Annotated in this window: 72 protein-coding genes, 5 tRNA genes, 2 other RNA genes and 1 pseudogene (2 of these 80 running past the window's edge); 50 read left to right on the forward strand and 30 right to left on the reverse strand. The window is 24.2% G+C overall.

Translation table 11 applies throughout. From position 1 onward, the window contains the following. The 13 genes in view from ESZ_RS00310 to ESZ_RS00370 are tightly spaced (at most 21 nt apart) and all read left to right on the forward strand, a layout consistent with a single transcriptional unit that may run on beyond the window. On the forward strand, positions 1-586 hold the 3' portion of the coding sequence (locus tag ESZ_RS00310) for a cyclic pyranopterin monophosphate synthase MoaC (protein ID WP_176604817.1). Its footprint begins 386 nt before the window's first position; only the last 586 of its 972 coding nucleotides appear in the window; its start codon lies beyond the left edge, outside the window; the stop codon is at positions 584-586. Beyond that, positions 583-1,824 (forward strand): molybdopterin-binding protein, encoded by a 1,242-nt coding sequence (locus ESZ_RS00315; RefSeq protein ID WP_176604818.1) that lies wholly within the window; start codon positions 583-585, stop codon positions 1,822-1,824. Before ESZ_RS00310 ends, ESZ_RS00315 begins: the two co-directional genes overlap by 4 nt. Positions 1,825-1,835: 11 nt before the next feature. Further along, the gene (locus tag ESZ_RS00320; protein ID WP_176604819.1) at positions 1,836-2,096 is read left to right on the forward strand and encodes a MoaD/ThiS family protein; all 261 of its coding nucleotides are present in this window, start codon (positions 1,836-1,838) and stop codon (positions 2,094-2,096) included. A gap of 2 nt (positions 2,097-2,098) precedes the next feature. Further along, complete coding sequence (locus tag ESZ_RS00325; protein WP_176604820.1) at positions 2,099-2,518, forward strand: molybdenum cofactor biosynthesis protein MoaE; 420 nt, start codon at positions 2,099-2,101, stop codon at positions 2,516-2,518. Positions 2,519-2,528: 10 nt separating this feature from the next. Continuing rightward, the gene (locus ESZ_RS00330) at positions 2,529-3,089 is read left to right on the forward strand and encodes an NTP transferase domain-containing protein (RefSeq protein ID WP_176604821.1); all 561 of its coding nucleotides are present in this window, start codon (positions 2,529-2,531) and stop codon (positions 3,087-3,089) included. Positions 3,090-3,096: 7 nt separating this feature from the next. After that, on the forward strand, positions 3,097-3,510 hold the full coding sequence (gene ruvX / locus ESZ_RS00335) for a Holliday junction resolvase RuvX (RefSeq protein ID WP_176604822.1): 414 nt from the start codon (positions 3,097-3,099) through the stop codon (positions 3,508-3,510). Between the two features lie 6 nt (positions 3,511-3,516). Further along, positions 3,517-5,595: a sodium-translocating pyrophosphatase gene (locus ESZ_RS00340; protein ID WP_176604823.1), complete on the forward strand. Its 2,079-nt coding sequence runs from the start codon at positions 3,517-3,519 to the stop codon at positions 5,593-5,595. Further along, positions 5,592-6,383, forward strand: coding sequence for a tRNA (adenosine(37)-N6)-dimethylallyltransferase (locus ESZ_RS00345; protein ID WP_176604824.1), 792 nt, complete (start codon positions 5,592-5,594; stop codon positions 6,381-6,383). Before ESZ_RS00340 ends, ESZ_RS00345 begins: the two co-directional genes overlap by 4 nt. 21 nt (positions 6,384-6,404) lie before the next feature. Beyond that, the gene (gene hflK / locus ESZ_RS00350; protein ID WP_176604825.1) at positions 6,405-7,352 is read left to right on the forward strand and encodes an FtsH protease activity modulator HflK; all 948 of its coding nucleotides are present in this window, start codon (positions 6,405-6,407) and stop codon (positions 7,350-7,352) included. A gap of 13 nt (positions 7,353-7,365) precedes the next feature. Then, the gene (hflC, locus tag ESZ_RS00355; RefSeq protein WP_176604826.1) at positions 7,366-8,238 is read left to right on the forward strand and encodes a protease modulator HflC; all 873 of its coding nucleotides are present in this window, start codon (positions 7,366-7,368) and stop codon (positions 8,236-8,238) included. Positions 8,239-8,242: 4 nt separating this feature from the next. Then, positions 8,243-8,809, forward strand: a complete 567-nt coding sequence (gene efp / locus ESZ_RS00360; protein ID WP_176604827.1) for an elongation factor P — start codon at positions 8,243-8,245, stop codon at positions 8,807-8,809. Positions 8,810-8,811: 2 nt separating this feature from the next. After that, positions 8,812-9,264: a tRNA (adenosine(37)-N6)-threonylcarbamoyltransferase complex ATPase subunit type 1 TsaE gene (locus tag ESZ_RS00365; protein WP_176604828.1), complete on the forward strand. Its 453-nt coding sequence runs from the start codon at positions 8,812-8,814 to the stop codon at positions 9,262-9,264. Then, positions 9,261-10,010 (forward strand): P-loop NTPase, encoded by a 750-nt coding sequence (locus ESZ_RS00370; protein ID WP_176604829.1) that lies wholly within the window; start codon positions 9,261-9,263, stop codon positions 10,008-10,010. The genes ESZ_RS00365 and ESZ_RS00370 overlap by 4 nt, the downstream gene beginning before the upstream one ends. On the opposite strand, the gene truB is transcribed toward ESZ_RS00370, so the two are convergent. Together truB and ESZ_RS00380 are read right to left on the reverse strand one after the other, a co-directional pair. Beyond that, a complete protein-coding gene (truB, locus tag ESZ_RS00375) occupies positions 10,007-10,669 on the reverse strand; it encodes a tRNA pseudouridine(55) synthase TruB (RefSeq protein ID WP_176604830.1) in 663 nt (220 codons plus the stop codon). The genes ESZ_RS00370 and truB overlap by 4 nt on opposite strands. Next, positions 10,656-10,979 (reverse strand): ribosome-binding factor A, encoded by a 324-nt coding sequence (locus ESZ_RS00380; RefSeq protein ID WP_176604831.1) that lies wholly within the window; start codon positions 10,977-10,979, stop codon positions 10,656-10,658. The genes truB and ESZ_RS00380 overlap by 14 nt, the downstream gene beginning before the upstream one ends. 59 nt (positions 10,980-11,038) lie before the next feature. Here ESZ_RS00380 and rsmI point away from each other — a divergent pair, with 59 nt between their 5' ends. Then, entirely contained in the window at positions 11,039-11,857 is an 819-nt protein-coding gene (rsmI, locus tag ESZ_RS00385; RefSeq protein WP_176604832.1) for a 16S rRNA (cytidine(1402)-2'-O)-methyltransferase, read from the forward strand. On the opposite strand, the gene ESZ_RS00390 is transcribed toward rsmI, so the two are convergent. Then, positions 11,835-12,023 (reverse strand): hypothetical protein, encoded by a 189-nt coding sequence (locus ESZ_RS00390; protein WP_176604833.1) that lies wholly within the window; start codon positions 12,021-12,023, stop codon positions 11,835-11,837. The genes rsmI and ESZ_RS00390 overlap by 23 nt on opposite strands. An 86-nt stretch (positions 12,024-12,109) precedes the next feature. Between ESZ_RS00390 and ESZ_RS00395 the strand changes: the two genes are divergently transcribed. Beyond that, positions 12,110-12,403 carry a co-chaperone GroES gene (locus ESZ_RS00395; protein ID WP_176604834.1) on the forward strand — a complete coding sequence of 98 codons (294 nt, stop codon included), beginning with the start codon at positions 12,110-12,112 and terminating at the stop codon, positions 12,401-12,403. Positions 12,404-12,413: 10 nt separating this feature from the next. Continuing rightward, entirely contained in the window at positions 12,414-14,051 is a 1,638-nt protein-coding gene (groL, locus tag ESZ_RS00400) for a chaperonin GroEL (RefSeq protein ID WP_176604835.1), read from the forward strand. 42 nt (positions 14,052-14,093) lie between these two features. Here the strand turns inward: groL and dnaX are convergent, their stop codons facing one another. The 11 genes from dnaX to yajC form a co-directional block, all read right to left on the reverse strand. Further along, positions 14,094-15,155: a DNA polymerase III subunit gamma/tau gene (dnaX, locus tag ESZ_RS00405; protein ID WP_176604836.1), complete on the reverse strand. Its 1,062-nt coding sequence runs from the start codon at positions 15,153-15,155 to the stop codon at positions 14,094-14,096. An 8-nt stretch (positions 15,156-15,163) separates the two neighbouring features. Next, positions 15,164-15,258, reverse strand: an RNA gene (gene ffs / locus ESZ_RS00410) — signal recognition particle sRNA small type. Continuing rightward, positions 15,247-15,984: an outer membrane protein assembly factor BamD gene (bamD, locus tag ESZ_RS00415; RefSeq protein WP_176604837.1), complete on the reverse strand. Its 738-nt coding sequence runs from the start codon at positions 15,982-15,984 to the stop codon at positions 15,247-15,249. Before bamD ends, ffs begins: the two co-directional genes overlap by 12 nt. Positions 15,985-15,987: 3 nt before the next feature. Beyond that, a complete protein-coding gene (locus tag ESZ_RS00420; protein WP_176604838.1) occupies positions 15,988-17,229 on the reverse strand; it encodes a GTPase in 1,242 nt (413 codons plus the stop codon). A gap of 2 nt (positions 17,230-17,231) precedes the next feature. Continuing rightward, a complete protein-coding gene (locus ESZ_RS00425) occupies positions 17,232-18,305 on the reverse strand; it encodes an outer membrane protein assembly factor BamB family protein (protein ID WP_176604839.1) in 1,074 nt (357 codons plus the stop codon). Between the two features lie 9 nt (positions 18,306-18,314). Next, positions 18,315-18,614, reverse strand: coding sequence for a hypothetical protein (locus ESZ_RS00430; RefSeq protein ID WP_176604840.1), 300 nt, complete (start codon positions 18,612-18,614; stop codon positions 18,315-18,317). Further along, on the reverse strand, positions 18,601-19,665 hold the full coding sequence (gene rlmN, locus ESZ_RS00435; RefSeq protein WP_176604841.1) for a 23S rRNA (adenine(2503)-C(2))-methyltransferase RlmN: 1,065 nt from the start codon (positions 19,663-19,665) through the stop codon (positions 18,601-18,603). Before rlmN ends, ESZ_RS00430 begins: the two co-directional genes overlap by 14 nt. Then, positions 19,652-20,074 carry a nucleoside-diphosphate kinase gene (locus ESZ_RS00440; protein ID WP_176605061.1) on the reverse strand — a complete coding sequence of 141 codons (423 nt, stop codon included), beginning with the start codon at positions 20,072-20,074 and terminating at the stop codon, positions 19,652-19,654. Before ESZ_RS00440 ends, rlmN begins: the two co-directional genes overlap by 14 nt. Positions 20,075-20,338: 264 nt before the next feature. Continuing rightward, the gene (gene secF / locus ESZ_RS00445; RefSeq protein WP_176604842.1) at positions 20,339-21,187 is read right to left on the reverse strand and encodes a protein translocase subunit SecF; all 849 of its coding nucleotides are present in this window, start codon (positions 21,185-21,187) and stop codon (positions 20,339-20,341) included. Next, positions 21,184-22,920, reverse strand: a complete 1,737-nt coding sequence (gene secD / locus ESZ_RS00450; protein WP_176604843.1) for a protein translocase subunit SecD — start codon at positions 22,918-22,920, stop codon at positions 21,184-21,186. The genes secF and secD overlap by 4 nt, the downstream gene beginning before the upstream one ends. After that, positions 22,917-23,264, reverse strand: a complete 348-nt coding sequence (gene yajC, locus ESZ_RS00455; protein ID WP_176604844.1) for a preprotein translocase subunit YajC — start codon at positions 23,262-23,264, stop codon at positions 22,917-22,919. The genes secD and yajC overlap by 4 nt, the downstream gene beginning before the upstream one ends. Positions 23,265-23,390: 126 nt before the next feature. Between yajC and ESZ_RS00460 the strand changes: the two genes are divergently transcribed. The 4 genes from ESZ_RS00460 (at position 23,391) to ESZ_RS00475 (ending at position 25,843) form a co-directional block, all read left to right on the forward strand. After that, positions 23,391-23,475: transfer RNA gene (locus tag ESZ_RS00460), tRNA-Leu, on the forward strand. 9 nt (positions 23,476-23,484) lie between these two features. After that, positions 23,485-24,147, forward strand: coding sequence for a uracil-DNA glycosylase (locus tag ESZ_RS00465; protein WP_176604845.1), 663 nt, complete (start codon positions 23,485-23,487; stop codon positions 24,145-24,147). A 5-nt stretch (positions 24,148-24,152) separates the two neighbouring features. Beyond that, positions 24,153-25,202 carry a peptide chain release factor 1 gene (gene prfA / locus ESZ_RS00470; RefSeq protein ID WP_176604846.1) on the forward strand — a complete coding sequence of 350 codons (1,050 nt, stop codon included), beginning with the start codon at positions 24,153-24,155 and terminating at the stop codon, positions 25,200-25,202. After that, positions 25,199-25,843, forward strand: a complete 645-nt coding sequence (locus tag ESZ_RS00475; protein ID WP_176604847.1) for a class I SAM-dependent methyltransferase — start codon at positions 25,199-25,201, stop codon at positions 25,841-25,843. The genes prfA and ESZ_RS00475 overlap by 4 nt, the downstream gene beginning before the upstream one ends. A 5-nt stretch (positions 25,844-25,848) precedes the next feature. Here ESZ_RS00475 and ESZ_RS00480 read toward each other — a convergent pair whose 3' ends face one another. Continuing rightward, positions 25,849-26,049, reverse strand: a complete 201-nt coding sequence (locus ESZ_RS00480; protein WP_176604848.1) for an FmdB family zinc ribbon protein — start codon at positions 26,047-26,049, stop codon at positions 25,849-25,851. 76 nt (positions 26,050-26,125) lie between these two features. On the opposite strand from ESZ_RS00480, the gene ESZ_RS00485 reads away from it, so the two are divergent. Together ESZ_RS00485 and ESZ_RS00490 are read left to right on the forward strand one after the other, a co-directional pair. Continuing rightward, positions 26,126-26,368 carry a PP0621 family protein gene (locus ESZ_RS00485; protein WP_176604849.1) on the forward strand — a complete coding sequence of 81 codons (243 nt, stop codon included), beginning with the start codon at positions 26,126-26,128 and terminating at the stop codon, positions 26,366-26,368. Next, positions 26,369-26,442 (forward strand) — tRNA-Arg (locus tag ESZ_RS00490). Here ESZ_RS00490 and infB read toward each other — a convergent pair. The 3 genes from infB to ESZ_RS00505 form a co-directional block, all read right to left on the reverse strand. Next, complete coding sequence (gene infB / locus ESZ_RS00495; protein ID WP_176604850.1) at positions 26,443-27,942, reverse strand: translation initiation factor IF-2; 1,500 nt, start codon at positions 27,940-27,942, stop codon at positions 26,443-26,445. 4 nt (positions 27,943-27,946) lie between these two features. Further along, positions 27,947-28,975 (reverse strand): transcription termination factor NusA, encoded by a 1,029-nt coding sequence (gene nusA, locus ESZ_RS00500; RefSeq protein WP_176604851.1) that lies wholly within the window; start codon positions 28,973-28,975, stop codon positions 27,947-27,949. A gap of 78 nt (positions 28,976-29,053) precedes the next feature. Further along, positions 29,054-29,127: transfer RNA gene (locus ESZ_RS00505), tRNA-Met, on the reverse strand. Positions 29,128-30,566: 1,439 nt separating this feature from the next. On the opposite strand from ESZ_RS00505, the gene ESZ_RS00510 reads away from it, so the two are divergent. Both ESZ_RS00510 and ESZ_RS00515 read left to right on the forward strand, forming a co-directional pair. Beyond that, complete coding sequence (locus ESZ_RS00510) at positions 30,567-31,811, forward strand: cation:proton antiporter (RefSeq protein WP_176604852.1); 1,245 nt, start codon at positions 30,567-30,569, stop codon at positions 31,809-31,811. Between the two features lie 53 nt (positions 31,812-31,864). Then, positions 31,865-33,244 carry an APC family permease gene (locus tag ESZ_RS00515; RefSeq protein WP_176604853.1) on the forward strand — a complete coding sequence of 460 codons (1,380 nt, stop codon included), beginning with the start codon at positions 31,865-31,867 and terminating at the stop codon, positions 33,242-33,244. 4 nt (positions 33,245-33,248) lie between these two features. Here ESZ_RS00515 and ESZ_RS00520 read toward each other — a convergent pair whose 3' ends face one another. Together ESZ_RS00520 and ESZ_RS00525 are read right to left on the reverse strand one after the other, a co-directional pair. Beyond that, positions 33,249-35,714, reverse strand: a complete 2,466-nt coding sequence (locus ESZ_RS00520) for a valine--tRNA ligase (RefSeq protein ID WP_176604854.1) — start codon at positions 35,712-35,714, stop codon at positions 33,249-33,251. Then, positions 35,698-36,321 (reverse strand): adenylate kinase family protein, encoded by a 624-nt coding sequence (locus ESZ_RS00525; protein WP_176604855.1) that lies wholly within the window; start codon positions 36,319-36,321, stop codon positions 35,698-35,700. Before ESZ_RS00525 ends, ESZ_RS00520 begins: the two co-directional genes overlap by 17 nt. A 141-nt stretch (positions 36,322-36,462) precedes the next feature. Between ESZ_RS00525 and rpsL the strand changes: the two genes are divergently transcribed. From rpsL to rplO, 24 genes and pseudogenes are all read left to right on the forward strand, one after another. After that, positions 36,463-36,843 carry a 30S ribosomal protein S12 gene (gene rpsL, locus ESZ_RS00530; protein WP_176605062.1) on the forward strand — a complete coding sequence of 127 codons (381 nt, stop codon included), beginning with the start codon at positions 36,463-36,465 and terminating at the stop codon, positions 36,841-36,843. A gap of 12 nt (positions 36,844-36,855) precedes the next feature. Next, positions 36,856-37,353, forward strand: a complete 498-nt coding sequence (gene rpsG / locus ESZ_RS00535; protein ID WP_176604856.1) for a 30S ribosomal protein S7 — start codon at positions 36,856-36,858, stop codon at positions 37,351-37,353. Between the two features lie 19 nt (positions 37,354-37,372). After that, positions 37,373-39,439: an elongation factor G gene (gene fusA / locus ESZ_RS00540; RefSeq protein WP_176604857.1), complete on the forward strand. Its 2,067-nt coding sequence runs from the start codon at positions 37,373-37,375 to the stop codon at positions 39,437-39,439. 27 nt (positions 39,440-39,466) lie between these two features. Further along, entirely contained in the window at positions 39,467-39,784 is a 318-nt protein-coding gene (gene rpsJ, locus ESZ_RS00545) for a 30S ribosomal protein S10 (RefSeq protein ID WP_176604858.1), read from the forward strand. An 8-nt stretch (positions 39,785-39,792) separates the two neighbouring features. Continuing rightward, complete coding sequence (rplC, locus tag ESZ_RS00550) at positions 39,793-40,422, forward strand: 50S ribosomal protein L3 (protein ID WP_176604859.1); 630 nt, start codon at positions 39,793-39,795, stop codon at positions 40,420-40,422. Between the two features lie 18 nt (positions 40,423-40,440). Then, a complete protein-coding gene (gene rplD, locus ESZ_RS00555; protein WP_176604860.1) occupies positions 40,441-41,073 on the forward strand; it encodes a 50S ribosomal protein L4 in 633 nt (210 codons plus the stop codon). Then, positions 41,057-41,356 (forward strand): 50S ribosomal protein L23, encoded by a 300-nt coding sequence (gene rplW / locus ESZ_RS00560; RefSeq protein ID WP_176604861.1) that lies wholly within the window; start codon positions 41,057-41,059, stop codon positions 41,354-41,356. The genes rplD and rplW overlap by 17 nt, the downstream gene beginning before the upstream one ends. A gap of 2 nt (positions 41,357-41,358) precedes the next feature. Further along, a complete protein-coding gene (rplB, locus tag ESZ_RS00565) occupies positions 41,359-42,186 on the forward strand; it encodes a 50S ribosomal protein L2 (RefSeq protein WP_176604862.1) in 828 nt (275 codons plus the stop codon). A gap of 31 nt (positions 42,187-42,217) precedes the next feature. Further along, a complete protein-coding gene (rpsS, locus tag ESZ_RS00570) occupies positions 42,218-42,523 on the forward strand; it encodes a 30S ribosomal protein S19 (protein WP_176604863.1) in 306 nt (101 codons plus the stop codon). After that, the gene (rplV, locus tag ESZ_RS00575; RefSeq protein WP_176604864.1) at positions 42,523-42,858 is read left to right on the forward strand and encodes a 50S ribosomal protein L22; all 336 of its coding nucleotides are present in this window, start codon (positions 42,523-42,525) and stop codon (positions 42,856-42,858) included. The genes rpsS and rplV overlap by 1 nt, the downstream gene beginning before the upstream one ends. 1 nt (position 42,859) lies before the next feature. Beyond that, positions 42,860-43,480, forward strand: a pseudogene (gene rpsC, locus ESZ_RS00580) (30S ribosomal protein S3); the annotation flags it as partial. 27 nt (positions 43,481-43,507) lie between these two features. Continuing rightward, a complete protein-coding gene (rplP, locus tag ESZ_RS00585; RefSeq protein ID WP_176604866.1) occupies positions 43,508-43,930 on the forward strand; it encodes a 50S ribosomal protein L16 in 423 nt (140 codons plus the stop codon). Then, positions 43,927-44,118, forward strand: a complete 192-nt coding sequence (rpmC, locus tag ESZ_RS00590) for a 50S ribosomal protein L29 (RefSeq protein WP_176604867.1) — start codon at positions 43,927-43,929, stop codon at positions 44,116-44,118. The genes rplP and rpmC overlap by 4 nt, the downstream gene beginning before the upstream one ends. Positions 44,119-44,124: 6 nt before the next feature. Further along, positions 44,125-44,400 carry a 30S ribosomal protein S17 gene (gene rpsQ / locus ESZ_RS00595; protein ID WP_176604868.1) on the forward strand — a complete coding sequence of 92 codons (276 nt, stop codon included), beginning with the start codon at positions 44,125-44,127 and terminating at the stop codon, positions 44,398-44,400. Further along, complete coding sequence (gene rplN / locus ESZ_RS00600; protein ID WP_176604869.1) at positions 44,381-44,749, forward strand: 50S ribosomal protein L14; 369 nt, start codon at positions 44,381-44,383, stop codon at positions 44,747-44,749. Before rpsQ ends, rplN begins: the two co-directional genes overlap by 20 nt. Before the next feature lie 4 nt (positions 44,750-44,753). Beyond that, positions 44,754-45,083: a 50S ribosomal protein L24 gene (rplX, locus tag ESZ_RS00605; protein ID WP_176604870.1), complete on the forward strand. Its 330-nt coding sequence runs from the start codon at positions 44,754-44,756 to the stop codon at positions 45,081-45,083. Next, complete coding sequence (rplE, locus tag ESZ_RS00610; RefSeq protein WP_176604871.1) at positions 45,080-45,616, forward strand: 50S ribosomal protein L5; 537 nt, start codon at positions 45,080-45,082, stop codon at positions 45,614-45,616. Before rplX ends, rplE begins: the two co-directional genes overlap by 4 nt. 24 nt (positions 45,617-45,640) lie before the next feature. Then, on the forward strand, positions 45,641-45,946 hold the full coding sequence (rpsN, locus tag ESZ_RS00615; protein ID WP_176604872.1) for a 30S ribosomal protein S14: 306 nt from the start codon (positions 45,641-45,643) through the stop codon (positions 45,944-45,946). 5 nt (positions 45,947-45,951) lie between these two features. Further along, positions 45,952-46,353, forward strand: a complete 402-nt coding sequence (gene rpsH / locus ESZ_RS00620; protein ID WP_176604873.1) for a 30S ribosomal protein S8 — start codon at positions 45,952-45,954, stop codon at positions 46,351-46,353. A gap of 6 nt (positions 46,354-46,359) precedes the next feature. Further along, complete coding sequence (rplF, locus tag ESZ_RS00625; protein ID WP_176604874.1) at positions 46,360-46,914, forward strand: 50S ribosomal protein L6; 555 nt, start codon at positions 46,360-46,362, stop codon at positions 46,912-46,914. 7 nt (positions 46,915-46,921) lie between these two features. After that, positions 46,922-47,281, forward strand: coding sequence for a 50S ribosomal protein L18 (rplR, locus tag ESZ_RS00630; RefSeq protein WP_176604875.1), 360 nt, complete (start codon positions 46,922-46,924; stop codon positions 47,279-47,281). 9 nt (positions 47,282-47,290) lie between these two features. Next, entirely contained in the window at positions 47,291-47,809 is a 519-nt protein-coding gene (gene rpsE / locus ESZ_RS00635) for a 30S ribosomal protein S5 (protein WP_176604876.1), read from the forward strand. Between the two features lie 18 nt (positions 47,810-47,827). Beyond that, a complete protein-coding gene (gene rpmD, locus ESZ_RS00640; protein ID WP_176604877.1) occupies positions 47,828-48,016 on the forward strand; it encodes a 50S ribosomal protein L30 in 189 nt (62 codons plus the stop codon). A 3-nt stretch (positions 48,017-48,019) separates the two neighbouring features. Next, positions 48,020-48,463 (forward strand): 50S ribosomal protein L15, encoded by a 444-nt coding sequence (rplO, locus tag ESZ_RS00645; protein ID WP_176604878.1) that lies wholly within the window; start codon positions 48,020-48,022, stop codon positions 48,461-48,463. Here the strand turns inward: rplO and ssrA are convergent. From ssrA to rplM, 7 genes are all read right to left on the reverse strand, one after another. Continuing rightward, positions 48,442-48,783, reverse strand: a transfer-messenger RNA (tmRNA) gene (ssrA, locus tag ESZ_RS00650). The two genes, rplO and ssrA, sit on opposite strands and share 22 nt — an antisense overlap. Before the next feature lie 25 nt (positions 48,784-48,808). Next, positions 48,809-49,426 carry a glutathione S-transferase N-terminal domain-containing protein gene (locus tag ESZ_RS00655; RefSeq protein WP_176604879.1) on the reverse strand — a complete coding sequence of 206 codons (618 nt, stop codon included), beginning with the start codon at positions 49,424-49,426 and terminating at the stop codon, positions 48,809-48,811. After that, a complete protein-coding gene (locus tag ESZ_RS00660; RefSeq protein ID WP_176604880.1) occupies positions 49,426-50,148 on the reverse strand; it encodes a cytochrome c1 in 723 nt (240 codons plus the stop codon). The genes ESZ_RS00655 and ESZ_RS00660 overlap by 1 nt, the downstream gene beginning before the upstream one ends. A gap of 39 nt (positions 50,149-50,187) precedes the next feature. Beyond that, positions 50,188-51,408, reverse strand: coding sequence for a cytochrome b (locus ESZ_RS00665; protein WP_176604881.1), 1,221 nt, complete (start codon positions 51,406-51,408; stop codon positions 50,188-50,190). 13 nt (positions 51,409-51,421) lie between these two features. Next, positions 51,422-51,991 (reverse strand): ubiquinol-cytochrome c reductase iron-sulfur subunit, encoded by a 570-nt coding sequence (petA, locus tag ESZ_RS00670; RefSeq protein WP_176604882.1) that lies wholly within the window; start codon positions 51,989-51,991, stop codon positions 51,422-51,424. A gap of 24 nt (positions 51,992-52,015) precedes the next feature. Then, a complete protein-coding gene (gene rpsI, locus ESZ_RS00675; RefSeq protein ID WP_176604883.1) occupies positions 52,016-52,414 on the reverse strand; it encodes a 30S ribosomal protein S9 in 399 nt (132 codons plus the stop codon). 10 nt (positions 52,415-52,424) lie between these two features. Beyond that, on the reverse strand, positions 52,425-52,844 hold the full coding sequence (gene rplM, locus ESZ_RS00680; RefSeq protein ID WP_176604884.1) for a 50S ribosomal protein L13: 420 nt from the start codon (positions 52,842-52,844) through the stop codon (positions 52,425-52,427). Between the two features lie 135 nt (positions 52,845-52,979). On the opposite strand from rplM, the gene infA reads away from it, so the two are divergent. Further along, the gene (gene infA, locus ESZ_RS00685; RefSeq protein ID WP_176604885.1) at positions 52,980-53,201 is read left to right on the forward strand and encodes a translation initiation factor IF-1; all 222 of its coding nucleotides are present in this window, start codon (positions 52,980-52,982) and stop codon (positions 53,199-53,201) included. 4 nt (positions 53,202-53,205) lie between these two features. Here the strand turns inward: infA and ESZ_RS00690 are convergent. The 3 genes from ESZ_RS00690 to ftsY all read right to left on the reverse strand — a co-directional run bounded on the left by ESZ_RS00690 (position 53,206) and on the right by ftsY (position 54,252). Next, positions 53,206-53,280: transfer RNA gene (locus tag ESZ_RS00690), tRNA-Arg, on the reverse strand. A 5-nt stretch (positions 53,281-53,285) separates the two neighbouring features. Then, positions 53,286-53,377 (reverse strand) — tRNA-Ser (locus ESZ_RS00695). Continuing rightward, on the reverse strand, positions 53,371-54,252 hold the full coding sequence (ftsY, locus tag ESZ_RS00700; RefSeq protein WP_176604886.1) for a signal recognition particle-docking protein FtsY: 882 nt from the start codon (positions 54,250-54,252) through the stop codon (positions 53,371-53,373). The genes ESZ_RS00695 and ftsY overlap by 7 nt, the downstream gene beginning before the upstream one ends. 68 nt (positions 54,253-54,320) lie before the next feature. On the opposite strand from ftsY, the gene ESZ_RS00705 reads away from it, so the two are divergent. Continuing rightward, a protein-coding gene (locus ESZ_RS00705) for an RsmD family RNA methyltransferase (protein WP_176604887.1) crosses the window boundary here: on the forward strand, positions 54,321-54,663 show its 5' portion. Its footprint extends 203 nt past the window's final position; only the first 343 of its 546 coding nucleotides appear in the window; it begins with the start codon at positions 54,321-54,323; the stop codon falls past the right edge of the window.

Below are 54,663 nucleotides of genomic sequence, written 5' to 3' on the forward strand. Positions count from 1 at the left end.
TATTAATGACGTTAAATTGTTGTTTAAAGATGGCGGTGAAAATCCTATTGGATCTTTAGATAATTTACCATTGCAATTTCAAAAATATTTTTTAAATAAAAAATTTGTATTTTCTAACATAAGTGTATTTTTAATAACTATCAGCGATAGAGCTAGTTTTGGTAGATATGATGATGTTTCTGGAAAGGTTTTATCAGATTTTTTTGTTGCTAATTCTTGTTTTAATATAACTAGTATTATTTTACCGGATGATAAATTTATTTTATTAAATGTCATTAAAAATTATATAGATAATTATTTACCTGATATTGTTATTACTTCTGGTGGTACAGGTATATCTTCTAGAGATATTACTTTTGATGTTATTAGTAATTTTTGTCAAAAAATAGTTCCTGGTATAGGTGAATTTTTACGTGTTAATGGTTCTTTTTATTCAAGTAATTCTTGGTTAAGTAGATCTGTTGGTGGCATTTATAATAAAACATTAATAGTATCTTTACCTGGTAAACCATCTGCTGTCTTAGAAAGTTTGCATTCTTTGGGGGATTTATTACTTCATGCAGTGTCTACAATTAAAGAATTATGATAAGTTATTTTTCTTCTTTATCTTTTATATTTAATAATATAATAAAATCTGTTTTTTTAAAAAAGATTGGTATTTGTAAGTTAGATTGTTGTGTTTTTGAAGTTAGTTACTTTGATTGTTTTTCTTTCAAAAATATACCAAATTATAATACTTCAGCTATGGATGGATATGCATTAGTTTTTAGTAAAATTAGATATAATTTTGATTTTGTTTATAATAGATTTTTTATTATTGATTTAATAAAAGCTGGTGATTTTACTTCATCTGTTTTTTTTGATGGAGATTATGTTGTAGAAATTATGACTGGTGCAAGAATACCTGAATTTTTTGATACTGTTGTTAGATTAGAGGATGTTAGTTTAGATTTTAATAATCCATTTGAAATTGTTTTTGAAAAAGTTTTATTTTTTGGTGAAAATGTTAGAATTTTTGGAGATGATTTTAAAATTGGTAGTTTTATTATTAGAAAGGGTAGTATTTTTGAGTTAAAAAATTATGTTTCTACTTCTACATTTGGTTTGAAAAATTTGTTTTTTTTAAGTAAAATTAAAGTATATTTAATTTGTACAGGAAATGAAATTATAGATTCATTTAATTTAGATTATAATAATAATTTTATTAATAATTCTTTATATACCTATTTTTTATCTTTTTTTAAAAGAATTTCAATTGATGTATCTTATTATGGTATTAGTTTGGATTTAAAAAATGATTTAAAATTTAAGATATATAATTTAATTAATAAAGACGAGATTAGTTTAATTGTTACTACAGGTGCTGTTTCTAAGGGGAAAGCTGATATTATTCCATCAATTTTATCTGAACTTAATATTGATATTATTTTTCATGGAGTTTTCATAAAACCTGGCAAGCCTATTTTATTTGCAAATTATTTAAATAAACATTATTTTTTTTGTTTGCCAGGAAATCCAATTTCTTCTATTATTGGATTGAGATTTTTTGTTTATCCTTTTATTCGTTATATTATGGGTGATGTTTTAGAAAGTCCTTTAAAAGCGTTTTTAGAGGAAGATTATGTTTTAAAACGTACTGTTGATTTATTTTTAAAATCTTTTGTATTTTTTTATAAAAATAATTTTCATGTTAGAATAATGGAAGATCAACAATCTTTTAAAGTTAAGTCTTTTGTAGAATCAAATTCTTTTGTTTTTTTAAGGTTATGTGATAGTTCAAAAAAAGGTGATGTTTTAAACGTTTATTTCTATGAGCCTTTTTAGGTTTTTTTATTATGATTAATGTAAATGTAAATATGATGGGGATTTTTCAAGAACATTTTTCTAAATGTTTGTCTATTAAAGTTCCCAAAGATACAACAATTATTATTTTAAGAGAAATATTAATATGTAAATTTTTTAATAAATCTTTGGATGGGTTTTCTTATCTTGTTAAAAATTCCGTTTTTTCTGATAATTGTAATATTTTAAATGATAATCATGTGTTATCTGATAATGATACTGTGTATCTTTTACCGCCTTTTTCTGGGGGATAATAATGCAAAATTGTTTTATTAAATTTTATGATTCTAAAATAGATTTTTCTTATCTTAAATTATCATATAATGTAAATGTTGGTGCGGATTTTTTTTTTATTGGAGTTATACGTAATTTTAATTTAGGTAAGCCAGTTGATAAAGTTGAATATCATGTTTTTGAGTCTTTAGCTATTTCATTATTACAGGATAAATGTAATTATTTTTTTTTGTCTAAAAATATTTTAAGTATTTATATTTTGCAACGAAAAGGGATTTTATTTGTTGGAGATGTAAATTTAATCGTTCGTGTTAGTTCTGTTGATAGGAAGAGTTCTTTCCATTGTTGTAGGTCTTTAGTTGAGTATATAAAACATTGCATTCCTATTTGGAAAAAAGAATATTATTTAGATTCTACTTACATTTGGATTAATTCTTTTTAGAAAATGATTTATGTTAAGATATTTTTGTCCTGTTATTCTTGCCGGTGGTAAGTCTTCTAGGTTTGGTATTAATAAGGTTTTTTTTAAAGTTAATAACATGTATTTTTTAGATATACGTATTAATTTTTTTTTTAAATTAGGTTTTTCTTGGGTTTATGTTAGTGGCTTTTTTAATGGATATTCTATTTTATTTGATGAATTTTTAGGTTATGGTCCATTGATTGGAATTTTTACAACTTATTCTTATCTTTTTTATAAATATTTCACTCATTTTATATTTTTCCCTGTTGATATAAATTTTTTCAGTATAAAAATTATGTTTTATATGTTTTTAAAAAGTAAGATTTTTTATTCTTATTGTTTTAATTTTTATTTTTTTCCGCTTTTGTTAGCTGTATCAGTTAATGTTTTTTATTCTTTAATTTATTTTGTTTTGTTTTTAAATTTTCATTTTTTATCAATTGCATTTTTTTTAAATTTTATTTTATTAGAAAGAATATATATTAGTAAGTTTTGTTTGAAATGCTTTTTAAATTTTAATATTTATTATAATTATTTTTTATTGATTTGAGGTAATTTTGTTTATATTGGGATTTGATTTTGGTATGCGATATGTAGGAGTAGCTGTTGGAGAAACGTTAACATTTAATACATCACCATTATTTTCCATTTTAATTAATAAATTAGATATTAAATATTTTGATATTTTTTCAATTTTGAATTTTTGGAAACCTAAGTTTATTATAATTGGTTATCCAATGAGCGAATGTTATGATAATTCTCAATTATTAGATAAAATAGATTTATTTGCATTTAAAATCAGATGTTTTTATAATGGACATGTTATTTTTATTGATGAAAATTTATCTAGTTGGAAAGCTAGACGTATTTTAAATTTTAAAAAAAATAAAGATTTTTTCACTATTAATGCTTTGTCAGCGACCATTTTAATTGAACAATGGTTTTTTGATAATGGTTTTTTAAATGTATGAGGAATTATGAATATTTATGATTTTATTATAATAATTGGTATTATTTTTTCTTTTATTTTTTCTTTATTTTTTGCCAGAAAAATTTTGATTTATCCAACGGGTAATTCAAAAATGGTAGAGATTTCTAATAATATTAAATCTTGTGCTAAGGCATATCTTAAACGTCAATATTTTACTATATTTTTTGTCAGTATTTTATTAGCTATATTTATTTATTTTTTACTTGGCAAATATTATGTTTTGGGTTTTTTTATTGGTGCTTGTTTTTCTTCATTTGTAGGATATGTTGGAATGTTAATTTCTGTTAATGCTAATGTTAGAACTGCTAATGCAGCTTATTTAGATGGGTTATCTAAAGCGTTTGATATAGCTTTTAAAGCTGGTAGTGTAACAGGGCTTTTAGTTATAGGTTTTGGTTTATTAGGTATTTTTTTATTTTATAAATTTTTATTATTTTTAGATTTAGAAATGCGCGTTATTATGCATGCTTTAATTGCTCTTGGATTAGGGGCATCTTTTATATCTGTATTTGCTAGATTAGGTGGAGGGATTTTTACTAAAGGTGCTGATATAGGCGCTGATTTAGTTGGTAAACTTGAAATAGGCATACCTGAAGATGACCCTAGAAATCCTGCAGTTATAGCAGATAATGTAGGAGATAATGTAGGAGATTGCGCTGGTATGGCAGCAGATTTGTATGAAACTTACTGTGTTACAATAATAGCGTCAATGGTTTTATTATTTATTTTAAGTGATGAATCTAGTAAATGTTTAATAATGTATCCTTTAATTGTTGGTTCTTTTTGTGTTTTTTCTACTATTATTGGAGTTTTATTTGTTAAGTTGTCTGATACAAAAATAATGCGTGCGTTGTATAAAAGTTTTTTATTATCAGCTTTTTTTTCATTAGTTTTTATATTTTTTTTTATTAAATTTTATATTGGATTTAATTCTGTTTTTAATTTTTCATCCATTAAGTTAACAGGTTTTAATATTTTTTGTTGTTCTATCGTTGGAATTGTTTTAACATTTTTTTTAATTTTAGTTACTGAATATTATACTTCCACAAGTTTTTACCCAGTTAGAAATATTGCTAGTGCATCCACAAAAGGACATGCTCCAAATATAATTCAAGGGTTAGCTTTTTCTATGGAATCTACTGCTTTACCAGTATTTTTTGTAATATTAGCAATTTTGATTTCTTATAGTATAGGTGGGATTATAGGTGTTTCTCTTTCTGCAGCTAGTATGGTTTCTTTATCTGGTATAATTGTAACATTAGATGCGTATGGTCCTGTAACAGATAATGCTGGAGGAATAGCAGAAATGGCAAATATGAATCATGAAGTTAGAATTATAACTGATAATTTAGATGCTGTTGGTAATACAACAAAAGCAATTACAAAAGGTTATGCTATAGGCTCTGCTGGATTAGGGTCTTTAGTTTTATTTATTACTTATACTAAAGATTTAGAATATTATTTTCCTAATTATGATTTACTTTTTTCTTTAAAAGATCCATTTGTAATAGTGGGGTTATTTTTTGGAGGAATTATACCGTATTTATTTTCTGCTTTTAGTATTAGGGCTGTTGGATATGCAGCTGGCAAAGTTGTTGATGAAGTAAGATATCAATTTCTTAATGTTCCAGGTATAATGCAAGGTTCTGTTAGACCAGATTATGAAAAAGTTATAGATTTATTAACTAAAGCTTCTATATCTGAAATGGTTTTACCAGCTACTTTTCCAGTTATATTTCCTGTTTTATTTTATTTGTTTATATATTTTATTTTCGGACAGATTAATGCATTTGTTGCTTTAGGGTCTATGATTTTAGGTATTATTATAATTGGTATATTTTTAGCAATATCTATGACATCTGGTGGCGGGGCTTGGGATAATGCAAAAAAATATATAGAAGATGGTAATTTTGGTGGCAAAGGTTCTTTTGCACATCAAGCAGCTGTTACTGGTGATATGGTTGGAGATCCGTATAAAGATACAGCAGGTCCAGCTATAAATCCTTTAATAAAAGTTGTTAGTATTATTTCGTTATTATTAATAGTTATATGTTCTAAGGTATGAATAATAAATTTTTATTTTTTTTACTTGGACCTACGTGTGTTGGAAAAACTAATTTATCCTTAAAATTATTTAATTATTTTCCATTAGAAATTATAAATATTGATTCTAGCATGATTTATAAATTTATGGATATTGGAACTGGAAAGCCATGTATTGACGTAAGAAATAAATTTCGACATCATTTAATAGATATAAAAAATCCAATGGACTCTTATTCTGTTTGGGACTTTTGTTTTGATTCTTTTAATATTATTATTGATTGTTTAAATAGGTATAAGATTCCTTTATTTGTTGGAGGAACAATGATGTATGCTTGGTATTTGCAATTTTTTTTAAAATCTTTAAATGAAGATTTTTTTTTAAATTATAAATTAACTTCCAAAATTTATTCTTTTTATAAAAAAATAAAGTTTAAAATTTCTTTTGTTAATATTTTTTTATTACCATTTAATAAAAATGTTTTTTATTGTAAAATAAAAGATAGAGTTTGGAACATGTTAGATTGTGGTTTTTTGAACGAAGTTATTTTTTTGAAATCTGAGTTTGATATAAATTTAAATTTAAATTTCAATTCTTTTAAATCTATCGGATATAAAGATTTATTATTTTATTTAAATGGTAAAATGAATTTTATTGATGCAGTTGATTCTATTATTAAAGCTACTTTTAGATTAGCCGATAATCAATTGAAATGGACAAAAAAGTTTAGTAATAATTCATTTTTTATTGAAAATAAAGAGCGGTTTTTTTTAAAAGAATGTGTTAAAATTATTAATTTGTATGTATAGCTTTTATTAAGGTTAATTTTTATGGTTTTTAAATATTTTAATTTTAATTTTTTAAGGTTTTTTCCTTATAATTATAAATATTTTATAGTAGGGCTTTTTATTATTATTTTTTTTATTTATTTTATTATTGGTTTTTATATAGTAAAGCCTGCTGAGCAAGCTGTTGTTACTAGACTTGGTAAATATAATCGTATTACCGAACAGGGTCCAAATTGGATACCATTTTTTATTGAAAAAAAACAGATAATTAACACAGAAAAGTTAGAAAGAAGTAGCCATTATGGGTCTTATATGTTAACTAAAGATGAAAATATAATAACTGCAGAAATAGAAGTTCAGTATAGAATAAGTGATGTTGAAAAGTATCTTTTTAATTTAGTTGAACCAGATAAAAGTTTGAAAGAAGCAGCTGATAGTGCTTTAAGACAAGTCGTCGGTTATTCTGATTTAGATTTTTTAATGACTTTGGGGAAAGAACAAATTGCGTCTGAAATTCATGAACAATTACAACATATATTAGATTCTTATAATTCTGGAATTTATGTTGCTGTTGTTGCTTTAAAAGATGTTAGAATACCAAATGATATAAAGAATTCATTTGATGATGTAATAAAAGCTCAAGAAGAAAAGGAACAATTAAAACATCAAGCAGAATCTTTTGCAAACAAAGTCATACCTGAAGCAAAGGGTGAGGCAGCTAGAATACTGGAAACAGCAAATGCTTATAAACAAGAAGTTATTTTTATAGCAGAAGGTGATGTTATAAAATTTAAATTGATTTTAGCTGAATATAAAAATGCACCAGAGGTAACTCGTATTAGACTTTATTTAGATACGCTTGAAACAGTTTTTTCAAGAACTAGTAAAGTTTTAGTAGATTTAAGTGGTAATAATATAATTTATTTACCTATAGATAAATTTTTACATCAAGCCGGCGACAGTACTTTTTTTACAAATAAAAGTAAATAAATGAGGTATATTTATGAGAGTTTTGTATATTATATTTTTTTTATTATTTTTAATATTAACCCCATATTCTTTCTTTACTGTTTATGAAACTGATAAAGCTTTGGTTGAGTTTTTAGGTAAACTTAAAATTGATAAATCTATTAATTCTACTAAAGTTTATAATCCTGGGTTACATTTTAAGATTCCAATGCTTGAAGAAGTCAAACCTTTTGACATGAGATTGAAAGTTTTAGATTCTCAATTTTCTAGGATTACAACTAAAGAAAAAAAAGACGTTTTAGTAGATTTTTATGTTTTGTGGCAAATAGATGATTTAGCTTTATATTACACAAGAACTGGTGGACAAAGAAATAAAGCTGAACAGTTGTTAAGACAAAAAATTTTAGCTGATTTAAAGGCAGAATTTGGTAGACATACTATTCAAGAAGTTGTTTATGGTGAAAGATTAGAATTAATGTTTAAGCTTAGAGAAGAGATAGAGAGCACTACAAAAAATATCGGAATATCCGTTATAGATGTTAGAATAAAACGTATAGATTTACCAGATGAGGTAAGAGATTCTGTTTATAATAGAATGCGTGCAGAAAGGGAAAGAGTGGCTAGTGAAATAAGAGCTAATGGTAGAGCTGACGCAGCTAGAATTCATGCATGGGCTGAAAAAGAAAAAAGAATTATAGTTGCTCATGCTTTAAGAGATGCAAAAAAAATAAAAGGTGATGGTGATGCTGTTGTTACTAAAATGTATGCTGAAGCATTTAATCTAGATAAAGAATTTTATTCTTTTTATAGAAGTTTAGATGCGTATAAAAATTCTTTTTCTAATAAATCTGATATTATCATTCTGTCTTTAGATAGTGAATTTTTCAAATTTTTTAAAAAATATTGAATTTATGATTTTTTTTAAAAGTAAAGATTTTAAAGTTGGGTTAAAGATTGAGATTAACGATGAGCCTTTTATTATAGTTGAAAATGAATTTGTTAATCCAGGAAAAGGACAAGCCTTTAATAGATTAAAATTAAAAAGTTTTATTACAGGGTTAGTTATAAGAAAAACGGTTAAATTGGGAGAAAAATTAAAATCTACTGATTTATTTGAGTTGAAAGTTAAATATTTATATTTTGATAGTAATTCCTATCATTTTATGAATGAAGATTCGTTTGAATATTATGATGTTTCTTTAGATATAATTGGTGAAACTAAAAACTGGTTAAAGGAAGGTTGCTTTTGTTTTATTGTTTTTTTGAATGATAAAATAGTTTATGTAAAACCGTCGAAATTTTCAGAATTATCTGTTTTAGAATGTGAAGACGTTAATAGTGCTTCAGTTGTATCCAAAAATTCTAAAAATGCAATTTTAGAGACTGGTGTTAATATAAAAGTTCCTTTATTTGTAAAAGTTAATGATATAGTTAAAGTTGATACAGAAGAGAAAAGTTATATATCTAGAGTTAATTAGATATGTTTAGCGCCATTTTTTTTTTTAATAATTATATGTCTTTTAATAAATTTAGTATTATTTTATCTAGATGTTATTTATTTAATACCATTATTTTTTTAGTTGGTGATTTTGGAATTGGTAAAACTTTTTTTTCTAAAGGTTTTTTAGGTAACATCTTAGATTATAATTATAATATTAGTAGTTCAAGCTTTTCTAAGGTTAATGTTTTTTTTTTAAATGATGTGTGTTTTTATCATAGTGATTTTTATGATTTCATTTCTTTTGAAGATGCTTATTCAAAGCTCTCTACATGTTTAGATGAAAAAAAAAAATTTTTATTAGTAGAATGGGGTGAAAAATTATTGCAAAAAATTATGCCTGATTTGTGTGTATATATATATGTTTATACTTTTTCATCTCGGATTATTATTATTAAATCTAAACATATTGATGTTTTAAAGTTGTTTTTATGAATATCAAATCTATTATTGGAGTTATGTCGTGTAAAGGTGGTGTTGGAAAAAGTACTATATCTGTTAATTTAGCTGTAACATTGGCTTATTTTTTTAATAAAAAAGTGGGGTTATTTGATGCTGATTTATATGGTCCAAATCATCCAAGATTATTAGGTGTGTGTGATACATATGAGTTTGATTTAAATAATAAATTTTTACAACCTGTCTCAAAATATAATTTAAGTTCTATGTCTTTTGGTTATTTTTTAAATAAAAATTCCTCTGTTTTATTAAGAGGGCCGATGATTAGTAATACTATTAAATATTTATTTGATAATACAATTTGGGGAGATTTAGATATTTTAATTATTGATTTTCCACCAGGAACAGGAGATATTTATTTAAGTTTATTAAGGGATATTAATTTTGCTTATATGATTTTGATAACCATGCCTAATTTAACATCGATAGATGATATACGAAAGTCTATTTTTATGTTAAAAAAATTTAATATTGATATAAAAATTCTTATAGAAAATATGAAATTTTTTTTGTGTAATAATTGTTATAAAGTAAATCATATTTATGGTAATAGTGAGTTTGGTAAAAATATAGCTGATGAATTTTTTATAAAAAATTTTTTTGAATTACCGTTGTTAATGGATTTAAGTGAAGCTTCAAATTTTGGAATACCTTTTGTTTTAAGCGAATTTTGTTCAAAAAAAAATTTAGATTTATTTTTAGAAATTGCTAAGATTTTTTAATTAACTTTTTCATTATTTATTATGTCTTTATAATTGTATGAATTTAAAATTGTGTATTTTTTGATTGATAAACGTGTTATTTTTAATGTACAGATTGGAGCTTTAATACATTCGCTTAACTCATTTATTATTGATCTTATATATATTCCATGTTTGCATGTTACTGTAATTATTAATATTTTTTTATTAATTTCAATCAATTTTATTTTATTAATTTTATTTTCTTTGTTTTTAATTTTCATTTTAATGTCTAATCGTGCAAATTTATATAAGTTTGTTCCATTGTGTTTTATTGAAGAAAATAAATGAGGTTTATGATATTTATTTTTTTGTATAATTTTTAATTCATGTTTTATTTTATTTTTTTGTATTTTTTTCGTATTTTTTTCGTAAAAAATAATTTTTCCATCTAAATCATCTGTTATAGATTTAATGCCTATTATTGCAATTACAATGTATTTTTTTTCATAATTTATTATTTTTGAAGCCAATTTTGTTTTTTTACCTACACATATTATTAACAGTCCTGAAGCATATGGATCTAATGTACCACAATGGCCTATTTTATTAATTTTAAATTTTTTTTTAAGTAGTTGTATTATTTTATTTGATGTTATATATTCCGATTTATTTATCAAAATTAAGTCATTTTTTTTCATTTATTTTCTGTATAATTAGTTCGTATTCTGTTGTTTTATCTAGGTGAAATTCTATTTCTGGTATTGTGTGATTTTTAATTTTTGTAGTAAGTGCATGTTTGATTTTTTTTTTATTTATATTTAGCATTTTTATTATTTCTTTTTCATTTTTTAAGCTTGATATGTATATTTTAGAATTTAAGCCATTTTTTGTTGTATCAACTGATGTAACTGTTATTAAGTTGTTATTTTCTATATTTATTAATTCTTTTATTATCGTTGATATTAATTTTTGTAGTAGTTTATTTTTTTTGTTTGATATTTTATTCATTTTTTTAATTTTAATTTTATTAAATTTTTTTTTTAATTATAAGTGAGTTTTTGTAAATTATGTATTTTTTAAAAGGTATATTATATGTTGTCGGGTGTCCTATAGGTAACTTTTTTGATTTTTCTAATAGAGCTATTTTTATTTTAAAAAAAGTTGATTTCATAATAGCTGAAGATTCTAGAAAAATAGGATTTTTAATTTCTTTTTTTAAATTTAAAAATAAAATTTTAGTCTTGAATGTTGAAAATGAGACAAATGTCTGTTCAGATTTAATCAAATATATTAAAAATGGATTTTCAGCCGCATTAGTATCTGATTCTGGCACACCATGTGTTAGTGATCCTGGGCAGTTTTTAATTAATAGTGCTTATTCTAATAATATAAAGGTTGTAGCCATACCTGGATCATCTGTCGTATCTACTGTTGTTTCTATTTGTTCGTTTAATGTTAATAGATTTATTTTTGAAGGTTTTTTACCTAAAAAAAAAATTTATAAAGAAATTTTTTTATTTAAATTAATTTATGAATGTAGAACTTGCATATTTTTTGAATCTGGTTCTCGTCTTTTGGAAACTTTAATTTTATTTAAATCAATTTTTGATTCTGAAAGATTGGTTTTTATAGCTAAAGATTTGACTAAAAAATTTGAATTTATTTTTTATTTTAAATTATCTGAGTTTACCGTTGAGTTTTTTGAATCTAATAATTTTTTAGACAAAGGTGAATTTGTTATTTTATTATCTTCTTTTGATTCGAATTCGTTAATTAATAAAAATAATAATTGTAGTTTTTTATTCAAGTTATTAAATAATGATTCTTTTTTATTAAATATTGTTTTATCGTCTTCTTTTAACGTTAGTAATTATTTGTTTTTTTAATTGTTATTTTGCATATTTTTTCTTTACATAATTTTTTTTTATAAAAAAATAATATTTCAATGTTTTTTTGTAAAATTATTTTTGTATTTTTTGTATTTTTCATTATTTTAATTGATTTTTTTTCGGTATTTTTCATGTTTTTTATATATTTTATTATTGTTTTCATTTTATTTTTATTTTTTTGGACTTGATTAATATTAAAATGACTACACATATATAGCAATAGTAAGTTTTTATTGAGGTAATTCTTTTATGAATAATGATGTAGGAATTCGTCCTTTATTTGATAGAGTTGTTATAAAACGCATTGATGAACGTACTACTGAGGGTGGTATAGTTATTCCTGAAACTGTTACTGATAAATCTCAAAGAGGGATAGTCGTGGCTGTTGGTCCAGGAAAAACTGTTGATGGTAAGATACAAAAAATGTCTTTAAAATGTAATGATCATGTTATTTTTGGCAAATATTCTGGTACCGATATTACTATTAAAGGTAAAGATTATTTAATTATAAAAGAAGATGAAGTTATAGCTATAATTGATTAAGGGGTTAAAAATGAGTGTAAAAGAGATAAAATACGGAGACGCAGCTCGTCAAAAATTGTTAGAAGGTGTGGTTACTCTTGCTAATGTTGTGCAAAAAACTTTAGGGCCATGTGGCAGAAATGTTATTATAGAAAAATCATTTGGTTCTCCAACAATTACGAAGGATGGGGTTACTGTTGCTAAAGAAATAGAGTTAGAAGATAAGTTTGCTAATATGGGTGCACAAATGGTAAAAGAAGTTGCCTCACAAACATCTGACATAGCTGGAGATGGCACAACCACCGCTACTGTTTTGGCTAAAAGTATAGCTATAGAAGGTAATAAATATGTTGCTGCTGGTATGAATCCTATGGATTTGAAACGTGGTATAGATAAAGCTATATCAGTTTGTGTTAAAGAATTAAAAAAAATGTCAATACCATGTTTAACAGATAAAGATATTATGCAAATTGGGTCTATTTCTGCCAATTCTGATTTAGAAATAGGAGAAATTATATCTAAGGCCATGTCTAAAGTAGGTAAAGAGGGAGTCATTACTGTTGAAGAAGGAAATAGTTTAGAAAATGAATTACATGTAGTAGATGGCATGCAATTTGATAAAGGTTTTATTTCTCCTCATTTTGTAAATAATCAAAGAAATATGAGTTGTGAGTTGGATAATCCTTACATTTTAATTGTAGATAAGAAAATAACAAGTATAAGAGATATGGTTCCAGTATTAGAAAGCATTGCTAAAACTGGTAAATCATTGTTTATCATAATGGAAGATATTGAAGGTGAAGCTTTAGCTACTTTAGTTGTTAATAATATTCGTGGTATAGTTAAGTCATGTGCTGTTAAAGCACCTGGATTTGGTGATAGACGCAAAGCTATTTTAGAAGATATAGCGATATTAACAAATACTACAGTTGTATCTGATGAATTGGGAGTATCTTTAGAGTCTGTTAAATTAGAAGATTTAGGTATGGCTAAACGTATAGTTATTACTAAGGACGATACCACAATAATTGATGGGGCTGGCAAAGTTAGTTCTATAAGAGATCGTATTAAACAAATAGAAAAGCAGCGCGATGATGCTACAAGCGATTATGATAAAGAAAAATTACAAGAAAGAGCTGCAAAATTATCTGGTGGTGTTGCAGTTATAAAAGTTGGTGCTTATACTGAAGTAGAAATGAAGGAAAAGAAAGCTAGAGTTGAAGATGCTTTACATGCTACCAGAGCAGCTGTTGAAGAAGGTATGCTTCCTGGTGGTGGTGTTGCTTATATAAGGATCATGGATAAACTTAATGATATAAAATGTGATAATGAAGATCAATTACACGGTATTAAGATTGTTTTGAAGGCATTAGAATCTCCTTTACGTCAAATTGCTTCAAATGCCGGGTTTGAACCTGCTGTTGTATTAGAAAATGTTAAGAGTGGTAGTGGTAATTATGGGTTTAATGCTGCTTTGGGAAAATATGGTGATATGGTTGAGTTTGGAATTTTAGATCCTACTAAAGTTTCCAAATGTGCTTTAGAACATGCTGGTTCTATAGCTGGATTAATGATAACAACTGAATGCGCTATAGCTGAAGCACCTAAGACTGATAAAGAGTCTCATTCTTCTCATAGTGATGGTATGAATTCTATGGGAATGATGTAAAAATTAAAGCTGAAATTTTTTAATTTCAGCTTTTTTCAATATTTAAATTGAAAAATTTATTAAAATCATCTCAAAATCTATTTCGTTTATAACGTTGTTATCTATTGTAATGTCTATTAGTTTGTTATATAGGTTAGTTATTTTTTCTTTTGTCATAACTTTTGATAAATACATAAATATTTTATATTTACATAAACTTTCATCATAAATTATATTAGATTTATATAATAATATTTTATATAGTGTTATTTGTATTTGTATTAATATAGTTTTATTATTTAAGCCTAATTCTGTTATTTTTTTAATATTACTTATTAAATTTTTTATATCTTTTTCATGTATACTTTTTATTATAAACAAGATACTTAAATCTGGCAAAATTCCTAGCATTAATCTTGTATTTTTTGTATTTATTATCTTTTCTTTAGATGTTATTTTTTCAATTGTATTTATAGCTGATCTTAAACTACCATTTGAAAAAATTGATATATAATCTAGTGATATATTGTCAAAAAATATGTTTTCTTCTTTTAATATATTTTCTATATGTGTTTTTATGTTTTTTTTATTTAGTTTATTTAATTGTAAATTTATACACCTGGATACTATTGTTTTTGGTATTTTTTCTATTTGTGTTGTTATTAATATATATAATGTATTTATATACGGTTCTTCTAAGGTTTTTAACAGGTAATTAAAACTACTTTGTGATAACATATGACATTCATCTATTATGAATGTTCTGTATCTATTATTTGAACTTTTATATTGTGCTATTTCTATTATATTTTTTATTTCTTCTATTTTAGTTTTTGAAGCGCCGTCTATTTCTATTGAATCAATATTTTTGTTTTTGTTTATGGATATACAACAAAAGCAATTATCGCAGGGATCAATTGTTATTTTTTTTTCACAATTTACACATTTTGTTATTATTCTAGCTAAACTTGTTTTTCCAGTACCTTGTGGGCCATGTATTATATATGCAGGGTGTATTTTTTTACTTTCTATTATATTTTTTAATGAAAATATTACTTGATCTTGACCTATTAGGTTATTTAATTTTTTTGGACGCCATTTATTAGCTAAAGTTATATATGTCATGGTAGTAATATGCTAACCAGATTAATATCATTAATTAATTTATACCGATGCTACCTTCCGGTCCTGTCGGGGTTTAAAATTTATTAATGTATTATTGATATAGCAAATTACTACTTTTTTGTATTTTATCATATTTTTTTATTTTGTTTAATATTTTTTTAGATATTTTATCTAGTAATAATTCATTATAAGATTTTAATATTAAATACGTTGTATGGTAGTCATCAGCATTTTTCATTTTAATATCGAAATCTTTACTTTCCAAACGCTTTATAACCGAAATGTATGCTTTTTTTTTAATATAAAATTTGCATATATTAATTCTATATTGATTTATTTCATTCTTTATAATTTTTATATTATTTCTTATATGATTGAAATAAATTTCATCATTTTTAATTTTTTGTAATGCTAATAAAGCTTTAATTTTTAACGCTTGATCATTTTTGTTTTTATTTAGTTTTAATATTTTTTGTATATAATTTTTATTATTACTATTATAATATATTATGGCTTTTAAATATAAAATCTTTTTATAGTAAATTGATTTATCATTTATTTTTTGTATTGTTTTTATCGTAGTGTAAGCACTTTCTATTTCATTTTTTTTATATTCTATCAAAACTTTTAATACTTTTGCTTTTATTACGTATTTATTATTATATTCATTTTCTGATATTAAATTTTTTAGTATAAACTCTGATTTTAAATATTCTTTATTATTAAATAATTTTTTTGCTATAAAATAGTCAGTTTTATTAGTATAATTTTTTGCATTAACGCATGTTAAAAAAAATGTCATTAATATTAATATTATTATTTTTATCATAATTTATTCAAATATAATTTTTGTTGATATGTTTTTTATTTTTAATTCATTGATAATGAAACTTGTAATGTATTTTTTTTCTGCATGAGAGATAAAAAAAGTTTTATTTTTTTTAATTTTAAATGTTAACGGCATATATTTTTCTATATTTATACATTTTATTTTATAATTTTTTAATTTTTTTGTTACATCGATTAACTTATTTTCATTTATTTGAATTTTTTGAAAATTTTTAATTTTTAAGATTAATTTTATTAAATTTTCTAATCCAAAATTATACTTTGCTGAAATAAAAACATATTCATTTTGTTTTTTAATGTAGTTTTTAATTTTGTTATTTATTTTTTTTAAATCGCTTTTATTTTTTACATCAGATTTATTTATAGATACTATTAGGTTTTTCTCCTGTTTTTTAATATATTTTATTATTTCAATGTCTTGATTAGTTATTTCATTTTCAATTACTAATATAATTATATCACTAATTTTTATGGCATTAAAAGCATTTTTTATTAAAATTTTATCTATTTTAGATTTTATATTTGTTTTTTTTTTAATTCCAGGGGTATCTATTATTTTATATGTATTTCCATTTAATTTAAAAATAGATTGAATAATGTCACGAGTTGTACCAGGTGTGCTATCTGTTATTAAATTATTTGATTTTGTGAGTTTATTTATTAAAGAAGATTTACCTGCGTTAGGTTTTCCAACAATTGATATGTTCAAAGAATATTTGATATTTATATCTTCTATTGTTTGTGTATTTTTTGTTAATGACTCTAGTAAATTTTCTATACCTATTTGTTTTTTAATTGATATATCTATTGTTTTATTTATTTTTAATATTTTTTTAATATTTTCTAATTCGTATATATTTTTTAATTCTATTTTATTTATTATATAGATTATATTTTTTTTAAGTTTTTTTATTGTGTTTAATATGTTAGTATTTTCACTTAAGTACTCATCGCTTGCATCTATCATTAAAATTATAGTATCGGAAAGTTTGATTTTATCCCATGTATTTTTTATTGTTTTATAATCTAAATCAGTTTTTTCGTAACCTATTCCAGCTGTATCTGTTAATTCAAATATTTTTGATTTAATTTTAGTTATACATGATATACAATCTCGTGTATATCCAGGATAATCTATGATAGTTGATTCTTTTTTTTTTGTTATTAAATTAAATAAAGATGACTTACCAACGTTTTTTTTACCGACTATTATTATTTTTTCCATTTTTAACTATTTATTTTAATATTAAAAAGTTTTTTATTTTCCTTTAAACCTATTAAATTGTTATTTTTTGATATGTATTTAATATTATTTTTACCTAATTTAAAACTATATATTATAATTCCATTTTTCATATTTATTAAATGTGTTGTACCTGAATTTTCTTTTATTATTGCAATATTAGTTTTTTTATTTATGTATTTTATATTTATTTTTTTACCATTTAAACTTTTATTGGTCAAGATTTTTTTGCCAGATTTTTTATTTAAAATAGTTATATTTCCATTTTTTTTTGCAATTATTATTTTATTTTTAGCTAATAGAAAATTTTTATAATTATTTTTAGTTTTTTGCCAAAGTTTTTCTCCAGTTGTTCCATCTAATTTTATAAATGATCCATCTTTATAACAAATAAAAATTAGGTTTTTATTTATTATTACTTTTTTAATTATTTTTATTTCTGTTGGATTATTTTTATCAATTATTTTTATATTTTTATTTAAAAGAATTTCTCCGTTACTTTTATCTAAAATGAATAAAAATGAGTTAGGTATTATTTGATAAATTTTATCACATGATACTAATATTTTTGATTTTGTGGTTATATTAAATATGTTTGCGTTTGTTATTGTTTCCCATTTTATTTTATTTTTTTTAATATCAAATGCTATTATTTTATTATCGTTTGCATTTATAAATATTTCATTGTTTGTTATTTTGATGTTTGAAGTTATTTTACCTATTATTTTTTTTTCTATTATTTTTGAAAAGTTTTTTTTATTTAACAAAATTAATTTTTTATTTTGTTTTAGTAAAATGTACTTTTTGTTTGTATTTAAATTGTTTTTTTTTAAAAATGTAAAGTTTTTTGAATTTGTTTGTATTATTTTATCTATATTTTTATTTGTTATAGATATTTCATTTTTGTTATTTAAAGTTATATAATTTATTACAGCATCTTTTTCTATTTTTATATTTATATTTATATTTAATTTTTTACAGAAATTTAGAATTAAATATTGCGTTAAAAATATTATTGAAATTATGTATATTATCCTGTATGTTAGTGATGTTTTCATATATAGGTTTTAAAACTTAAGTATATTTATTTTATTTTTTATTTTTTTATTATTCAAATTTTTTTTATTTTTTTTAACATTTAATTTGTTATTTTTTATTATTAAATTAGAATTTTTTTCATCTAAGTTTTTAATTTTAAAATTTACTGTTTTTTCATCTTTATTATTTAGTGCTATATTTATCATAAAAATATCAAATGAATTTTGTTTTGTGATTACATTTTTTTCATGTATTTTATATATAAAAATTAGTGCTAGTATAACAATAATATAAATAACATTTTTTAAAAAAAATTTAGTTTTTATCATATTTATTATTTATTTTACCAGATAATTGTCCACAAGCTGCATTTATATTTTCTCCTCTTCTTTTTCTTATATTTACTATTATTTTATTATTTTTTAATTTATTTTGAAACGCTATTATTTTTTCTAAATTAGGTGATTTAAATGGAGAGTTTGGTATTGTATTAAATGGGATTAAACATATTTTACATTTTAATTTTTTTGTTAGATCAATTAAGTTATTTATATCTTTATCTGAATCATTTAAGTCTTTTATAAGAATATATTCTATTGTTAGTGTATTACTATTTGATAAATATTTTTTACATTCATTTAGTATTGATTTTAATGGATATTTTTTATTTATTGGCATTATTTTTGATCTTATGGTGTTATCTGTAGAATGTAGTGATAATGCTAATGGTATATTATTTTCTGATATTTTTTTAATTTTATTTGTTATTCCGCTTGTACTTATCGTTATTTTTTTTTTATTTATATCTAAAGCATTTTCATTGCTTAATATTGATATGAAAGCTAGCACATTATCTAAATTAAGTAATGGTTCGCCCATTCCCATTAAAACGACATTTGTTATTTTTTTTTTCTCAAATATATTTTTTATTTTTTCTTTTGCCATTATTATTTGACTTATCATTTCATATGGTTTTAAATTGCCATAAAACCCATTTTTCCCTGTACTGCAAAAAGCGCAATTTAATGCGCATCCATTTTGAGATGAAATGCAAATAGTAAAATGATTTTTACTATTAGGAATTGCTACAGTTTCTATTATATTTTTTTCAGTTTTAATTACTAATTTTATTGTATTATCTAAATCTATATATTCTTTTATAATTTTTAATTTTCGTATTTCTGATATTTTTTTTAAATTTTCTATGAATTTTTTTTTAATGTTATCTATTTTTTCAAAATTTGTTATGTCTTTTTTATATATATAAGTATTGAGTTGTTTAGAAATAAATTTTTTTTCTTTAAATATTTTTGTTAAATTTATAAATGATTCATTTGTGAAATTTAATAAATTAATTTTCCAATTTTTATTGGTATTCATTTTCTTTAATTAAGTCTAATATTATTTTAATTTCTTTTTTTGCTGAATCTATTGAATCGGAAGCATGTACAGCATTTTCTGTTAAACTTGTAGCAAAAAATGCTCTTATAGTATTTTTTTCTGCATTTTTAAAATTTGTATCGCCTATTAATTTTCTGGTTTTATTTATTATATTTTCTCCAGTTAATATTATTGCAATTATTTTATCTGATGTTATAAAATCCATTAATTCATTAAAAAAAACTTTTTTTTCATGATCTTTATAAAATAATTTAGCATCATCTTTTTTAAATTTTAGCATGAATATATTTTCTATTAATAAATTATTTTCTTCTATAATTGTTATTATTTTACCAATTAATTTTTTTTTAGTTATATCTGGTTTTATTATTAGTAGTGTTTTTTCCATTTTTTTTTCCTTTTTTAAAAAAGTAAGTAAATAAATAAGCTGGATTCTGTTTAAATTGAATTCATCTAAATTATATTTTAATATAATTTCAAGCAATTTACCTGATTTTTTTCTATTTAATTTTGCTCCAGATAAGGTTTTATAAAAATTTATATTTTTTCATTTTATTTAATTTTCTTTTTAACTTTCTATAAGTTTTCACTTTTCAGTTTTTCTCTGATATCTTTTACGGAGTCCAGACTTTCCCTTTATTTACTTTTTTTTTTATATTTTTTTAAAAAATGTTAACGGAATTGCTGATATATAAATTGATGAATATGTACCTATTATTATTCCTAAAGTTAATATTAATGAAAATAAAAATAGTGATTCTCCAGCAAAAAACATTAATGTTATGGTTACAAATATTGTTGATAAAGATGTGCTTATAGTTCTTGATAATGTTTTATTTATAGAGTTATTAATTATTTCCGATAGTGATATATTATTCTTGTTATATTTTATATTTTCTCTTATTCTATCAAATATTATTATTGTATCATTTATTGAGTATCCAAATATAGTAAATATTGCTGATATTATTATTAAATTTAATTCTATTTCTGTAAGTGAAATTATACCTATTATTATTATAATATCATGAATTAATGTCATTATTGCGCTCAAAGCAAATATTAAGTTAAATCTTGTTATTAAGTAAACAGTCATAGATAATATTGCTATTATAATAGCCGATAAGCTTTTTTGTATTGTTTCTTTTCCAATTTCTGATCCTATATAAGTTGAATTTATTATTTTTATATTTTTTTCATTTAAAGTTTTTTTTAATATATTTTTAATTTCTGCTATATCGTTTTGTTTATTTTTTGTTTTTATTTGAATACTTTTATTTGACCCATAGTAATTTATTTTTATATTTTTTATTTTTGATAGATTTTTTTTTAATTCATCAAGTTTAATTTCTTGTGTAAATTGTATTTCAATCTCTGTACCACTACAAAATTCTAATCCTAGTGATATATTTTTTTTCATTACTGTTAATATTGATATTAAACATAATGTAATCGATATTGTTAAGTATATGTATTTTTTTTTAATGAAATTTATATTCATGTTATTTTTATATTTTTTTCTATCAAAAAATTTATTATGCTTTTTGTAACTATTAAAGAAGAATATATTGATGTTATTATTCCTAATGATAATGCTATTGCGAATCCTTTTATTGGCCCAGCGCCTATTAAAAATAGAATTAATGCCATCAACAATGATGTTATATTTGCATCTATTATACTGGATAAAGCATTGTTAAACCCATTTTTTGTTATCACATTTATATTTGAATTTATTTTAGATTCTTCTTTAATTCTTTCAAATATTAAAATATTTGAATCTATACTCATACCTATTGTTAAAATTATACCCGCAATACCAGATAACGTTAGTGTTACATTTAATATTGACATTATACTTATCATTAATGTTATATTTGTTATTAAAGCTATTGTTGATATAAGTCCTAGTTTTTTATATTTTATAATCATAAATAACGCTATTATTATAACTGACAGTATTAATGATTTTATGCTATTTTTTATATTATCTTCTCCTAATGATGGGCCTATTATTTTTTCTTCTATTATAGACAATGTTGTTGGTAGTGAACCAGACCTTAATAGTAATGCAAGATTTTTAGATTCTTGAATGTTTAATCCTGTTATTTGAAATTGTTCATTTAATGGACTCATTATTTTAGCTATGCTTATTATTTCTTCCCTTATTTCTTCTTTATTATCTTTTATATAAGATTCTTTATATATTATTGCCATTGGTTTCCCAATATTTTTTATTGTTGTTTTATTTAATTTTTTTGCCGCATTTTCATTTATTTTTATGTTAACACATGGTTTATTAAATGTATTTTCAAATCCACTGCTAGCATAAATTATTGATTCGCCTTTTATTATACTTTTATTTTTTAATTTAATTTTTCTTTGTTCTTTATCATATAAAGTTTTTATTTTCTTTTTTTCATTTTTTTCTGCTAACAACATAAAATCTAATGTTGCTGTTTTTCCTAATATATTTTTTGCGTATTCTATGTTTTGTATTCCTGGCAAATCTATTGTTATTTTATTTGTTCCATTGCGCTGTATTATTGTTTCAGATATACCTAATTCATTTAGTCTTTTTGTTAAAACAGATAATGTTTTAGTCATAATGTTATTTTTAATCTCTTTTTTGTATTCTTTATTTAGTATTAAAAATATATATTTTTCTTCATTTTTGATGTCAAATTTTTCATCTAATCCTGTTAAAAATTTTATTTGTTTTATTGAATCTATATCTTTATTTTTAAGTATTTTTATTATTTTGTTATTTTTTATTTCTATATCTTTTATTTTTGTTATGCGTTTTATTTTTTTAAAAGTTTCTTTAATTTCTTTTTCTATTGTTTGTTTTGTATTTATTTTTGTTACTAAGTGCACTCCACCACGTAAATCTAACCCTAATTTCATTGGATATGCATTGATCTTTTCGAAATATTTTATTTTTTCTGAATTTAATATATTTTGGTAAGCATCTATATTTTTTATATTTTTTATTTTTTCAAACATTAGAAATTGTTCTTCTGTTGAAAAAAAACGTATTATTAATTCTTTGTTAGTATATTTTATTGATTTTATTTTGATGTTTGAATTTTTAATATTTTCATTTATTTCTTCTTTTGTTATCTGATAATTTTTTATTATTATAGCTGGGTCTTCACCATATATGTTTGGATAAGAATATATTAAACTTATTATGAATATTATAATAATTATATTTAATTTTTTATATGTCATTTTATATTTTTGATTGTGCCTTTTGGGATTATTGTTGATATAAATTCTTTTCTTATTATTATTGTTGTGTTGTTACATATTTCAATAATTACGAATTGATCTGTTATTTTTTCTATTTTACCAAGAATACCGCTATTTGTTATTATTTCATCATTTATTTTTATATTTTCTATTAAATTTTTATGCTCTTTTGCTTTTTTTGTTTGTGGCCTTATTATTACAAAATACATTATAGCAAATAACCCTATAAATAATAAAATTGAACTTAATCCCCCACTTAAATCTGATTCTTGTTGATTAGCATGCGCTGTGAATGGAATTAGTATTAATATTATTTTTTTCATAAAATATTTATATTTAAAATTTTCTATATTTTATAGTAATATTTATTAAATTTCTATATGTGTTGTATCATTTTTTTTGCATATATAATTTTTTTATGTTAACATTAATTAAGTTGTATATATTTTGCCGGGGTGGTGAAATTGGTAGACACGATAGACTCAAAATCTATTGATTTTTTAAATCGTGAGAGTTCAAATCTCTCCCTCGGTATTGTTTTTTATGATAGAAAGTTCATGGTTTTTAGAATTGAAGTCTGAATTTAGTAAGCCATATTTTAATAATTTATTAAAGTTTGTAGAATCAGAACGTAAAGTAAAAAACATTTATCCTTCTGATGATAATATTTTTAATTGTTTAAATGCTGCTCCTTATTATAAAGTTAGGATAGTTCTTATTGGTCAAGATCCGTACTGTAATTTTGGGCAAGCGCATGGCCTAGCGTTTTCTGTTTTGCCACAATGTAAATTACCTAGTTCTTTAATGAATATATATAAAGAGTTATATATGGATTTAGGTGTTTTGCCAGCTAAACATGGGTATTTAATGAAGTGGGCAAATCAAGGAATTTTATTGTTAAATTCTTCTTTGACTGTGGAAGAAGGAAAGCCAGGTTCACATTTTAATATTGGATGGGAAGTTTTTACTAATAATATTATAAAAAAAATATCTTCTTCAGGTAGAAAAATTATTTTTGTCTTATTTGGAAAAAGCGCTTTTGAAAAAATAGAATTTATAAATTGTACTAAAAATATAGTTATTACATCTGCACATCCATCTCCTATGTCAGCAAATAAAGGTTTTTTTGGATCAAGACCTTTTTCTAAAATTAATTTTAATTTAAAACTTTTAAAAAGACAACAAATAAATTGGTGCTTGGATTGAATTTTATGGATTTAAAAATTTCATCTCAATTAGAAGAGTCTTTAAAAAGGTATGAATTTTTAGAAACTAAATTAATGGATCAAGATATTTTAAATAAATCTACATTATTTTTAGATTTTTATAAAGAACATTCATCTTTAAAAAATATTGTTTTGTTATATGTTGATTATAAAAAAAATTGTTCTGCTTTAAATGAGTTAAAAACTTTATTAGGCAGTTCAGATTTAGAATTTAAAGCTTTAGTTATTGAAGAGATCTCTATATTGAATAAAAAAAATGAATTTTTAGAAAAAGATATTTTAAATATTATTAGTCCAGAAAAAAAAATTGAATCTTATAAAAATATTTTTTTAGAAATTAGAGCAGCAACTGGTGGAAACGAATCTTCTATCTTTGCAGAAGATTTATTTAATATGTATTCTAGTTATTTTTTTAATAATAAATGGAAAATGGAAGTTATGAGCTTTAGTGTCGGAAATGTTGGAGGGTATAAAGAAATAATTATTAGAGTCATTGGATCTAATGTTTATGAGTGTATGAAAAATGAATCTGGCATTCATAGAGTTCAAAGAATACCAAAAACAGAGTCTAGAGGTAGAGTTCATACTTCTACTTGCAGCATTGCTGTTTTACCAGAATCAGAAATCATTGATAATATTGATATAGATGTTAGTGATTTAAGGATTGACACATATAGATCTGGCGGAGCTGGTGGTCAACATGTTAATGTTACAGATTCAGCTGTTAGAATAATTCATAAACCTAGTGGTATAGGCGCAGAATGTCAAGATGAGAGATCTCAACATAAAAATAAACAAAAAGCTTTATCATTGTTAAAAACAAGATTACTTTTATTTGAGCAAAATAAACAAAAATTCGAAATAGATGATAATAGAAGAAAATTAATTGGTAGTGGCATTAGATCTGAAAAGATAAGGACTTATAATTATATTGCTAATAGAATTACAGATCATAGATATAATGTTACTATTCATAAGTTAGATGATGTTATGGATGGCAAATTGGGGTTGTTATTAGATCTTTTTTGTAAGTGATTATTGTGTATTTTCTTAAATTTAATATTTATTTTTTAATTGGATATAAATATTGTCATTTATATAAATTTTTTTTTAAATTTCCTGTTTTTCAGCCTAGAAATGATAGTGTAATTTTTTTTAATTGTTATAAAAATTTTTTTGATAAATTGTTTGTAAAGTTTTTTTTTGAACCTGGTATAGGTTCATTTTTTTTTATTAAGATTTTTATTGAGTTTTATTCTTTTAATTCTTTAGGTGTTGATAGGTCTTTCTTTTCTTTTTTCTTTTTTGATTTTTTTTCAAGATGTGTTTGTATATATAATTGTGAATGGATATATATTTTTAATTCTTTTAAAAGGGTTAATATTTTTTTTTGTAACCCTCCTTATTTATCCTTAAGAGATGTGTATTTTTTTTATTTTGATGATGTAAAAGAATATAAATATTCATTGGGATCTAAGATTAATGGATTTCATGATTTGTTTTATATAATAAAAAATGCTTATGATTTATTATTAAATAATGGTTTTATTTTTTTAGAACATGGATATATGCAACGTGGGTTGGTGAAAAAAATAATGTTATTGGTTGGTTTTGTTAATGTCAGTACTTATAGAGATTCTTTGAGCTTAAATAGAATTACTGTTGGTGAAAAATAAAATATTTAGTCTTCGCTTTTATTGTCTTTTTTATAATCTGTTTTATACCATCCTTTTCCTTTTAGTTTGAAATTTGATACTGATATTTTTTTTTCTAAATATATTGTTTTACAATTTGGGCAAATATTTTTTATATTTTCATTTATTTTTTCTAATTTTTCTATTGTATATTTACATTTTAGGCAAATATATTCATATATAGGCATATGTATTTTTTCATTTTAATTTGTTATATTAGTTTAATGTTTATTTATATTACTGTCTATACATTTTGGAGAAAATATGCTTGGATTAATAAAAGGTTTGATTTATATGGTTTTTGTGCTAGTAATAGCGCAAATCATTAATTTTATATATAATTTTATAATTTTTTATTTCAAGAAGAAGACACCAAATATATCAAAATCTAATTCTGAAGTATCTTTAAATATGTTACAGTGCGAAAAATGTAAACTTTACGTTTCTAAGAGTGATGCACATATCATTAATGGTAAAGTTTTTTGTAAGAAAGAACATGCTGAATAAATACCTGTAGCTTAAATGGATAAAGCATTAAATTCCGAATTTAATAGATGGAGGTTCAAATCCTCTCAGGTATTTCATTCTTGAATATATGATTTAATTTTATCGTGAATTTGTATTAAGTTATAGTCTTTTATGCTTATTCCGCATTCATTTCCTTGTGTAACTTCATTAACCTGATTTTTAAATATTTTTATGGATGATATAGATCCTTTATGTATCATAGTATTTTTTCTAAATATTTTTATTATAGAATTTTGCTTAATTTTTCCCTGAATTATTGAACATCCAGCTATTACGTTTTTATCTTGTGTAAAAATTTTTTTAATTTCGGCAGTACCTATTAATATTTCTTTTTTTTCTTCTATTGATTCATCTTTTATTCTTTCAGTTATGTAAAAAATTAATTCGTGTATAAGTGCAAATGTTTTTAAAATTATACCATTATTTTGTATTAATTTATTTATTTGTTGTGAGTTTTTAGTTTTAAAACACAAAATAACAGACTTTGTTGTTATTGCTAAATCTATATCAGATTTTATTGGGTTGCCTATATCTATTTTAATTATGTTTATTTTAATTTTTTCTGTTATTATATTATTTATAGTGTCTTTCAGTACATTAATAGATCCTTGGACATCTGCTTTTATTATTATGTTTAAATTTTTCACCTTATTTGATGTCATTTGTTTTATTAAGTCTTCTATACTGTATTTATTTTTTTTTTCTGTCAGATCTATTTTTGTTGGTTGTATTTGTTTTTTTGTATTTTTTTCTTTTTTAAAGCATTCAAATGTGCATCCTATCTCTTGATTTTTTTTTAACCCTATAATATTTACATACATTGATGGTATAGCTTCATTTATTAATTTTTCTTCATTTAATATTAATTTAATTTTACCATAATCCGTTTGAGTTTTTATTAAATCACCTTTTTTAAGTTTTCCATTTTTTATTATAATAGACGTTATTAGTCCTTGTTTATTATCCATTTTATTGTCTAAAATTATTCCATTAGCCAATCCATCAAAATTAGACTTTAAATCTAATAATTCTGCTTGGGTATTTATTGTATCAATTAAGTTTTCTATTCCTTCTCCTGTTTTTGCTGATATATATGTAAAAAATGTGTCTCCACCCCATAATTCTTGAAGTAATCCAATTTTTGATAATTCATTTATTATTTTTTCTTTTTTATTTTCTAATTCTGCTTTATCTATTTTATTTATACATACTATTATTGGTATATTGTATTCTTTTGCTATATTTATTGATTCTATTGTTTGTTGTTTAATCCCATCATCTATTGATATTATTAATAGCATAATGTCAGAATTTTGGATGCTTTTTATTCTTATAACATTAAATGCTGAATGTCCAGGTGTATCTATAAATGTCATATTACCATACTTTGTTTCAACATTATATGCATTTAAATGTTGTGTTATACCACCGTCTTCTTTTAATGGATTTTTTATTTTTCTTATATAATTTAAAAATGTTGTTTTACCGTGATCTATGTGTCCAGCAACCGTTATTATAGGAGGTCTGTTTATTTTTTTTTCTTTATACGACATAATTTTATTTTAAATATTCATTTATATTTAAATTCCATTTAATTAATTTTGTTATTAGTTTTATATTTTGTCCGTGTTTACCTATTATTTTTGATAAATTTTCTTTTTGAACAGAAATGTTTATTAATCGTATTTTTTCATCTATTTCAATTTTTTTAATTTCTATTGGAAAAAATATGTTTATTATGTATTTAAATAAATTTTGATCCCAATTTATTATATCTATTTTTTCACCATATAATTCATTTGATATATTTTGTATTCTTTTGCCTTTCATGCCTATACACGCGCCAATAGGGTCTATATTTGTTATGTTTGATTTTATTGATACCTTTGCTTTTATTCCTGGTTCTCTTACTATGTCTTTTATTTCTAAAGATTCTGATTTAATTTCTGGTATTTCTAATTTTAATAGTTCACTTAACATGTCGTTTGATATTCTGCTTAATTTAAATTCTTGATTATTTTTATTTGTTTTAATAATACAAGCTTTTATTTTATCGCCTATTTTAAAGGATTCATTTGGTATTAGATCTGATTTTTTAATACTACCATATATATCATTATTTATTGCTATTATTATTTCATCATCGATTATTTTTTTTACTATACCGGATATTAGTTTATTATCATTGAAATCTTTTAAATTTAATTCTTTTTCTGCGTTTTTGACTCTTTTATTTATTATGTTTCTTGCTAATTGTGCGTCTATTCTACCAAAGTGTATAGAGTCTATTTCTTTTTTAATTGTGTCACCTATTTTTATATCTGGATTGTATTTTTGGGCTTGTATTAATGTTATGTTTTTGAAAGGATTTGATATTTTTATTTCATCTATAACAGTATATAATGCGTATGTTTTATATATTCCTGTTTCTTGATCAACTTGTGTTTCTACTTCTAACATTTTATATTTTTTTTTTGTTGCAAATAATATAGCTTCTTTAATAGCATTAAAAATTATTTCTCTTGATATACCTTTTTCATTTGATACACTGTCTATTATAGATTTTAACGGTATTTTTTTATTCATCGTTCTATCTCTTAATAAAAAAAAAGGAGGAAATTATTTAAAATGTTATTGTGTGATCAAAATTTTTTGTATTTAATTTTGCGGGGGCAGGATTTGAACCTGCGACCTTCGGGTTATGAGCCCGACGAGCTGCCAATCTGCTCCACCCCGCGATGTTTTAAATTCTAATAAAAAATATTTAGAAATACAAGTAGGAAGTGTAAAAAAAAAATTATATATTTTTTTTAAATATTAGAATTTTCACAATATATTTGTTTTAATTTTTATTAAACTAAATTTAATATTTATTAAAATTAAAAAAAAATAATTCTTTAAGATATTTAAATCTTTCGTCTTTAATCCATGGGCAAGTTTCTTTTATAAATTTTATAGTATCATTTTTTAAGTTCTGAAACACTATGAGGTACTTTTTCATACCAATTCCTATGTTTTTTTTCTAAATTAATAAAATTTTCACAAAATATTTTGTCACATGACTTTTATGGTTATTTTCTATTAATTGGAGGTACTGAAAACAAAAATAATTATCATTTTTGTCTTTTTCCTTTAGCACGTACAAGATTGTTTTTATTAGGACTTTCAAAAGCTTTTTTCCCAGACTTCGAACTTACTGGTTCATTGAAAGTTACGTTAAAAAGTAGAATTATACACCAAAATAATATTTATTCTTTAAATTATACATTATTCTAATGAAAAAGTAAAGCTATATTTACTAAATCATTCCAAAAACTGCCGTAGTTAGATGAATTACATCACGATGTGGTATAACTCCACAATATCAGGATACGCGCATTTAATAATATAATGAATGATTTTATGACAAATTTTAACTTCTAAAGACTTAAATTTAATCTGTTCTTAATTAAAATGTTATACGACTTTAATAACATGTAGTCTGAAGTATCGCGTGCAACTTAAGTTTAAACACATTTGGTATGTGATTTTATTTTAGTAATGAAGTTATGAAAATCTTCTTTTCATCCTCTTTTAAAACTTGCTATATAAGCTTAATTTTTTTTAGCTTGTTTTATTTTTTTTTCAGCAATAATTTTTTTAATTTTATGAATTATTGATCAGTCCGATATCTTATAGTAACTGCAAAAAACTGTACTAGTTAATAAACAGATGAAGATAATTATTTTAACTATGTTTTTGCTTGAGTGCGATTTTAGCATCTCTCTTAAGTTGATAATTTTAATTTTTTTTGATTAATTTAATAAAAATTAGCGCTAGCATAATTTTTTAGTTTAGTTTAAAATTTATTGTTATTAATTTAAAAAAAATATTTTTTTATAAAAATTAGATCTTTGTGTATAATTGAATATTTTATTATTTAAAAATTTGAATAAATAAACTCAATATTTGAAATTATTATAAGAAAAACATTTAGTATCAGTTTATTAAAGTGTAAAACATTCTTATATATTTCAATAATTGAGTAATTAAAAAAGTTAAATTGAATTTTTTAGAAAAGATCATAAGCGTTAATAAAAAATTTACGATACAAACATTACTTTACTTGAATGTTAAAAAAAATTATAACTAATATAAATTGATTTTTTAAAAGGTTATTCTTTTTTTAGGAGGTTTTATGATTGGACATGAGGTTATAGGTATATTAATTTCTTTGACCGCTATTTCTAGTTATATAAACTATCGTTATATTAAACTACCTAAATCAATAGGAATAACTTCTATTACATTATCTTTATCCTTAATTATGGTTGTTAGTGGTAAGATAGGTTTAAATACAGAATATATAAAAGTTTTGTTAGATGGAGTTAAGTTTAACGAAACTTTTTTACATGGTATGTTGAGTTTTTTACTTTTTGCTGGGTCTTTACATGTTAATATTATTGAATTATCTAGATATAAAGTTTTAATAACACTTTTGGCTACAGTTAGTGTTTTATTTTCAGCTTTTTGTATAGGCTATAGTGTTTATTGGTTAACACAACTTTTATGTATTAATTTGCCATTTTATTATTGTTTTGTTTTTGGAGCGTTAATTTCGCCTACTGATCCTATAGCTGTATTAGGCGTTTTAAAAAATATAAAAGCACCTAGGTCTTTAGAATTAAAAATAGCTGGGGAAGCTTTATTTAACGATGGCATGGGTTTAGTTTTGTTTTTTGTTACTTTATCATTAACTTCGGAATTAAGAAATGTTTTAGCACTTGATGCTGTTGTTTTTTATTTTTTTAAACAAGGGCTTGGTGGGCTTTTTTTAGGGTTAATTATTGGTTTTTTTTCTGCAAAAATTTTAAGAGATATAAATGATTCTGAAGTTGCAATTGTTATAACTTTAGCCATTGTATCTGGTGGTTATACATTATCACATTCTGTTTTTGGAGTATCTGGTCCTATTTGTATGGCTACAGCGGGGTTAGTTATAGGAAATTCTATTAAAAATAATAATATGAGTGATGAAACTGTTATAAGGTTAGCATCTTTTTGGGAATTATTGGATGAAATATTAAATGCCATATTATTTGTTTTAATAGGATTAGAGTTTATGGGTATAAAATTTGATTTATACACAACTTTAGCTTCTATATGTATTATTTTTATCACTATATTTTCTAGATTGATCAGTATTTTAATTCCAGTTGTATGGTTGTCAAGATTTAAATTTTTTAATTTTGAGCTTGTCCTTATTTTAACTTGGGGGGGATTGCGTGGTGGAATTTCTATAGCTTTGGCATTAAGTATAGAAAGTATTTATCATGATTTTTTAGTTGCTATAACATATGTTGTTGTTATATTTTCAATGATGGTACAAGGTGTTACTATTGGTCCACTTATAAGAAGATTTATGCGTAAATGGAGAATTTGATTATATTTTAAATAATTATTATTATAAAATTTTTAGAGAAAATTAATTTCATTATGTTTAATTCAAATAAAAAAATTACTTTATTAAGGTTAGTGTTATTAACAGTTTCTGGTATACTTAGTTTAAAAAGTTTACCTTTATTTGCTGAAGTAGGTTTTTCTATAATTTCATTTTTATTGTTTGCAACAATATGTTTTTTTATTCCTATTGCAATGGCCATTTCTGAATTAAGTTCTACTTGGCCTGTTTCTGGTGGGTGTTATACATGGGTTAAAAAATCTTGTGGAAAGTCTTTAGCTTTTATAGTAATATGGTCTTATTGGATACAGAGTATTATATGGTTTCCTACCATGTTAATTTTCATCATAGCTATGTTGGTGCATGTTTTTTTGCCATTTTTCCCAGATTTTAAAATTAGTATATTTTTTTCTGTATTTGGAATAATTGTTATTTTTTGGATACTTACTTTTTTAAATTTTTTGGGAGTGCGAGTATCAGTTGGATTTAGTATTTTTGGCGTTATTTTTGGTACTATTTTACCTATTATTCTTATCATTTTGTTTGGTTTTTTTTGTTTATATTTTGGATATTTTAATAATATAGATTTTAGCTTTAAGTCTATTATTCCTGATTTTAATTTAAATAATTTAGTTTTTTTATCTGGAATTTTATTAGGCATTTCAGGTATAGAATTAATAGCCTTTTATGTAAGTGACGTAGAAAATCCTGCAGTTAATTTATCTAAATCTATAATGATTTCTTCTTTTTTAATTTTGATATTTTATGCTTTAGCATCTTTATCTGTAGCTATAATAATGCCTAAATCTGAAATTTGTTTTGCTTCTGGTGTTATTCTTGCGTTTAAATTTTTTTTTGATAAGGTTGGATTACCTTTTTTAACACCTTTTTTAGCACTTTTGTTATTTTTGGGATCTATAGCTTGTGTAAATACTTGGATAATAGGGCCAGCTAGAGGATTATTGGTTGCTGCTTCTGATGGTTTTTTGCCAAATTTTATGACAAAAGTTAATTCTAAAGGCGTCCCCGTTAATTTATTGCTAGTACAAGCCTGTGTAGTTAGTTTCTTATCTGTTTTGTTCTTTTTGTATATAAATACAATAAATGGGTTGGTTTGGGTTTTTATTTGTTTATCGTTTCAATTTGCAGCTTTTTTATATGTAATGATTTTTATTTCTGTACTTAGATTAAGAAAAATTGAACCAAATATACACAGACCCTTTAAAATGCCTTTTGTTAAATTTTTTTCATGCGTAGGAATTTGCATGTGTGTATTTACTTTTATATTATCATATGTTCAACCTAGTGATGTTAATGTTACTCAAAAAAGCTTTTATTTCTTTTTGTTATTTTTTTCTTTCATTATTCTTATGTTACCATCATTTATATTTTTATTTTTTAAAAATAAAAATTAGTTTTTTATTTTAAATTTATTTCTAAATTATCGATTTTTTCGTAGATTATGTTTTTTGTGTAGGTTAAGTTTATATTTTGTAGTTTTATTATTTTTTCTATAAGTTTTTTATTTTTTTCTAGTAAAAATAAGTTTTCATTGTTAATAGATTGAATGTTTATAATAAGATTCTTTTTATTATTTTTTGTTTTTAGGCTACGTATTTTGCTACAAATTTTTTTAATTTTTTCTATATAATTTATTTTATTTAAGTTTAAATTGTGTTTATTTTTTGGATATTTTTCTGTTATTAAATTATTTTTTTCATTTAAATACCCCCATATTTCTTCTGTTATATATGGAGCTAATGGATGTAAAATTTTCAGAAGTTCTTTAAATATTATTAAATTGTTATAGCTTGTTTCTTTTTTGTATTTATTATTTTGCAATAGTATTTTAGAGCATTCTATGTGCCAACTACAAAAATTTGACCAAAAAAAGTTATATATTGTTTCTATTAATAAATGAAATTTTCTTTTTTGGATGTGTGTTTTTATTTCTTTTTTTGTTTTTTGCCATATTATATTTATATATGTGTTGTATATATTTTTTAATTTTTTTGTTTTTGTCTTTTTAGTAGGTGTATTTTTTATAAAAATAGCAGCATTCCATAATTTCGTACAAAAACTTTTATATGTTTTAACTTTTTCTAAATCTAATTTTATTGCTATATTTTCTGTCGAAATTGAACAAAATGTTAGTCTTAGTGCATCTGCACCAAAAGCTTCTATTCCATTTGGAAATTGATTTTGCGTATAGTTTTTAATTTTTTCTGCCAAATTTTCATTTATTAAATTGGATGTTTGTTTTTTAATCAACTGTTCTTTTGTTATTCCATTTATTATATCTAGTGGATCTAATACATTTCCTTTTGTTTTTGACATCTTATTTCCTAAGTTATCTCTTATAAGTCCATGTATATATATTTCTTTAAAAGGCATTTGATTTGTGAGTTTTAATCCAAACATCATCATTTTTATAGCCCAAAAGAATATTATATCAAATCCTGTTACGAGTGTACTTGTAGGATACATGTTTTTATATTCTATTTTATTGTTAGGCCAACCTAAACTAGCAAATGGCCATAAAGCAGAAGAAAACCATGTATCTAATACATTTTCATCTTGTGTTAATAAAATGTTACTTTCTAGCTTATATTTTTTAATTACATTTTTTTCGTTATAACCTGTATATTCATTTTTTTTTTCGTCATACCATATAGGTATTTTATGTCCCCACCATATTTGTCTACTTATACACCAATCTTTTATATTATCTAACCAATTGAAAAATATTTTTTTCCATTTTATTGGTAAAATTTTTATTTTATTTTCTTTTATTTCTTTATATACAGGTTCTGCTAATGGTTTAGTTTTTATATACCATTGTTCAGTTATAAGTGGCTCTATAACACAATTACTTCTATCAGCTTTAGGTATTTTATTTTTTATTGTTTCTATTTTTGAAATAACGTTTAATTCTATAAGATGTTTTTTTATTTTTTTTCTTGCTTCATTAACTGTTAAATTTTGATAATCTTGTGGAACTTCAGAGTTTGTTTTTCCATCTTTATTTAAAATATTTATTATTTTTAAGTTATGTTTTTTTCCTATTTCAAAATCATTAAAGTCATGTCCAGGAGTTATTTTTAAACATCCTGATCCGTATTTTGTATCAACATTTTCGTCTTCAATTATTGGTATTTCTTTATTTATTATTGGTATAATTACAGTGTTATTTTTTATTTTTTTATATCTTTTATCTTTAGGATTTATAGCGATGGCTACATCAGCAAAAATGGTTTCTGGTCTTGTTGTTGCTATTATTATATAATCGTCTATGTTTTGTACTTTATATTTTATATAAAATAATTCGCTATCTATTTCTTCATGTATTACTTCTAAATCAGAAATTGCTGTTTTTAGTTTGGTATCCCAATTTACAAGTTTGTTTGTTTTATATATTAATTTTTCTTCATATAATCTAATAAAAGCTGTTTTTACAGCATAAGAAAAGTGATTATCTAGTGTAAAACGCGATGTGTTCCAATTTAATGAGCATCCTAGCTTTTTTAATTGTATTTTAATTCTTGCATTTGCTTTTTTTTTCCATTTTTCTGTATATTTTTTTTTATCAATGGTGTTATTTTCTTTTATTTTTTGTTCTATTAAAATTTGGGTCGCAATTCCTGCATGATCAGTCCCCATTTTCCATAAAGTGCAAAAGTTATTCATTTTATGGTAACGTATTAATACATCCATTAATGTACATTGAAATGCGTGCCCCATATGTAAACTACCAGTTATATTTGGCGGAGGTATTGTTATGCAGTATTTTTTTTCTTTTTTATAATTAGGAATGAAATATTTTTTATTTTCCCATTCTTTGTACCAATTTTTTGATAATTTTTTTTCTTCAAATATTTTTTTCATAAAATTTTATATTATTTATTATTTTTTCAAAAATATCGTCTACGTTGTTATTTCCATTTATTTTAATTAAATGAGTATTTATATTTGTGTACCAATTTAATATTTCCGTTGTGTTTGTATTATGATCTAATAATCTTTTTTTTATAATTTTTATTTTATCATCATTACGTTTTTTTAAATTTTCTCCAGTTAAATCATCTTTATTTTTTATTTTTTGTTTAATATTTATTATATTGTAGTTTTTATTTTTATTTGTAAGTCTATATTTTAATCTTTTTATTATGTTTTTTTCGTCTATTTCTATTTGTATTATATAATCTATTTTTATATTTTTTTTTGTCAAACTGATTGCTTGATTTAGAGTTCTTGGAAACCCATCGAACAATATATCATTTATTTTTTTAATATTTTTTTCTATGAACTTTAATATTATTTCGTCGTCTAGTAATTTTCCTTTTTTTACTATTTTTTTAATTTCTTGGTTTGAGTCTAGTTCTTTTCTTATTAGTTCACCTGTAGATATATGATGAAGATTTAGTTTTTTTTTAATTAGTTCTGCTTGTGTTCCTTTCCCAGAACCTGGAGCGCCTAGTAATATTATTTTCATTTTTTCTTATCTTATTAAAATTTTTTTTAAATATAAACATTTATTTTTAATGTTTTGTATTATTATTAACATAATTAATTGACAGATAGTTTATATTTTTATAATATTTAAATTCATATTATGTTATTTAAATATATACAAATGACTACTATAAATCAATTAGTAAATAATAATAGAATAAAAGTTAAAAGAAAAAATAAAGTTGTAGCTTTAGAAGGTAATCCTCAAAGAAGAGGAGTTTGTCTTAGAGTTTATACTGTTAAGCCAAAAAAACCTAATTCAGCTTTACGAAAAGTTTGTCGCGTTAAATTAACTGGCGGAAATGAAATTACAGCTTATATTCAAGGGGTTGGACACACTTTGCAAGAACATTCGGTTGTACTTGTTAGGGGTGGAAGAGTTAAAGATTTGCCTGGGGTTAGATATAAAGTTATAAGAGGTACTCTGGATGCTACTGGTGTTATTGGTAGAAAAAAATCTAGGTCTAAATATGGAACTAAATCCTCCGATAAAAAAAAATAAGGAATAGTTGAAATGGCTAGAAAGAAAGTTAAGAATAATATTAAAGTTAAACCAGATTCTACTTTTAATAGTTTGTTGTTATCTAAGTTTATTAACTATATTATGGTTTCTGGGAAGAAGTCTTTGGCTGAAAGAATTGTTTATTGTGCGTTAGACATAGTTAAAGATAAAACTAAAATGGATTCTATGGTTGTTTTTGAAAAAGCTTTAGAGCATATTAAACCTATAGTTGAAGTTAGATCAAGGCGTGTTGGTGGAGCTACTTATCAAGTACCTGTTGAAGTAAAACCTAAAAGGGCTGTTACTCTGGCTATGCGTTGGCTTGTTGAATTTGCTAGAAAACGTAGTGAAAAAAATATGATATTAAAATTAGCATTTGAAATAATAGAAGCTGCAGATGAAAGTCATTCAATAGGAAATAGTATAGGTAGAGGTGGAGCTATAAAGAAACGAGAAGATACTCATCGTATGGCTGAAGCTAATAGAGCTTTTGCTCATTATAGATGGTAGTTTTTTGTAAGGGGTTTATGTGATAGGATTAGATAAGTGTAGAAATATAGGTATTATCGCACATATTGATGCAGGTAAAACAACTCTTACAGAAAGAATTTTATTTTATACTGGAGTTTCTCATAAAATGGGGGAAGTTCATGATGGTTCTGCTGTTATGGATTGGATGGAACAGGAGCAAGAGAGAGGTATAACTATCACTGCAGCAGCTACTACATGTTTTTGGAGTAGTGGTATTGATAATAATAAATTTAGAATTAATATTATTGATACTCCTGGGCATGTTGATTTTACAATAGAAGTTGAAAGATCTTTGAGAGTCTTAGATGGAGCTATTGGTGTTTTTTGTGCTGTTGGTGGAGTTGAATCGCAGTCTGAAACTGTTTGGAGACAAGCAAATAAATATAACGTTCCTAGACTTGCTTTTGTAAATAAAATGGATAGGCCTGGTGCCAATTTCCTTTCTGTTTTAAATCAAATGAAAACAAAGCTTAAAGCCAATGTTGTTCCATTACATTTGCCTTACTTTGTTGGGGAAGTTTTTGTAGGTATTATTGATTTAGTTTACAAAAGATTGGTTATTTGGAATGATGAAAGTTTAGGTGCTGATTTTAAGTATGAAGATATACCAGATGAGTGTTCAAATGATTTTAATAAGCATAGAAATGTTATTTTAGAACATGTTGCTGAATCCTCAGATGAATTAATGGAAATTTATTTAGATAAATATGATTTTTCTATAGAAATTATTATATCTGCTCTTAGGAAATTAGTGATTAAGAATAATGTTACATTAGTTTTATGTGGATCTGCTTTTAAAAATAAGGGAGTACAGCTATTATTAGATGCTGTAGTTGATTATTTGCCTTCTCCTAATGATGTTACTTTTGGTAAAGTAATTCAATATTCTGGTAATAATGATTTAGATAAATTGGATTTTTTGGCTTTAGCATTTAAAATTGTAACAGATCCATTTGTAGGATCTTTGACATATTTAAGAGTTTATGCAGGCGTTTTTGATGCAGGCAATTTTGCATATAATAGTTTAAAAGATAAAAAAGAGCGATTTGGTAGAATTTTATTGATGCATGCAAATTCTAGAGAAGAAATTAAATCTATGCGTGCTGGAGATATTGTAGCTATTGTTGGATTAAAATATACTACTACAGGCGATACTCTTTGTGCTTTGGGTAATAATGTTATTTTAGAACAAATGCTTTTCCCAGAATCAGTTATATCTGTAGCTGTTGAACCTAAAACAAAAAATGATCAAGAAAAAATGGGAATGGCTCTTAGAAAATTAGCACAAGAAGATCCTTCTTTAAGAGTTAGTGTTGATCCAGAATCATCTCAAACTATTATTTCTGGAATGGGAGAATTACATCTCGATATTATAGTTGATAGAATGAGAAGAGAATTTAATGTAGAAGCAACTGTTGGTAAACCGCAAGTTGCTTATAGAGAAACTATAACTAAAACAGTGGAGCAAGAAGGTAAGTATATAAGACAATCAGGTGGAAGAGGACAATATGGGCATGTTGTTTTAAAAATGGAACCCTTAAAAGTTGGCGGTGGTGTTATTTTTGAAAGTAAAATTTTTGCTGGTGTTGTGCCTAGAGAATATATTCCTGCAGTTAAAAAGGGTGTTTTAGAACAAAGTCAACTTGGCGTTTTAGCTGGATATCCAATTGTAGATGTTAAAATAACATTAATTGATGGATCTTATCATGACGTTGATTCTAGTGAGATGGCTTTTAAAAATGCAGCTGCTAGAGCTTTTAAAGCTGGTGCTTTAAGAGCAAATTTGATTTTATTAGAACCAATTATGTTAGTTTGTGTTGTAACTCCAGATGAATATTTAGGTGATATTATTGGTGATTTAAATAAGAGGCGTGGTATTATACATGGGATAAGTGATGTTCTTTCTGCTAAAGATATTAGAGCACATGTTCCTCTTTCTGAAATGTTTGGTTATGCAACTGTTATAAGATCTATAACTCAAGGCAGAGCTACATATACCATGGAATTTTCTTCTTATACACCTGTGCCTGATTTTATAGCTAAAAATGTATTAAATAGTAATTAATTTATAAAAAAATTAAAGAGTTTTGAGATGACAAATCGTAATCAAATTATTAAAATAAAATTGAAATCTTATGATCATAAGGTTATAGATCAATCTACTAAAGAGATAGTTGATACTGCAAAAAAAACTGGAGCTATTATTAGTGGCCCAATTCCATTACCTTCTTATGTTGAACGATTTACAATATTAGTATCCCCACATGTAGATAAAAAAGCTAGAGATCAATATGAAATACGTACACATAAAAGACTTATTGTAATAGTTGAACCAACAGATAAAACAGTTAATGCATTAATGAAATTAGATTTATCAGCTGGGGTAGATATAAAGATTTCTGTTAATTGAGGTTTTTTATGAGTATTGTTTTTATTGGTTATAAATGTGGTATGACTAGTTTTTTTTCTAATGATGGAGTTGTTAGTCCAGCTACTGTTATTAAAGTTTATTCAAATTATATTGTTGATATTAAGTCTTTAGATGATAGTATGTCTTTGTTGAAAATATCGGCTTGCCCTATTAGTAAGAAAAAAATATCTAGATCTATTGTGGGATTTTATAATAAAATTGGTCTTGATTGTTTTAAATATATGTTAGAATCTAAAGTAGAGTCTAGCAAAATAACTGATTTTAAGGTAGGAGACATTTTACCATTATCATTTTTTAATGTTTTGGATAAAATTGATGTTATAGGGTTAACAAAGGGTAGAGGTTTTGCTGGTGTTATAAAAAGACATAATTTTAAAGCTCAGCCATTTTCTCATGGTAATTCCTTATCTCATAGAGCTCCTGGTTCTATTGGTCAGTGTCAAACTCCTGGTAGAGTTTTTAAGGGTAAAAAAATGCCTGGTAGAATGGGAAATGTTAGAGTAACATCTAAAAATATTAGTGTGTTAGACGTTTATAATGATTTAAATGTAGTTTTGTTAAAAGGGTCTGTTCCTGGTTTTACTGGAAATAGAGTTTTTTTGAGAAAAAATTTTTAATTTTTTTTTTGGTGAGTTATGGAAGTTTTTGTTTTAAAAAATAATGGTGAAAATCATTCTATGTCTTTATCTCAGGATATTTTTGACGTTAAATATAATGATTTATTTTTGCACCAATTTATTACATCATATATAAGTAATTCTCATGAAGGACAGAAATCTCAAAAGTCTAGAGGTGAAGTAAGTGGTGGAGGAAAAAAACCTTGGCGTCAAAAAGGTAGTGGTAGAGCTAGAGTAGGTAGTATTAGAAGTCCATTATGGCGTGGTGGTGGAAAGATTTTTGCTTATAATTCTGATATAAATCGTAAAAAGAAAATAAATAAACGTTTTTATAGTTTTTGTATGAGGATGTTATTTTCTCAATTATTTCGTGAAAATAGAATTTTTATTTTTGAAAAATTTGATTTAGATTGTATTAGTACTAAAATGTTTTTAAATAAAATTTTATATTTAAAAGCTAAAAGTAAATCTTTATTTGTATTTGATGATTTATATAAGAATATTATTTTATCGTCAAGGAATTTAGAAAATTTGAGTGTTATTTCTTGTAGAACTTTAAATCCTTTAATGTTAATGAAATTTGACAATTTTTTTGTTACTGTAGAGTCTATAAGATTTTTTGAAGAGATGTTTAATGAAAAAGTTAAGTAGGTTTTATAATACGTTGATAGCTCAACATTATACTGAAAAAGCAAATTTACTATTAAATAAGTGTAATTGTGTTACATTTATTGTTTCTAGTAAATCTAATAAACATGAAATAAAAAATGTTGTTGAAAAATTATTTAATGTTAGTGTTGCTTTTGTTAGAGTATTAATTGTAAAGGGTAAAAGTGTTAAATTTAAAAATTCTTTTGGAAAAAAAAGTGATTTTAAGAAAGCTTTTGTTTATTTAAATAAAGGTAATACGATAAATTTTACAGAGTTTAAGTAATTATGATAATTTTAAAAAGATATAAACCAACATCTCCAGGAATACGTGGTTTGATAAGTTTAAAAAATTCAAATTTGTATAATGGGCGTCCTTATAAAAATTTAACGATTTTTAATTCTTGTTCATCTGGAAGAAATAATTATGGTAGGATAACTGTTTGGGGTAGAGGTGGTGGACATAAAAAATTGCTTAGACTTATGGATTGGAAACGTGATAAATATGATGTTTTGGCTAAAGTTGAACGTATTGAATATGATCCTAATAGAAGTCCTTATATAGCTTTAGTGCTTTATGAAGATGGAGAAAGAAGATATATTTTATCTACATCAAATATGAAGGTAGGTGATTTTGTTATTTCAGGCGATTTTGTTCCAATAAAAGATGGAAATAGTTTACCATTAAAAAATATTCCTTTGGGGACTAATGTGCATTGTGTTGAACTTTATCCTAAGGGTGGAGCTAAGTTGATTAGAAGTGCTGGATGTTATGCACAACTTTTGGCCAAAGATGATAATTATGCTACTCTTAGATTACGTTCAGGTGAAATTAGAAAGGTTCCTCTTGGGTGTTATGCTTCTATTGGGATTTTGTCAAAAAGTGAACATAATCTTCAAAAGTTAGGAAAAGCTGGAAGAAGTAGATGGAAAAATATCAGACCTAATGTTAGAGGTGTGGCTATGAATCCTGTAGATCATCCATTGGGTGGTGGCGAAGGTAGAACATCGGGTGGAAGACCTGCTTGTAGTCCATGGGGAGTTCCTGAAGGTAAAATTACAAGAAAATTAAAAAAACGCGGATATAAATTAATTTTAAAACGTAGAAAAAAATAATAGTTATTTATTTTTAAATTGAGAGGTTTGTGTGACACGATCTTTAAAAAAGGGACCTTTTGTTGATTATCATTTATTAAAAAAAGTAAGATCATCTGATGTTTTGAATAAGCGTATTATTAAGACTTGGTCAAGACGTTCTATGATTATTCCTGAAATGATTGGATTTACTTTTGCTGTTCATAATGGTAAAAATTTTATACCAGTTTTTGTTACTGAAAATATGGTTGGACATAAATTAGGTGAATTTTCTCCTACTCGTGTATTTAAGGGGCATTCTGGCGATAAAAATTCTAAGAATTTAAAAGGTTCTAAAAATGTCGTAAGGAAGAAGTAATGATTATATGTGCTAGTGCTAAGAATATAAGAATGTCTGGGCAAAAGATTGTTCCAGTTTTAAACGTTATAAGAAATATGCATGTAGAAAAAGCTGTAGATATTTTGACTTTTAGTGGTAAAAAATCGGCGTTTTTAATTATGAAGCTTCTTAAATCTGTTATTTCTAACGCTGAACATAATAATGGAATAGATATAGATAATTTGTTTGTATATCGTACTTATGTTACTAATGGTTCTAGTTTAAAACGTTTTAAAGTTAGAGCAAAGGGTAGATCTAATAGGATGTTAAAAAGAAGTTGTCATATTTATATAGAATTGAAGGAGAAACAATAATATGGGTCAAAAAGTTCATCCTATTGGAATTAGATTAGGTTATTCAAAAAAAAGTAATTCTTTTTGGTATCCTGATGGAGATACTTTTGCTAATACTTTAAAAAATGATTTAGAAATTCGTGAATTTATTTTAAATAATTTACCAAAATCTTCATCTATAAGTAAAATTTTTATTGAAAGAATTAGTCAAAATGTTAAGATTTCTATAAATACAGCTAAACCTGGAATAGTTATAGGAAAAAAAGGTGAAGACATAGAAAAATTAAGAACTAAATTAAGTAATTTATATAATATCTCTGTTACCATAAATGTTGATGAGATTAAAAAACCTGATTTAGATGCATATTTAGTAGCTGAAAGTATTAGTTCTCAATTAAAGCGTAGAGTTATGTTTAGGCGGGCTATGAAAAGAGCAATTGTGAACGCAATGCGCCAAGGTGCAAAAGGTGTGAAAGTTGCTGTTTCTGGTCGTTTAGGCGGAGCTGATATAGCTAGACGTGAGTGGTATAGGGAAGGAAGGGTGCCATTACATACATTTAGAGCTGATATAGATTATGGGTTTGCAGAAGCTAAGACTACGTATGGTGTTATAGGTGTTAAAGTTTGGATTTATAAAGGTGATTTTAACGTTGATAATTAGGATTTTTTTATGTTACAACCTAGTAGAACTAAGTTTAGAAAACAGCAAAAAGGTAGAAATGATAGATCTGTTATTACTAAGGGTAATAAGTTAAGTTTTGGTGAGTTTGGTATAAAATCTTTAGAATGCTCTAGAATAACTGCTAGACAAATAGAGTCTGCAAGAATTGTTATATCTAAACATTTAAAAAGAGTTGGTAAAATTTGGATTAGGATTTTTCCTGATAAACCTATAACTAAAAAGCCATTAGAAGTAAGGCAAGGTAAGGGTAAAGGTAATGTTGAATATTGGGTTGCTTTAGTACAGCCAGGTAGGGTTTTGTTTGAAATTTCTGGGGTACCATATAACATAGCTTTTAGTGCTCTTAAATTAGCTTCTTATAAATTGCCTGTTAAAACATTATTTGTTTCTAATTTTTCGGAAAATACATGAATATAAATGAATTAAGAAAAGAAAGTTTAATAGATTTAAAATCTAAATTGGTTTTATTGTATAGAGAAAAATTGAAAATTAGTTTTGAAAAAACTAGTGGATCTGAATTTAATAAAACTCATATGATAAAAGCTAATAAAAAAAATATAGCAAGAATTTTAACTTTAATTTCTGAAAAAAAAGAGTAAAAGATTATGACTAATTTAGTTTGTAAGATTTTGGAAGGATTGGTAGTTAGTGATAAGATGGATAAGACTGTTGTTGTTAAAGTTATTAGAGTAGTTAAGCATCCTAAATATGGGAAATATATAAAACGCTCTTCTAAGTTTTTTGTTCATGATGAAAAAAATGAATGCAAAAATGGTGATGTTATCTTATTTAAAGAAGTAGCTCCAATTTCTAAAAATAAAAATTTTATTTTTTGCTCTTTTAAGAAAAAAGAGGTGTTAAATGATTCAAATGCAGACTGAGTTATTGGTTGCTGATAATAGCGGCGCAAAAAGAGTTATGTGTATTAAAGTATTAGGTGGGTCTAAAAAACGTTTTGCTAATATTGGTGATTTGATAAAAGTTAGTGTAAAAGATGCAATTCCTAATGGTAAAGTAAAAAAAGGTGAAGTTGTTAATGCTGTTGTTGTAAGGTCTAAAAAAGGTATTTCTAGGTGTGATGGATCGTATTTAAAATTTGATAATAATGTTGTTGTTCTTTTAAATAATAAATTGCAACCTATAGGTACAAGAATTTTTGGGCCTGTTACTAGAGAATTAAGAAATGATAAGTATATGAAAATAATGTCTTTGGCTTTAGAGGTTGTTTAGTGTTATGAATAAAATTAAAGTTAAAGATAAAGTAGTTATTTTAGCCGGAAAAGATAAGGGTAAAGTTGGTATTGTTTCTAAAGTTTTAAAAGATAAAAAATTAAATAAGAATTTTGTTATTGTAGAAGGTGTGAATTTGTTTAAAAAACATTCAAAAGCTGTACCAAATAAAAATAAGTCTGGTGGAATTATTACTATTGAAAAACCAATTGATTATTCAAATGTTGCTTTGTTTTGCGAATCTTTAAATAAAGGTAGTAAGGTTTTTTTTAATTTTTCAGATAGTGGAAAAAAATCTAGATTTTTTAAATTAAATAAAGAGGTAATAACTTGAATAAGTTTAAAGATTATTATTTTTCTTATGTTGTTCCAACTTTTATAAAAGATGGTTTAGCTAAAAATGTGATGGGCGCACCTAAGTTTTTAAAAGTTGTGATTAATGTAGGTTTTAATGGAGCTAGCCTTAGTAAGAAAAATATTGATGACATTTTTAATGAATTGTATTTAATTTCTGGACAAAAACCTATTTTTACCAAAGCTAGAAAGTCTGTTGCTGGATTTAAAATAAGAGAAGGGGTTAATATTGGTTGTAAAGTTACTTTAAGACGTGAAAATATGTATGATTTTTTAGGTAAATTAGTTTATTTAGTTTTACCTAGCGTTAGAGATTTTAGAGGACTTAGTTCTAAATCTTTTGATGGAAGAGGAAATTATTCTTTTGGTCTTAAAGAACAGATTGTTTTTCCAGAGATTAATTATGATAAAGTTGAAATAATTAGAGGCATGGATATTACTATTGTTACAAATGCAAGAACAGATGTTATTTGTAAAACTTTATTAGAATTTTGTTGTTTCCCGTTTAATTGATTTAATGAGAAAAAAAGTTTTTTTATGTCAAAATTATGTATGATAAAAAGAGAAGAGCGTAGAATTAAATTAACAAAAAAGTATTTTGTTAAAAGGAAAAATTTAAGGATTATTATGGGTGATATTAATGCATCCATTTCTGCTAAGGAATTAGCACAAAAAAAACTTCAAGAGTTTCCAAGAGATTCTATTAAGTGTAGATTAAGAAATAGATGTTGGAAAACTGGTAGAGCTAGAGGAGTTTATAGGATAGTGGGTATGTGTAGAAATATGTTTAGATATCATGCTATGAAAGGTGATATTCCTGGTATAAGAAAGGCTAGTTGGTAAATTTTATGACTATTCAAGATCCTATATCAGATTTATTAACCCAGATACGCAATGGATATTCTGCACGTAAAGATTTCATTATTGTTTATTCTTCAAAATTAAAAGTATCTTTAGTTGATTTACTTAAAAATGAATTTTTTTTAAAAGATTATATTATTTTAGATCAAGATTCAAAAAAAACTAGACTAAAGATATTTTTGCGTTATTATGGAAAGAATATGCCCATTCTTAGAAGAATAGTTAGAATAAGTAAATCTAGTGTTAAAATTTATAAAAGTTGTAAATCTTTGCCAAAAGTATCAAATGGCTTTGGTATTGCTGTAATATCTACTTCTCTTGGGCTTTTAACAGATAAAAAAGCTAGAGAATTGGGAGTGGGTGGTGAAGTTTTGTGTATAGTGGAGTAATATAAAGTGAATTTTTTAAAAAGTATTAGTATACCAAGCGCGGTTTCTTTAAAAATTGATAAAAATTTATGTACATTTTCTGGACCTAATGGTGTAAATGTTTATAAATTACATGATTTTTTAAGAGTGAAAGTTGAAAATGATTTTTTATGTTTGTATTCTGATGATTCTTTAGTGAAAAAACGTGATTTTATATTTTTGTCATCTATCTTTAATACAACTTATGTTATGTTAAAAAATTGTATGTTGGGAGTTACTAAATTTTTTGAATATTTTTTAGTTTTAAGAGGTGTTGGATATAAAGTTAGTTATGATAAAAAAACTTCTGTTTTAGTTATGTTACTTGGTTATTCTCATCCTGTTAATTTATCAGTTCCTGTTGATATTTTAATTGAGTTACCTAGTAATTCTGAAATTATAGTAAAAAGTATATTTAAAGATAAAGCAGGACAATTTGCAGCTGATATACGTGCGCTTAAAATTGCAGATATTTATAAAGGTAATGGCATAAGATATAAAAATGAAAAAATTATTTTAAAAGTTCCTAAAAAAACTAAATGAGATTATTATGTATATTGTTTCTGCGTGTGATAGAAGAAAAACAAAAATAAGAAAAAAAATTTTAAATCAGAATAAATTAAGGTTAACAGTTTATAAATCTAATAAACATATATATGCGCAATTATTTCTTTCTAATGGTAGTGAAGTTTTGGCAAGTATGTCTAGTTTAGATAAAAAATTTAAAGAAGCTAGTTCTAATAATAAGTTATCTAAAATGGATGAAGCTTATTTGGTTGGAAATTTATTGTCTGATGTGCTTAAAAGTAAAAATATATTAAATGTTGTTTTTGATCGTTCTGGGTTTAAGTTTCATGGAAGGATTAAAGCTGTGGCTGATTCTATTAAAAACAATGGTATTAAATGTTAAGTGATTATTATGTCTAATTTTATTATAGATAATTCTGATATTATTCAAAAGACAGACGGTTTGTTAGAAAAACTTATAGTTGTAAAAAGAACGTCTAAAGTTTCTAAAGGTGGTAGGGTTTTTGGTTTTTCTGCATTAACTGTAGTTGGAGATAAAAATGGTAGATTTGGGATAGGTAGAGGTAAAGCAAAAGAAGTTCCGTTTGCTATACAAAAAGCTATGGAAAATGCTAGAAAAAATTTAGTTTTTATTAAGTTAAATGGTGATACTATATGTCATGCTATTAAAGATAAATTTTGTTCTACAAAAATGATAATGTTGCCAGCATCAAAAGGAACTGGTATTATAGCATCTTTTGTTATGAGATCTATATTTGAAGCTTTGGGAGTTAAAAATGTTTTTGCAAAATGTTTTGGCTCTAAAAATCCTAACAATATTGCTAGATGTGCTATGAAATGTTTTTTAAATATGGGAAAAGATGTTGAAGCTAGATCTGCTAGATATTCTTTTTTGGTTAAAAATAAATAATAGTTTTAGGAGTTTTTTTTGTCAAAAGTTTTTATTAAAGTTATTTTAAAAAAAAGTATAATAGGTAGATTACCTAGACATAGAGCTATAATATTTGGGTTGGGACTAAAAAAGATAAATAGTTCTGTAGTTTTGGAAGAAAATGCTGCTGTATTAGGTATGTTAAAAAAAGTTTGTTATTTAGTTAAAGTTGAGTGTATTAATTAATATATGCGTTTAAATAGTTTTAAAATAAGATTTGTTAAAAAAATAAGAGTTGGTAGAGGAATTGGTTCTGGGTTGGGAAAAACTTGTGGTAGAGGTCATAAGGGGCATAAATCTAGAACTGGATATTCTAGAAAAATTGGATTTGAAGGTGGACAAACGCCATTACATAAACGTTTACCAAAATTTGGGTTTACATCTATAAAAAGTAATTTTTTTTCTGAAATACCTTCTCATATTTTAAATAATTTTGATTTTAATTTTTTCGATATAAATCTTTTGAAAAAGTTAAAAGTAATTAATAATAAAATTAGATTTGTTAAAGTAGTTTATTCTTTTCCTATTGTTAACCCAGTTTTTATAAAATGTAATTTTATATCTGTTTCAGATAGAGTTTTATTTAATATTAAAAATGTAGGTGGGGATGTTTCTGGAGGTGGTGGGATTTGAACCCACGTCTGTAGTATTTTTTATTTAAAAATTGTAACATGTTTTTTTTTGCATAAATTTTAAATAATTATTCTGCGTTTAATTATTTATTTTTTTATTTTCAGCATTTTTTAAAATTATATATTCAAATGCTTATCTTATTTTTCTTTTATAATATTTAAGATAATATTTATAAAAGTTTGTTTATCAGTTTTAAGCTGCTAAAGCGTAATTATAATTTTCTTTGGCGTTTATAATGCCTTAGTAATTTTTTACGAAAATTACTTTAAAAACGACATGTTTTTAAATAATCAATACAACATCGATACCAATTCACCCCCATTTTTTTCATTGTAGAAAAAAAGGTTAGATTTTTTTATTTAATACTTTTTGAAATGAGTTTCTAGCAAATATTTTTTTACTATAATCGTATATTATTTTTTCTTTTTCTAGAAAATTTTTATCTATTTCTTGTAAATACCATAGTAAAGTAGAAATCCAACAGTCTATAAGTGAAAAATTTTCACTCAAAAAATAAGGCATTTCCTTAAATAACAATTTTGCACTTTCTATTTGAATTAATAAATTTTTTTTATATTCATCTAAATTTTCCGATAAATTATTTTTTAAATTTAATATATAATTTAAAGTTTTAAACCAGTCTTTATTAATTCTATATATTAATAATCTTGTTTTACCTTTTAGAATGGGATTTATAGGCATCAATGGTGGATGCGGAAATCGTTCATCTATATATTCTGTTATAATTTCTGCTTTATATAAAACCAAATCTCTGTCTACAAATGTTGGTGTATAACAATATGGATTTAATTTTTTTAATATTCCTATGTTATCTTGTATTAATTGTTCTTCAAATTCCAAGCATTTTTCAGCAAGAGCTATTTTAACAACATGTGAATACGGGTCATTAAATCCATTTGTATATAATGTCATTACAGAATGTTTTATATTTGATATGTACATTATTTTATATCTGACCAAAATTCTTTTTTAAGCATGTAGAGTACTATAGTTAATATTATTAAAAATATTAAAACGAATGTACCTATATTTTTTCTTTCTACTTGAATTGGTTCTCCAATATATGATAAAAATGTTGCTAGATCTGTTATCATAGCGTTGTATTCATCTTCTGATAGTTCTCCGTTCTCTATTAGTTCTAGAAGATCTTCTATTTTATCACTATGTTGATCATGTTTTAAAATTTGAATTCCTTGATATTTAAGCAATATATGTGGCATACCAACATCTGGAAATAGTAAATTATTTACTCCAAAAGGTCTGGCGGGGTCTTTATAAAAGCTTTTCATATAAGTAAATAACCAATTCGTTCCTTTATATCTTGATATTAAAGATAAATCTGGTGGTATTTTACCAAACCATTTGATCGCATTTTCTTTATACATTGGACTTAGTATATAGTTATTGTCATTTATTCCATCTATAGAATGCATAAATTTTTCTTTAATTAATTGTTCTAATCCTTTATCTTTTTGTTCGTTTAATTTTAATCCTATAGCTAAATCAGAATAACGCATGTATTTTAAGCCATGACAACCTTGACATTGATCAAAGAACACTTTTGCACCTCTTTGTAGAGATTGAGTGTTTTCTAAATTTATAGTTATTTTATTTAAATTTATGTTACTACTTGCATTTAAATTTGATATACAGAATATAAACACAAGTAGATAAAATATATAATTTTTAATTGTATACATTTTTTATTTCACCCTATTAGGAACTGTTTTACATTTTTCTATTGATGAGTAAATAGGCATTAAAAGGAAAAAAGCGAAATATATAAATGAACATATTTGTGCAAGTAAAGTTTTTGTTGCACTTGGTGGTTCCATTCCCAAATAGCCTAATATAAAGAAACTTATTATAAATATGAATAATGATATTTTTGATAAAATTCCTTTATATCGCATAGATTTTACTGGGCTTCTATCTAACCATGGTAATGTAAATAAAATTGCTATTGATGCGCCCATAGCTACTATTCCTGCCAATTTATTTGGTATTGCTCTTAATATAGCATAATATGGGGTCATATACCAAACTGGAGCAATGTGTTCTGGTGTTGCTAACTGGTCTGCAGGAGTGAAGTTCGGACCTTCTAAAAATAAACTAAAAAAATCAGGTTTAAAAAATACAACAGAAAAAAACGCAGTTAAAAAAACTGACACTCCAAATAAATCTTTTACGGTATAATAAGGATGCATAGGTATACCATCTAATGGAATTCCTTGTTCGTTTTTATTTTCTTTTATTTCTATGCCATCTGGATTACCAGAACCTACTTCGTGTAGTGCTATTAAATGTGTTGCTATAAGTACTATAAAAACAATCGGCATTGCTGATACATGTATTGAAAAAAATCTGTTTAATGTTACTCCGCTTACGGCATAATCGCCTCTTATCCATTCTACTAGTGGTCCACCTACTACTGGTATGGCTCCAAAAAGTGATGTTATAACTTGTGCTCCCCAAAATGACATATTACCCCAAGGTAATAAATATCCAAAAAAGCATTCTGCCATAAGACATAAGAATAATAAAACACCAATTATCCACAAAAGTTCTCTTGGTTTTTTATATGATCCATATAATAACCCTCTAAATACATGAAAATATAATACCACAAAGAAAAATGATGCCCCAGTAGAATGTATATATCTTATCAGCCATCCGTATTTTACATCGCGCATTATGTATTCTACAGAGTCAAAAGCTTCTAAGCTAGAAGGATTGTAGAACATGGCGAGCCAAATTCCACTTAATATTTGTATTCCAAATACTAATAAAGCTAATGATCCAAAGTAGTACCAAAAATTAAAATTTTTTGGCGCATAATATTGAGACATATGCTCTTTCCATAATTTGTCTAATGGAAAACGTTTGTTTATCCAAATTTCTAAATTTTTTATTAGTGTGTACATATATTCTCCGAAATTATTCCTCTCCAATTCTTAGTATGTTTCCATTATATTTGTGAGGTGGTATGACTAGATTGCATGGAGCTGGAACCCCTTTAAAAACTCTTCCTGCTAGATCGAAGCGTGATCCATGACAAGGACAGAAAAATCCGCCTACCCAAGATTGATCTATTTCGCCAGCCTTTGGTTTATATAATGGTACACATCCTAAATGTGTACAAATTCCTATGACAACAAGTATTTCTTGTTTTATAGATCTAGTTATATTTTTTGCATACATTGGTTGTTGCGGTTCGTTTGAGTTTGGGTCTCTTAATTTTTCAGATAATGTTTTTAGTGTTTCTAAAGCTGCATTACTTCTTTTTATTACAAATACCGGCTGACTTCTCCAATCTAATGTTACTTTTTGGCCTTCTTCTATTTTTGTAATATCAAGATCTACTGGAGCTCCCATTGCTTTTGCTCTTGCACTGGGTAACCATGAAGTTATAAATGGAATGGCCCCAAGTCCTAACCCAACACCACCAAGTAATGATGCACCTATTATGTATTGTCTTCTTTTTGAATTTATTGAATTCTTGTTCATTTAAATCTCCTTTAAAGAACTTTTTTATCTCTTTGAATATTGTTCCTTTTTTCTAGCTTTTCTTCTGCCAACTTTTTTTCGCTCGACTTTTCTTGAGTCTCTAGTTAAAAAACCAAGTTTTTTTAATTTTTTTCTAAAAGAATTTTCTTCATTTATATTCTTTTTATCTAGAATAACTAAAGCTTTACTTAACCCATGTCTTATTGCTTCGCTTTGTCCTGTCAGTCCACCACCTTTTACTGTTATTTTAAGATCTATCTTATTATTTATGTTTAGTAACATTAGTGTTTTTTTTATTATTGTTATAAATTTTGGATTTTGTTCTGAATTATTATTAATTATTATTTCGCCATCCCCTTCTTTTAAAAAAACTCTAGCTATGCTTGTTTTTCTCTTTCCAGTACTGTAGATGTAATTACTCATTTTTATTCTCTTATATTTCTATTTTTTCTGGTTTTTGTGCTTCGTGAATATGGGTAGATGTAGAAAAAATTCTTAATCTTTTTAACATTATTTTTTGTAATTTATTTTTCGGCAACATTCCTTTTACAGCATTTTTTATTACAAATTGAATATTTTTTTCTACCAAATCTTTTAATAGTGTTTTTTTGAATCCGCCAGGGTATCCAGAGTGTCTATAGTATACTTTATTATTTATTTTTTTGCCAGTGAAAATTAATTTTTTTGCATTTATTACTATTATATTATAGCCCGATACGACATTTCTTTTATATTCTATTGTATTTTTACCCATTAAATATATAGCTATTTTTGAAGCCAATCTACCTAGCACTTTATTTTCAGCATCTAATAAAATCCATTTTTCTTTTATTTGATTATTTGTTTCATTCATAGTTAATTAATATAAATAATTTTAATATAATTTTAATTAATTAAAAAAAAAAATCAAATATTTTTTTTTTTTAATTGAATTATTTTTGTTTTTTTGATAATTTTAAATTAGTTTTTTATTTTTTATGGTATTTATATGAAAAAAGAAGATGTCATGGAGTTTAAGGGTGTTGTAATGGAAAGTTTACCTAACGCAACTTTTAAAGTGAAATTAGAAAATGATCATATAGTTAATGCGCATATTTCTGGTAGAATGAGAAAAAATTACATTAGAATATTAACTGGAGACACAGTTGTAGTAGAAATTTCTCCATACGATTTATCTAAGGGTAGGATAATATATAGAATAAATGAGTAGTTTTCGCGCTCGGAAGGATTTGAACCTCCTACCTTCTGGTTCGTAGCCAGATGCTCTATTCCAAATGAGCTACGAGCGCTTTTTCGGAGTGAGTGGGATTTGAACCCACGATAGTTTTTTTTAAAAACTATACTCCCTTAGCAGGGGAGCGCCTTCAGCCACTCGGCCATCACTCCATATTTAATAAGTTTTTAATATAAATTTCAGATTTAAATTCTTCTATATGTGATATATCTTCACCATTACATGTATACATTATTGGTATATTTTTATTTGCTATAGATAATATTGCTCCACCTTTTGCCGAGCCATCCATTTTAGTAAGTATTAATCCTGATATTTTAACACATTCATTAAATTTTTCAACTTGTTTGATTGAATTTTGTCCGATATTTAAATCTAATACTAAAAAGATTTCATTTGCGCCTATGTGGTTTATCTTTTTAATAACTGAATTTATTTTTTTAAGGTTATTCATCAATACATCATTATTATGTAGCCTTCCTGATGTATCTGCTATTAGTATATCTATATTTTTGTTTTTTGCAATATTTAATGCATCAAAAATTACAGATGCACTGTCTGCGTTTGCGTGTTGTTTTGTTATTTGTATTGAGTGTTTTTTGCATAATATATCTAATTGTTCTATTGCTGCTGCTCTATATGTATCTCCAGCTGCTACCAAAACTTTTTTATTTTGTTTTTGAAGTAAATTAGCTAGTTTTACAACTGTTGTGGTTTTACCCACACCATTTACTCCTATTATTAATATTGTAAAAGGAATATTAGAATTTAATGTTAGTTTTTTTTCAGAGTTTTTTAATATTTTTTTCATTATTTTATATAATTCTATTTTTAGTTCAGTTATATCTTTTATATTTTTTTTTTCAATTTCTTTTTGTATATTTTCAGCTAAATCTTGTGATACATCTGCATCTATTAAAATATTAGTTAATTGTTCAATATAATTTTTTTTTTCAGTTTTAAATAAATTTTCTATTTTATTGGATATTTTTTCTTTTATTTTATTTAAAAAGTTTATTTTTAACATTTTTCACCTCTTGTATATATATATATATTATTATATCGTTTTTTTTTAAATTATTTTAAATAAAATTTATGAATTTAAATTTTATTGTTTTTGATAACAAACGTTTGTTTTTTAGTTCTAGTGTAAAACCTACTAAAAATATTGTTAGAAAACAGTTTTTTTCTTGGATTTTTTTATTTGTGTCTAAGTTGTATGTTATTGATTTTTTTTGTGGGTCTTGTGTTTTTGGATTTGAATTTTATAACTATGGTGCTAAAAAAGTACTGAATTTTGATATTAAAGAAATTAATATATCAAATATCTTTGTAAGTTTAAATAAATTGAACATTAGTGTAGATGATAATTTTTTATTGTACAATGTTGATTCTTTAGTTTGGTTAAAAGATATTAATTTTTTAAATTTTTCTTTAT

The sequence above is a fragment of the Candidatus Azoamicus ciliaticola genome (assembly GCF_902860225.1).
In the GTDB taxonomy this organism is placed as follows: Bacteria; Pseudomonadota; Gammaproteobacteria; order UBA6186; family Azoamicaceae; genus Azoamicus; species Azoamicus ciliaticola.

What these genes read in the sequence shown, in the direction of transcription:
- rplC (WP_176604859.1), top strand. Translation starts at nt 39,793, where the DNA reads ATGAGTATTGTTTTTATTGGTTATAAATGTGGTATGACTAGTTTTTTT.
- ftsY (WP_176604886.1), bottom strand. Translation starts at nt 54,252, where the DNA reads ATGTTAAAAATAAACTTTTTAAATAAAATAAAAGAAAAAATATCCAAT.
- rpsE (WP_176604876.1), top strand. Translation starts at nt 47,291, where the DNA reads ATGTCTAATTTTATTATAGATAATTCTGATATTATTCAAAAGACAGAC.
- prfA (WP_176604846.1), top strand. Translation starts at nt 24,153, where the DNA reads ATGGATTTAAAAATTTCATCTCAATTAGAAGAGTCTTTAAAAAGGTAT.
- rpsI (WP_176604883.1), bottom strand. Translation starts at nt 52,414, where the DNA reads ATGAGTAATTACATCTACAGTACTGGAAAGAGAAAAACAAGCATAGCT.
- rplV (WP_176604864.1), top strand. Translation starts at nt 42,523, where the DNA reads ATGATTATATGTGCTAGTGCTAAGAATATAAGAATGTCTGGGCAAAAG.
- truB (WP_176604830.1), bottom strand. Translation starts at nt 10,669, where the DNA reads ATGAAAAAAAATGACTTAATTTTGATAAATAAATCGGAATATATAACA.
- rplP (WP_176604866.1), top strand. Translation starts at nt 43,508, where the DNA reads ATGTTACAACCTAGTAGAACTAAGTTTAGAAAACAGCAAAAAGGTAGA.
- rplM (WP_176604884.1), bottom strand. Translation starts at nt 52,844, where the DNA reads ATGAATGAAACAAATAATCAAATAAAAGAAAAATGGATTTTATTAGAT.
- ESZ_RS00425 (WP_176604839.1), bottom strand. Translation starts at nt 18,305, where the DNA reads ATGAAAACATCACTAACATACAGGATAATATACATAATTTCAATAATA.
- efp (WP_176604827.1), top strand. Translation starts at nt 8,243, where the DNA reads ATGATTTTTTTTAAAAGTAAAGATTTTAAAGTTGGGTTAAAGATTGAG.
- ESZ_RS00420 (WP_176604838.1), bottom strand. Translation starts at nt 17,229, where the DNA reads ATGGAAAAAATAATAATAGTCGGTAAAAAAAACGTTGGTAAGTCATCT.
- yajC (WP_176604844.1), bottom strand. Translation starts at nt 23,264, where the DNA reads ATGAAAAAAATAATATTAATACTAATTCCATTCACAGCGCATGCTAAT.
- secD (WP_176604843.1), bottom strand. Translation starts at nt 22,920, where the DNA reads ATGACATATAAAAAATTAAATATAATTATTATAATATTCATAATAAGT.
- rsmI (WP_176604832.1), top strand. Translation starts at nt 11,039, where the DNA reads ATGTATTTTTTAAAAGGTATATTATATGTTGTCGGGTGTCCTATAGGT.
- ESZ_RS00340 (WP_176604823.1), top strand. Translation starts at nt 3,517, where the DNA reads ATGAATATTTATGATTTTATTATAATAATTGGTATTATTTTTTCTTTT.
- rpsJ (WP_176604858.1), top strand. Translation starts at nt 39,467, where the DNA reads ATGACAAATCGTAATCAAATTATTAAAATAAAATTGAAATCTTATGAT.
- rlmN (WP_176604841.1), bottom strand. Translation starts at nt 19,665, where the DNA reads ATGAATACCAATAAAAATTGGAAAATTAATTTATTAAATTTCACAAAT.
- rplR (WP_176604875.1), top strand. Translation starts at nt 46,922, where the DNA reads ATGTATATTGTTTCTGCGTGTGATAGAAGAAAAACAAAAATAAGAAAA.
- ESZ_RS00345 (WP_176604824.1), top strand. Translation starts at nt 5,592, where the DNA reads ATGAATAATAAATTTTTATTTTTTTTACTTGGACCTACGTGTGTTGGA.
- ESZ_RS00315 (WP_176604818.1), top strand. Translation starts at nt 583, where the DNA reads ATGATAAGTTATTTTTCTTCTTTATCTTTTATATTTAATAATATAATA.
- dnaX (WP_176604836.1), bottom strand. Translation starts at nt 15,155, where the DNA reads ATGACATATATAACTTTAGCTAATAAATGGCGTCCAAAAAAATTAAAT.
- petA (WP_176604882.1), bottom strand. Translation starts at nt 51,991, where the DNA reads ATGAACAAGAATTCAATAAATTCAAAAAGAAGACAATACATAATAGGT.
- ESZ_RS00395 (WP_176604834.1), top strand. Translation starts at nt 12,110, where the DNA reads ATGAATAATGATGTAGGAATTCGTCCTTTATTTGATAGAGTTGTTATA.
- ESZ_RS00510 (WP_176604852.1), top strand. Translation starts at nt 30,567, where the DNA reads ATGATTGGACATGAGGTTATAGGTATATTAATTTCTTTGACCGCTATT.
- ESZ_RS00480 (WP_176604848.1), bottom strand. Translation starts at nt 26,049, where the DNA reads ATGCCTATATATGAATATATTTGCCTAAAATGTAAATATACAATAGAA.
- ESZ_RS00370 (WP_176604829.1), top strand. Translation starts at nt 9,261, where the DNA reads ATGAATATCAAATCTATTATTGGAGTTATGTCGTGTAAAGGTGGTGTT.
- secF (WP_176604842.1), bottom strand. Translation starts at nt 21,187, where the DNA reads ATGAATATAAATTTCATTAAAAAAAAATACATATACTTAACAATATCG.
- infB (WP_176604850.1), bottom strand. Translation starts at nt 27,942, where the DNA reads ATGTCGTATAAAGAAAAAAAAATAAACAGACCTCCTATAATAACGGTT.
- ESZ_RS00520 (WP_176604854.1), bottom strand. Translation starts at nt 35,714, where the DNA reads ATGAAAAAAATATTTGAAGAAAAAAAATTATCAAAAAATTGGTACAAA.
- rplD (WP_176604860.1), top strand. Translation starts at nt 40,441, where the DNA reads ATGGAAGTTTTTGTTTTAAAAAATAATGGTGAAAATCATTCTATGTCT.
- nusA (WP_176604851.1), bottom strand. Translation starts at nt 28,975, where the DNA reads ATGAATAAAAAAATACCGTTAAAATCTATAATAGACAGTGTATCAAAT.
- rplW (WP_176604861.1), top strand. Translation starts at nt 41,057, where the DNA reads ATGAAAAAGTTAAGTAGGTTTTATAATACGTTGATAGCTCAACATTAT.
- rpmC (WP_176604867.1), top strand. Translation starts at nt 43,927, where the DNA reads ATGAATATAAATGAATTAAGAAAAGAAAGTTTAATAGATTTAAAATCT.
- rpsN (WP_176604872.1), top strand. Translation starts at nt 45,641, where the DNA reads ATGTCAAAATTATGTATGATAAAAAGAGAAGAGCGTAGAATTAAATTA.
- infA (WP_176604885.1), top strand. Translation starts at nt 52,980, where the DNA reads ATGAAAAAAGAAGATGTCATGGAGTTTAAGGGTGTTGTAATGGAAAGT.
- ESZ_RS00525 (WP_176604855.1), bottom strand. Translation starts at nt 36,321, where the DNA reads ATGAAAATAATATTACTAGGCGCTCCAGGTTCTGGGAAAGGAACACAA.
- ESZ_RS00390 (WP_176604833.1), bottom strand. Translation starts at nt 12,023, where the DNA reads ATGAAAACAATAATAAAATATATAAAAAACATGAAAAATACCGAAAAA.
- ESZ_RS00440 (WP_176605061.1), bottom strand. Translation starts at nt 20,074, where the DNA reads ATGGAAAAAACACTACTAATAATAAAACCAGATATAACTAAAAAAAAA.
- rplX (WP_176604870.1), top strand. Translation starts at nt 44,754, where the DNA reads ATGAATAAAATTAAAGTTAAAGATAAAGTAGTTATTTTAGCCGGAAAA.
- ESZ_RS00320 (WP_176604819.1), top strand. Translation starts at nt 1,836, where the DNA reads ATGATTAATGTAAATGTAAATATGATGGGGATTTTTCAAGAACATTTT.
- ESZ_RS00330 (WP_176604821.1), top strand. Translation starts at nt 2,529, where the DNA reads ATGTTAAGATATTTTTGTCCTGTTATTCTTGCCGGTGGTAAGTCTTCT.
- ESZ_RS00380 (WP_176604831.1), bottom strand. Translation starts at nt 10,979, where the DNA reads ATGAATAAAATATCAAACAAAAAAAATAAACTACTACAAAAATTAATA.
- rpsL (WP_176605062.1), top strand. Translation starts at nt 36,463, where the DNA reads ATGACTACTATAAATCAATTAGTAAATAATAATAGAATAAAAGTTAAA.
- ESZ_RS00430 (WP_176604840.1), bottom strand. Translation starts at nt 18,614, where the DNA reads ATGATAAAAACTAAATTTTTTTTAAAAAATGTTATTTATATTATTGTT.
- ESZ_RS00365 (WP_176604828.1), top strand. Translation starts at nt 8,812, where the DNA reads ATGTTTAGCGCCATTTTTTTTTTTAATAATTATATGTCTTTTAATAAA.
- rpsH (WP_176604873.1), top strand. Translation starts at nt 45,952, where the DNA reads ATGACTATTCAAGATCCTATATCAGATTTATTAACCCAGATACGCAAT.
- ESZ_RS00515 (WP_176604853.1), top strand. Translation starts at nt 31,865, where the DNA reads ATGTTTAATTCAAATAAAAAAATTACTTTATTAAGGTTAGTGTTATTA.
- rpsQ (WP_176604868.1), top strand. Translation starts at nt 44,125, where the DNA reads ATGACTAATTTAGTTTGTAAGATTTTGGAAGGATTGGTAGTTAGTGAT.
- hflC (WP_176604826.1), top strand. Translation starts at nt 7,366, where the DNA reads ATGAGAGTTTTGTATATTATATTTTTTTTATTATTTTTAATATTAACC.
- rpsG (WP_176604856.1), top strand. Translation starts at nt 36,856, where the DNA reads ATGGCTAGAAAGAAAGTTAAGAATAATATTAAAGTTAAACCAGATTCT.
- ESZ_RS00485 (WP_176604849.1), top strand. Translation starts at nt 26,126, where the DNA reads ATGCTTGGATTAATAAAAGGTTTGATTTATATGGTTTTTGTGCTAGTA.
- groL (WP_176604835.1), top strand. Translation starts at nt 12,414, where the DNA reads ATGAGTGTAAAAGAGATAAAATACGGAGACGCAGCTCGTCAAAAATTG.
- rplN (WP_176604869.1), top strand. Translation starts at nt 44,381, where the DNA reads ATGATTCAAATGCAGACTGAGTTATTGGTTGCTGATAATAGCGGCGCA.
- hflK (WP_176604825.1), top strand. Translation starts at nt 6,405, where the DNA reads ATGGTTTTTAAATATTTTAATTTTAATTTTTTAAGGTTTTTTCCTTAT.
- bamD (WP_176604837.1), bottom strand. Translation starts at nt 15,984, where the DNA reads ATGATAAAAATAATAATATTAATATTAATGACATTTTTTTTAACATGC.
- ESZ_RS00465 (WP_176604845.1), top strand. Translation starts at nt 23,485, where the DNA reads ATGATAGAAAGTTCATGGTTTTTAGAATTGAAGTCTGAATTTAGTAAG.
- ESZ_RS00325 (WP_176604820.1), top strand. Translation starts at nt 2,099, where the DNA reads ATGCAAAATTGTTTTATTAAATTTTATGATTCTAAAATAGATTTTTCT.
- rplO (WP_176604878.1), top strand. Translation starts at nt 48,020, where the DNA reads ATGCGTTTAAATAGTTTTAAAATAAGATTTGTTAAAAAAATAAGAGTT.
- ESZ_RS00655 (WP_176604879.1), bottom strand. Translation starts at nt 49,426, where the DNA reads ATGTACATATCAAATATAAAACATTCTGTAATGACATTATATACAAAT.
- ESZ_RS00665 (WP_176604881.1), bottom strand. Translation starts at nt 51,408, where the DNA reads ATGTACACACTAATAAAAAATTTAGAAATTTGGATAAACAAACGTTTT.
- rplB (WP_176604862.1), top strand. Translation starts at nt 41,359, where the DNA reads ATGATAATTTTAAAAAGATATAAACCAACATCTCCAGGAATACGTGGT.